The organism is Pseudomonas sp. BF-RE-21, assembly GCF_019947305.1.
In the GTDB taxonomy this organism is placed as follows: Bacteria; Pseudomonadota; Gammaproteobacteria; order Pseudomonadales; family Pseudomonadaceae; genus Aquipseudomonas; species Aquipseudomonas migulae.
The window spans coordinates 1-52,452 of sequence record NZ_JAGYGF010000045.1 but is presented as its reverse complement, the minus strand read 5'-3'; the positions used below and the strand labels follow the sequence as shown (position 1 = coordinate 52,452).

The following is a 52,452-nucleotide window of genomic DNA, read 5'->3' as shown; positions in this document are numbered from 1 at the left end:
CGCGAAAGCGGTGTGTCAGTCGACATTAACTCTGTCAGGTACACCGCTTTCGCGAGCAAGCCCGCTCCCACATTGGTTTTGCGGTGTGGCTTAGAGGGTGAAGTCGCCTTCAGCCGCCAACTCGCTCAACGGACGACGCGGGCTTGGCTCTTCACGGGCTTGCAGGTAATCCGCCAGCGTCGCCTTGTCCCCCAGCTTGCCCACCGCCACTGCCGCGTGCAGTGCGTAACCTTCAGGAATGTTCAGCTCCTTGCGGGTCAGTTCCTGATCGAAACCGGCCATGCCGTGGGTGTGCCAGCCGCTGATGCTCGCTTGCAGCGCCAGATGGCCCCAAGCAGAACCGGTGTCGAAGGTGTGCCACAGCGCCGGGGTTTCTTCAGTGGCGCCGGGCGCCGTGAAGGTGGTTTTCGAGATCACGATCACCAGCGCCGAGGCGTGTTGCGCCCAGCTGCGGTTGAATTCGTTCAGCAGGCCCAGGTAACGCTCCCAGTTCGGCGTATCGCGGCGCGCGTAGAGAAACCGCCAAGGCTGCGAGTTGTAGGCCGATGGCGCCCAGCGTGCGGCTTCGAAGAAGCTCAGCAGGGTTTCCTCGGAGATGGCTTCGCCGGTGAAGGCGCGGGGCGACCAGCGATCGGTGAATTGAGGGTGGATGGCATAATCGGCAACGCGTGGATTGGCACTCATCAATAGATTCCTTGCTACGTTTGAAAGTGAGGGGCGACGCGAAACCCTACTGGGCAGCGCAAAAACTGACAAGCGCGTTCTACCGGCAGTCGCCAATGCTTGGCCCGCAACGGCCTTGGCACTAGACTGGCGGCCTTTTCACCACCTGATGTTGATGCTTGAGCCATGGCCGCCAAAGTCGAACCGTTCTGGATACGCAAAACCCTCGATCAACTCGATCAAGAGGAATGGGAATCGCTGTGCGACGGTTGTGGCCTGTGCTGCCTGCAAAAGCTTGAGGATGAAGACGACAACAGCGTTTATTACACGCGCATCGCCTGCAAACTGCTGGACCTGAAAACCTGCCAGTGCAGCGATTACCCCAACCGTCGTGAATTCGTGCCGGACTGCATTCAGCTCACACCGGGCAAGGCCGATGAGTTCAAATGGCTGCCGCCGACCTGCGGTTATCGCCTGGTCAGCGAGGGCAAGGATTTGCCACTCTGGCACCATCTGGTGTGCGGTGATCGCGATGCCGTGCATCACGAACGTATTTCCCAGTCCGGGCGCATGCTCGCCGAAGGCAGCGTGCCCGAGGACGATTGGGAAGACCATCTGATTTTCCGCGCAGGTTAGTTTTACAAGGGAGTGTGTATGGCTGTGGGATTGCGGCTGGCGTTGGCCGTTGGGCTGCTGGCCCTGAGTTCGTCGGTGTGGGCGGCGAAGAAAGTCGATCTGGATTACCACGTGCGCCTGTTGCCGCAAAGCGATCAGGCTGAAGTGCGCCTGACGCTGGCCCAGGGTTCGGCGGTGCGCAGTCTGGATTTCGACCTCGGCGACGGCAGCCATTACAGCGACTTCAAGGCCGATGGCCAATGGCAACTCACGCCGGGCAAGCAGGCTCGGGGTGTCTGGCGCCCGGCGGCCGACAAGGCCAGCCTGACCTACCGCGTGCGCATCAGCCACGGCCGCAAGAGCGGCAGCTTCGACACGCGTATGACCCCGACCTGGGCGCTGATGCGTGGCGACGATCTGGTACCGGCCGCCAGACTCGATCAGCAGGACGGCATCGAATTGGTGTCACGCCTTGAATTCGAATTGCCCAGCGGATGGAAAAGCGTCGAAACCGCCTGGCCGCGGATCGGCAAGAACAAATTCCGCATCGACAACGTCTCGCGCCTGTTCGACCGGCCAACCGGCTGGATGCTCGCCGGTCACCTCGGCAGCCGTCGCACCCGGCTTGGGGAAACCGAAGTCACCGTCGCCTCGCCTCAGGGCCAGGGCATGCGCCGCATGGACGTGCTGACGCTGCTGACGTTCGTCTGGCCGCAAGTGCAGGCTGTGTTTCCGCGTCATCCCGCCAAATTGCTGATCGTCGGCGCCAACGACCCGATGTGGCGCGGCAGTCTGGCGGCGCGAGAGTCGATCTATCTGAATTCGCGCCTGCCACTGGTCAGCGAAAGTGGCAGCAGCGCGCTGGTGCGTGAGCTGGCCCAGGTATTCGGGCGGATCAACGACAAGCAGCGCAGCGACTGGATCAGCGAAGGCTTTGCCGAGTATTACGCCATCGAACTGGTGCGCCGCGCCGGTGGCATGAGTGATGAGCGGTATGAGAGTTTGCACAAGAAGTTGGCCAAGGATAGCCAGAAGGTCACGACGTTGCGGGGCGAGCAGATCAGCCCGGCACAGATTGGCAAAGCGGTTCTATTGCTGAGTGAACTGGATCAGGAGATCCGTATCAAGACCCGCAACAAGCGCTCGCTCGATGATGTGTTGCGCGGGGCGATGCACCTGGAGAGTGTGGATACCAAGGAATTCGTCCAACTGGCCGAGAGCGTTATTGGCGAGTCTTCCAAGGTGCTTGATACCGGGTTGCTTCAGTAAAACCGCCATCGCCGGCAAGCCGGCTCCTACATTTGGAACGCGTCCCCCTGTAGGAGCCGGCTTGCCGGCGATGAGGCCCTTAACCGCGACACAAAATCCCGGATCAAACCCCGGCTTTCGGCGACTTCAACGAATCATTCCCGGTCACGGTGGCGGTTTTGGTCGCTGCCTCGGCATTCGCCTTCAACCGAGCCAGGTCTTCCCCGGCACGCTCGATTTTCGCCCGCACGTTGTTCATGTCCTGACGGCTCTTCTCCAACAGGCTCTTGGCCGAGCTGTGGCCAGTGATGCCACGGGCCAGCGCCACGCCACCGATCGCCACCTGGATCAATCCGAAAATACCGCCGCGACGCAGGCCTTTGCCCACCATCACCAGGCCGCCGGCGACGGAGCCTGCGCGTTCCCAGCCGTGGACGTTATGGTCGGAAGGACTCTGGAACGGGGTGGACTCGATGCGCTCCACGCGTTTGAGTTCGCTCATGATCTGTCTCCTGCTGGAAGGACTGCTTCAAGAATAGATAATTAAGCTGACTGCCGAGGCGGGCGGCTTGTTCCATCGGATGTGCGTCGGTTCAGCGGAATTTCGGCCCGGAGCGGGTGTTGAGGCCCTTGGCCATGCGGTCGTACAGCACGACGTTGACGGTGGCCGCAAGATTCATGCAACCGGTGGTCGGGATGTAGACCACGTCTTCACACCAGTCGCGAATCTCTTTATCCAGCGAGCCGTCTTCCGGGCCGAAGATGTACAGCGCGCGATCCGGGTGGGTGTATTCCGGCAGCGAACGGGCGCCGTCGACCAGTTCCACGGCCACCGGCACGCAGCCCAGCGGCAGGATTTTTTTCAGGTCGTCGATGCCGATCAGCGGAATGTCGTAGTGAACACGTTTGGTGTCGGTGACGAAGTCGGCGGCGCGGTCATAGCGCTTGCCGGTGTAGAACACGGACGCCACGTTGTAGCAGCCGGCGGCGCGCATGACCGAGCCGACGTTTTCCGGTGATTTTGGGTTGAACAAACCAATGCAGCTGTACCGTTTGTCTGCCACGAGCGGGGTGCCTTCGGGGAAAAAACGGCGATTATACGGGGATTGGGGGAGGGGGTGTCTGGTTTGAGATTGGTGGTGTCTGAACAATTGCTATCGCTAGCAGGCTAGCTCCCACATTGGATCTTGGGTGTTCACAAACTCTTATGTGCACAGAAGATCCCCTGTGGGAGCTAGCCTGCTAGCGATGGGGCCAAGTCAGGCAATGAAGATATTCAGTCTTCTTTTTTCATCAACCCGGCCAACGCCGCAAACGGGTTATGCGTCGCCTTGGCAATCTTCGGCGTGCTCAACGAGCCCTCACCGAAATACTGCTGGTCGGTATACCGCGAGTGCTCGTTGTCGTGGCAATACAGGCACAACAATTCCCAGTTCGAACCATCCTGCGGGTTGTTGTCGTGGTTGTGGTCGCGGTGGTGCACGGTCAGTTCGCTCAGGCGCTTGCCGGAAAACTCACGGGCGCAGCGGCCGCACACGTGCGGGTACATCTTCAGGGCTTTGTCGCGGTAACCCATTTCCTTGTCGCGCTGGTTGTCGGCGAGGATGCGGTCCAGCTTCGAGGTGTTGGTCGGTGTTGACGAACTCATGGGTTCACCTTTGTAAAAGACTAATGACGGTTATGACGTAAGTTTAGCCTAGCCCTTGAGCTTCTCGGCAATCCAGATGGTGTGGCGGGTGCCCTTGTTGCCGTGGGCGAAGACCTGGACTTCCTCGGCCTTGAAGCCCGCCTTCTTCAGTTTGTCGGAAAACTGCTTGTCGGCGCTGGCAGACCAGACGGCCAGCACCCCTTTTGGTCGCAGGGCTTTGGCGCAAGCGCTCAGGCCGCCAGCGGAATAGAGCCAGCTGTTGGCTCTCTGGGTCAGGCCTTCCGGGCCGTTATCGACGTCGAGCATGATCGCATCGAAACCTTGCGGTTCGGCCTGCAGCACGTTCGCCACGTCTTCCATGCGAATCACCGTGCGTTTATCCAGCAGCGGGTTCCCGGCTTTCTCGCCCAGCGGCCCGCGATTCCACTCGACCACGCCCGGCACCAGTTCGGCGACCACCACTTCAGCGCTCTTGCCCAAATGCTTGAGGGCCGAGGCGAGGGTAAAGCCCATGCCCAGGCCACCAATCAATACCCGCGAATTCGGCCGTCCGGCGACCTTGCGGCAGGGGATCTCGGCCAGCGCATCTTCGGAACCGTGCATGCGCGTATTCATCAATTGTCCGCCGTCGCCGCCCTGGATCTTGATGACGAAATCCTCACCGTATTCGAACAGGCACAGGGCACCGCCGTTTTCAGGGATAGGCGCGGTGTCGAGCAGAACGAAACGTTTCATGGGGTTCTCTTGAGGAGGAAGGGCATGGGGGAGGCAAACGAACGCAGTTGGGAGTAGCCTGCAAACAGACAACAAGGCTAACGGAGCCATTGATGAAGCGCACCATTCTAACGGTCATTGCCTTGGCCGCGCTCTCGATAACTGCAGTGCAGGCCCAAGAGCTGCAAACCATTCCGACCAGCCCGTCGCCGCTCCCCGGTTCGCCCGGCACGGCAACACCGACGCCGTACCCGCAGATCACCCCCAACAGTGTGCCTAAAGTCGGGCCTGGCAGTGGCGGGCCGCCGCTGTTGCCGCCGATCATCGTGCCCAGCCCGCCCAAGGATCAGCCCTTGCCGGGGCTTGAGCAGAACCGCACGAAGATCAAGTCGCCGGGCGGTTAAACCTGCTGCGAGAGTAGTTGCCCGTCGGCCATGCGCAGGCGTTTTGACAGGGAGACGGCGAGGGCGCGGATGATCTTCGCGGCGATTTTCGGCGCGTCGTTGAGCATCTTTTCCAGGGAATCCTTGCCCAGGTTCAGCAACTGGCAATTGCTCGCGGCCACACAACTGGCGGAACGCCGTTCGCCATCGAGCACGGCCATTTCTCCGAACGCCCGACCGCTGCGCAGCGTGGCCATGGTCACCCGTTGTCCGTCGCTGTTGGTTTTTTGTACCGCGACCTGGCCGGTATGGATGATGCACATGAAACTGCCGGCATCGCCTTCGCGGAAGATCTCTTCGCCCTCGGCCACCGTGCTGATGCTGAAGTAGCCCGAGGCGGCTGCGAAGTCGGCGGGCAGCAGTTGATCGAACAGGCCACAGTCCATCAGCCAGTCGCGGATTTCGTTGTTCAGTAAGGTCGGTTCTGACATGTCGTCACGGTCTTTTTCTTGTGTCTGTAGCGGTTCCGGATCATACGAGTTCCCCTGTAGGAGCGAGGCTTGCCCGCGAAGGCATTATCACAGCCAACATAGATGTTGAATGTTACGGCCTCTTCGCGGGCAAGCCTCGCTCCTACAAGGGCAGGCTCGGCGTTCTGGTGTTAAGACCGAATCACCGAGCCAAGTTCCTCAGGCAATGCCCAAAACCCCGAAAACAAATGCGTATTCGAGTGCTACGTCACGCAATCCCTGATAACGGCCACTCATTCCGCCATGCCCGGCGCCCAATTCGGTCTTGAGCAGCAGTTGATGGGTATCGGTTTTGGTCGCGCGCAATTTCGCTACCCACTTCGCCGCTTCCCAGTACTGCACGCGACTGTCGTTGTAGCCGGCGATCACCAGCGTCGCCGGATACGCCTGCGCGGTGACGTTTTCGTACGGGGCGTAGGCCTTGATCCGATCATAAACGTCCGGCTCTTCAGGATTGCCCCACTCGTCGTATTCCGTGACGGTCAGCGGCAGATCCGGGTCGAGCATCGTGTTCAACACATCGACGAACGGCACTTCGGCAATCGCCGCGCCGAACAGCTCCGGCCGCATGTTAAGCACCGCCCCGATCAACAACCCGCCGGCACTGCCACCGCTGATCGCCAATTGCTGTGAGGTGGTGAAACCGTTGGCGATCAGGTGCTCGGCGCAGGCGATGAAGTCGCTGAAGGTGTTGTGCTTGTGTTCCTGTTTGCCGGCGCGATACCAGGCTTCACCCAACTCGCCGCCGCCGCGCACGTGCGCAATGGCAAACGCCACGCCTCGGTCCAGCAGGCTCAGGCGCGCGTGGGAGAACCACGGGTCGAGGCTTTCGCCGTAGGCGCCGTAGCCGTACAGATAAAGGGGCGTCGGCTTGCCGAGGGCTTCGCGCTTGACCACCAGGCTGATCGGCACTTGCGTACCGTCCGGTGCGGTCGCCCAAAGACGCTGGCTGACATAGGCGTCGGCGTCGAACGGGCCGAGCACCGGGGTTTCCTTGAGCACTTTCTGTTCGCCGCTGACCAGGTCCAGTTGGCGGATTTGTGCCGGACGGTTCAATGCTTCATAGCGCAAGCGGATCCGCTCGCTGACGAATTCCAGGCTGTTTTGCACGTGCAGGCTGTAGGCCGCATCCGGCAATTGCACGCGGTAGCTCGGCAGGTCTTGCGGGTGAACCTCGATGATCGGCAAGCCGCCGACCCGCAGGCTCAGCGTCAGGGCGCCGGCGTTGAGGCTCATGCCGTCGATCATCGTGGTGTCGCTGTGGGGGATCAGGTTTTGCCAGTCAGCTTCGGTCGGTGCGACGCCGGTATCGACGGCCGTGTACAGGGCGAAGTTGATGCCGTCGCGGTTGGTGCGAATGAACCAGGTCCACTCGCCGTCGAGGGCGCCGTGGTCGACGTCGTACTCGTGGTCTTCGACCCGTGGCGCCACGCAGGTAAACGCCTGTTGCGGCTGGAACGCGTCGAGCACCCAGACTTCGCTGGTGGTCTTGCTGCCCAGCGCCAGCAGCAATTGCTGCTCCGAGCTTGAACGGTAGCAATGCATGAAGAAACGGCCATCCGGCTCATGGAACACTTCTTCGGCCGCCGTGCCGTCCAGTCGATAGCGGAACAGCTTGTGCGGGCGATGGGTGTCGTCCAGTTCGCCGAAAAACAGCGTCAGGCTGTCGTTGGCCCAGGTCATGCTGCCGTCGCAGTCGGCGAATTCCAGTTCGCTGACGCGGCCGCTGGATAATTCCTTCACGAACAGCGTGTAAATCTCATCGCCCGTGGTGTCGAGGCTGTAGGCCAGGCGCTGGTGGTCCGGGCTGATGCTGAATGCGCCGAGGGAAAAGAAGCCGCCGTTGGCCAGTTCGTTCGGGTCCAACAGCAGCTGTTCCTGGCTTTCGTCGAGTTGCAGGCTGTCATCCGCCGGGCGCGGGCAGCGGTAGTGTCGGGCGTATTCGTCGCCGGCGGTGGTGCGCGTGTAATACAGATACGGGCCCCACGGGGAGGGCAGCGACAGGTCGGTTTCGAGAATCCGGCCCTTGATCTCTTCGAAGAGGGTTTCGCGCAGACCGGTCTGATCGGCGGTTTGCGCCTCTAGATAGCGGTTTTCAGCCTTGAGGTAATCGAGCACCACGTCGGTGTCGCGTTCCTGCAGCCAGGCATACGGGTCAGAACCTTCAGCCTTGTGGGCAATCGGGGCGCTGGTGATGTTGGCGGATTGGGGCATGAAGGGCTCTCGGGCGATGTACGGAATAGAGGGGTTCGCAGGCTATAGGCAAATGACGCAAATCCCTGTGGGAGCGAGCCTGCTCGCGAAAGCGGTGTGTCAGTCGCCATCAATGTTGCTGACAGGACGCCTTCGCGAGCAAGCCCGCTCCCACAGGGTTTGTGCACAGCCGGCCGGCATTGGGGCAAGCCTGATGTGCGAAAAGTCGTTACTATAAGCGCCTCTTTGCCTGCCTTGCCATGGACACCATGACCGAGAACGACTATCTGATCGCTTGGGGCCTTTACGCCTTCGCCGCTTTAGGCTGCCTGTTGGTGTGGATGCGCATGACCCGCTGGATGTGGCGCTGGTTGCGCGAGCCTCTGCGGCTGCTGGTCGCTGTGTTGCTGTTCAGCCCGACGATCATCGATCCGGTGAAGGAAAAGGTCGCACCGGCCATCGCCATTACCGCCCTCGATCTCGCGTTCAAGGTTGGCAACAATGCCTGGCGGGCGGTCTCCGACCTGTTCATGTACGGCATGATCGCCTTCGGCATTTACCTGGTGTTCGTGGCGATCCGATTCCCGATCGAACGCGCCTCCAACGCTCGCAAGGAACGTACGGCGGCCGCCAAGGCTGCGGCCCGGGCCGACGACCCTGACGACGATCATCCTTTCGGCGGTGCCGGTGATGACCGTTACGGTCGCCCGCCGGTCCCGAGCAACCCTCAGCGTATGCGCGTCGAACCGCGTTTGTAACCTTGCCCCTGCCTTACAGAGAGTCCGAGCATGTGTGAGTTATTGGGCATGAGCGCCAATGTGCCGACCGATATCGTGTTCAGCTTTACCGGGCTGATGCAGCGCGGCGGCCGCACGGGCCCGCACCGTGACGGTTGGGGCATCGCCTTTTATGAAGGCCGCGGCCTGCGCCTGTTCCAGGACCCGGCGGCGAGCAGCGAATCGGAAGTCGCCAACCTGGTGCAACGTTATCCGATCAAGAGCGAAGTGGTCATCGGCCATATCCGCCAGGCCAACGTCGGCAAGGTCTGCCTGTCCAATACCCATCCGTTCGTGCGCGAACTGTGGGGGCGCAACTGGTGTTTCGCCCACAACGGCCAACTGGCGGACTTTCAGCCGATCACCAGCTTTTATCGCCCGGTCGGCGATACCGACAGTGAAGCGGCGTTCTGCGATCTGCTCAACCGCGTACGCGCGGCGTTCCCGGAACCGGTAGAGATCGAAACACTGCTGCCGGACCTGGTAGCCGCGTGCGCCGAATACCGTAGCAAAGGCGTGTTCAACTGCTTGCTCAGCGACGGCGACTGGCTGTTCTGCTATTGCTCGACCAAACTGGCGCAGATTACCCGCCGTGCACCGTTCGGCCCGGCGCGCTTGAAGGATGTCGACGTGATCGTCGATTTCCAGGCCGAAACCACGCCCAACGACGTGGTCACGGTGATCGCCACCGAACCCCTGACCGAAAACGAAACCTGGACCCGCTACGAACCGGGCCAATGGAGCCTCTGGCGACGCGGTGAATGCGTCAGCCAGGGCAAGACCGAATAAGGATTCTCCCCCATGTTGCTCAGTTATCTACGGCTGGTGTTGTTCGCGGCGGGCCTGTTGATCGGCGTCCAGGTGCCGGGGTTCATCAACGACTACGCCAAGCGGGTCGAAGCGCACCTGATTGAGGCACAGACCGGCTTGAGCGGTTTCCAGGGCACCGCCATTCAATTTTTCAAGGGTGACATGCAGGCCCTGGTCGCCCACTACCGCGTCAGCGAAGACCCGGTTTTCCGCAGCGATGCCGACAGCCTGAGCAACCTGCTCACCCGTCAACTGGCCCTCGATAAACAATTCCAGGCCATGCAAGGCCCGTGGTACATCCGCTTCCTGCAAGTTGTACTGGCCGCCGACCCGGATATCCGCAAGGAAACCTGGAACGGCTACAGCTACCAGATCCTGCTGACGCCGGAAGCGATGATCTGGGGCATGAGCGGCGCGTTGCTGCTGTCGTTCGGGATTGAATGCCTGTTCCGGCTGATCGACTGGGTGGTGCTGGGCGGCAAGCGACTGCGCCAGAGCCGGCCGATTGAAGAGCGGGATTTACGCGGGTTGTAAGTGATCAGCGCGCAAGGACGATGTAGTTTTCGCCGACCTTGCGCGCATACCCCGCCAGCACCTGCTGACACAACGCGACAATCTCCTCGACCCATTCCGCCCCGGTCCGCCAGGACACCACCACTTGTAAATCCGGTGGCCGTTGATCGATGGCCAGCAAGGTCAATTCGCCGCGCGCCAGCTCCTCGGCCACCAGCACCGGTGGTAAAGCGCCAATGCCAAAACCGTCCCGCAGCAGCCGGGTAATCGCCGACACCGAATTCACGCAGTTCAGCCGTGGCGTCATGACGCCATTGGCCTGCATCAACGCGAGCACCTCTTGATGCGGGTGTGAGTTTTTCGAGTAGGTAATGATCCGCTCCCGCGCCAGATCGGCCACGCTGGAATACTCGCGGTTGTAGATCGAATTGCTGGCAGCGATCCAGCCCATCGGATGACTGGCCAGCTCCAGGCTGCGCACGCTTTCCTGACGCAGCAGGTCGGTTTGCAGGATCAAGTCGAGGAAGCCTTTTTGCAGCTGATCGCAGAGGTTGAGCGAGGTATCGGCCACCAGCTCGATTTCCACCAGCGGATAGTGATCCGTCATCTGTGCCACCAACGGGCTCAGCCAGGTATGAATCACCGTGTCCATCACGCCGATGCGCACCCGTCCGACCTTGCTGGAGCGGGTCTCGATCGACTGCTTGAGCGCTTGCATGGTGTCCATCATCTGCTCGGCATGTTCGAGCACTTTCAAGCCTTCGGGCGTCAGGCTCACGCCGCGTGAATCGCGCAGGAACAGCTTCACCCCGAGTTCGCCTTCGAGCACGGCGATGCGGCTGGAAATCGACGCCTGGGTGGTGAAGAGCTTGTCGGCGGTCAGGCGAAAACTTTTGAGTCGGGCGACCCAGACGAAGGTCTCGAGAAACTTCAGGTTCATGGGGTCAGCTCGTGGATAAAGTTTTCTTATGTCTAAGGCGGGTTTTTATTAGTTGGACGCAATAGGGGCGTGCGCCCAAAAATCAGGCCATCCGGTTCCCACGATAGGCGTCGTCGGGGCTCAGAACAATACCAATAAAATTTGCACGGAGAGTTGCCATGAGTGCGCCCGACACCACCGTCATCCCGAAAGCCACGGCTCGCCCGGGACCTTTCGACTGGTACCGCAACATCAATCAGCAAGAACGCCGCACATTCTGGAGCTGCAAGATCGGCTACGGCCTGGACGGCATGGACACCCAGATGCTCAGCTTCGTGGTGCCGACCCTCATTGCGATGTGGGGCATCACCACTGGCGAGGCCGGGCTGATTCACACCAGTACGCTGATTGCCTCGGCCATCGGCGGCTGGGTGGCGGGGATTCTCTCCGACCGCATCGGCCGCGTGCGCACCTTGCAACTGACGGTGCTGTGGTTCGCCTTCTTCACCTTCCTCTGCGGCTTCGCGCAAAACTACGAACAACTGCTGATCAGCCGCACCTTGATGGGCTTCGGTTTTGGCGGCGAGTGGACCGCCGGCGCGGTGCTGATGGGTGAAGTGATTCGCGCCAAGGACCGTGGCAAAGCGGTGGGCATGGTGCAATCGGGCTGGGCGCTGGGTTGGGGGCTGACGGCGATCCTGTATGCGCTGCTGTTCTCGGTGTTGCCACCGGAAGACGCGTGGCGCGCACTGTTTATCCTCGGCATCGTCCCGGCGGTTTTCGTGATCTTCGTCCGTCGCCTGGTCAAGGACCCGGAAATCTACCGCGAAGCCAAAGCCAAACAGGAACCGAGCAACCCGGCGAAGTTCTACGAGATTTTCGCCCCTGGCATCCTCTTCACCACGCTTCGCGCTTCGATACTGACCACCGGCGCACTGGGCGGTTACTACGCAATCACTTCCTGGCTACCGACGTTCCTGAAGAACGAACGTGGTTTGAGCGTACTCGGCACGGGCGGTTATCTGGCGATGGTGATCGTCGGTTCCTACGTCGGTTACGTCATCAGCGCGTATTTGACTGACATCCTTGGCCGTAAGAAAAACTTCATTCTGTTCGCGGTGGGCTCGTTCACCATCGTGTTGCTTTACACCCAATTGCCGGTCAGTAACGGCGTGATGCTGTGGCTGGGCTTTCCGTTGGGCTTCTTTGCCTCGGGGATTTTCAGCGGCATGGGTGCCTTCCTGACCGAGTTGTTTCCGACGCGGATTCGCGGTTCGGGCCAGGGCTTTTGCTACAACATAGGCCGGGCGCTGGCGGCGTTGTTTCCGCTGTTGATCGGCTTGCTCAGCCAGAAGGTGCCATTGAGCGTAGGCATCGGGGCGTTCGCGGCGGTTTCCTACGGGGTGGTGATCCTTGCGGCGTTGAGCCTGCCGGAAACCCGTGGCAAACAACTGGATGCGCAGTAATCTGCCCACATCTGAAAAGAACAAAACCTACAGGAGTGTTCACCGTGAGCCGCCTGCTATTGAACTGCGACATCGGCGAGAGCTTCGGCAACTGGACCATGGGTCTGGACGCCGAGGTCATGCCCTTCATCGATTGCGCCAACATCGCCTGCGGCTTTCACGCCGGCGACCCGAGCATCATGCGCAAGACCGTCAGCCTGGCCCTGAGCAACGGCGTGCAGATCGGCGCCCATCCGGCCTATCAGGATCTGGTCGGGTTCGGCCGTCGCTCCATGGCGTATACCGCCCAGGAACTTCAGGACATTCTGCACTATCAGATCGGCGCCCTCGACGGCCTCTGCCGGGCGCAGGGCGGGCGTGTCAGCTACGTCAAACCCCACGGCGCGATGTACAACGACATGATGGCCAACCCGGCGCAATTACGCGCCGTGCTGCAGGCCGTGGCGTCTTATGACAAGACGTTGCCGCTGATGCTGATGGCCACCCGCGACAACAGCGCCGCACAGCGATTGGGTGATGAGTACGGCGTGACGTTGTGGTTCGAAGCGTTCGCCGATCGTGCCTACGACAGCGCCGGCATGCTGGTTTCGCGGCAACTGCCGGGTGCAGTGCATCACGATCCGGAAAAAATCATCGAACAGGCACTGACCATCGCCCGTGGTGACAACCTCACAGCCAGCGATGGCAGCGCCTTGCATTTACAGGCCAACACCCTGTGCGTACATGGTGACAATGCCAGTTCCGTGTCGGCCGTGCGGCGCATTCGCGAAGCCCTCGATCAGCAGAGTGCGCCATGAAACTTCGGGTGGAAGTGGTGGCGCTGGATTGCCTGATGGTGCGGCTGTTCGATGAGATCGCCGAAGCCAACATGCCGTGGATGCTCGCTGCCAGCGAAAACCTGCGTGCGGCGTTTGGTGCGCATCTGATCGATCTGGTGCCGTCGTATACGACGTTGATGGTGCATTACGATCTGACCGAATTGAGTCCGACGCAGGCGCGGGAATTGATCGCCGAAGCACTGATCGATTTGTCGCCCAACACTCGCACCGGGGGCAAATGTCATGTGCTGCCGGTCTGGTATGACGTGAGCGTCGGTCCGGAATTGCGCCTGTTGTCTCAGCGCAGCGGGCTGGCCGTGGAGGAGGTGATCCGCCGCCACAGCGACCGTGAATATCAGGTGTTCGCCTTGGGCTTCGCGCCGGGTTTTGCCTTTATGGGGCTAGTGGAAGAAGTCCTCGCCGCACCGCGCCTGAATACGCCGCGCAAAAAAGTCGCGGCCGGCAGTGTCGGGATCGCCGAACGGCAAACCGCTGCCTACCCGGTGGTGTCCCCCGGCGGCTGGAACCTGATCGGCCGCACCCCGGCCAAACTGTTCGACCGCGAACGCGATGGCTACAGCCTGATGCAACCGGGCGACACCGTGCGTTTTGAAGCGGTCAGCCACGCCGAGTTCATCAATCTGGGCGGTGACGACACGCCACTGGAGGCGCAGGCATGAGCCGGCTATCGATTGAAGCGAGCACACCGTTGTGCCTGTTGCAGGACGCTGGCCGTTTTGGCGTGCGGCATCTGGGCGTGACCCAGGGCGGCGGGCTGGATTGGCGCTCGATGTCCTGGGCCAACTGGCTGCTGGGAAATGCGCTGGATGCACCGGTGATCGAAGTCACCCTCGGCGGGTTCAGCGTTGTTGCCGAAGAGGATTGCTTGCTCGCGCTGGCCGGGGCAGACCTTGGCGCGCAACTGGACGGTCAGGCGCTGGCGCCGTGGCGCAGTTTCAAGCTGCGCAAAGGTCAGCGTTTGCAGTTCACTCAGCCACTCCTGGGGGCGCGGGCTTATCTCGCGGCGCCGGGCGGCTTTGATGCGCCGAAGGTGTTGGGCAGCAGCGCGACTGTGGTGCGTGAGGAGCTGGGTGGGCTGGACGGCATGGGGCGGGCGTTAGCCAAAGGCGCGTCGCTGAGCTATTCGGCTGAAGCGCCATTGCTGATGCGCGAGTTGCCTCGCGAACAAGTACCGGACTTCAAATCCGATTTGCCACTGGACGTGGTACTCGGCGCGCAGATCGGCGAGTTCAGCGGCCAGAGCTTGTTCGATGCGTTCAACAGCGCCTGGACCCTCGACAGTCGCGCCGACCGCATGGGTATTCGCTTGCTGGGAACAGCGTTGCAGTACCAGGGAAAACCGATGATTTCCGAAGGTATTCCGCTCGGCGCGGTGCAGGTGCCGCCGGACGGGCAGCCGATTGTGCTGCTCAATGATCGGCAGACCATTGGCGGTTATCCGCGACTGGGGGCGTTGACGCCGCTGGCCCTGGCGCGGCTGGCGCAGTGTCTGCCGGGGGCGACGGTGCGGTTGCGGCCGGTGGTGCAGGATGTCGCGCATCGTGAACAGGTCGAGTATTTGCGCCGGTTTCAAGAAAGTTAAAAGCTTCGCGGGCAAGCCTCGCTCCTACAGGTTTCGGCATGCACCAATCCTGTAGGAGCGAGGCTTGCCCGCGAAGAGGCCCTTACAAGCGATGAATTTCTACTTGGAAAGAAACCGCATCCCTTCCTCAAGCCCCCGCAACGTCAGCGGGTACATCTGGTCATCAATCAAATCCCGAACGATATTGGTCGACGACGTATAGCCCCACGTATCTTTCGGATACGGGTTGATCCAGATGAGCTTCTTGTACTTCTCCTTGAACCGCTGCATCCACACGTAACCGGCTTCTTCGTTCCAGTGCTCGACGCTGCCGCCGGCCTGGGTGATCTCATAAGGCGCCATCGCCGCGTCCCCGATGAAGATCACTTTGTAGTCGGCGCCGTACTTGTGCAGCAGGTCCTGGGTCGACGTGCGCTCGGAGGTGCGGCGCATGTTGTTCTTCCACACCGATTCATAAATGAAGTTGTGGAAGTAGAAGTACTCCAGGTGTTTGAACTCGGTCTTGCAGGCCGAGAACAACTCCTCGCAGATCTTCACGTGCGCATCCATCGAACCGCCGATGTCGAACAGCAGCAACAGCTTGACGGTGTTACGCCGCTCCGGCCGCATCTGGATACTCAGCAGCCCGGCATCTTTGGCGGTGTGGTCGATGGTGCCATCGATGTCCAGTTCTTCGGCCGCACCCTGACGGGCGAACTTACGCAGCCGGCGCAGGGCGACCTTGATGTTGCGCGTGCCCAGTTCCACCGAATCGTCGAGGTTCTTGTACTCGCGCTGATCCCAGACCTTGACCGCCTTGCCCTGGCGCTTGCCGGCATCGCCGACCCGAATGCCTTCCGGGTTGAAGCCGCCGGAACCGAACGGGCTGGTGCCGCCAGTGCCGATCCACTTGTTGCCACCGGCGTGGCGTTCTTTCTGTTCTTCCAGGCGTTTCTTGAATTCTTCGATCAGCTTGTCCAGGCCGCCAAGGGACTGGATCGCCGCCCGCTCTTCGTCGGTCAGCGAACGCTCGAATTCCTTGCGCAACCAGTCTTCAGGAATCAGGGCCTGAAGGTGATCGTCGAGTTTTTCCAGGCCATTGAAGTAAGCACCGAACGCTCGGTCGAACTTGTCGAAATGCTTTTCGTCCTTCACCAGAATCGCCCGGGACAAGTAGTAGAACTCGTCCATGTCGGCGAAGGTCACGCGCTGTTTCAGCGCGTTGATCAGGTCCAGCAACTCGCGCACCGAGACGGGCACCTTGGCTGCGCGCATTTCATTGAACAGGTTGAGCAGCATGGCGTTAGCCCCTACTTAATCAGAGCTTAGCGAGTACCGCGACGACTCATGAACGCCAGGCGCTCAAGCAATTGCACGTCCTGTTCGTTCTTTACCAAGGCGCCGGCCAGCGGCGGAATGGCCTTGGTCGGATCGCGTTCGCGCAGCACTGCTTCGCCGATGTTGTCGGCCATCAGCAGTTTCAGCCAGTCCACCAGTTCGGAGGTCGATGGCTTCTTCTTCAGGCCCGGCACCTTGCGCACGTCGAAGAACACGTCCAGCGCTTCGCTGACCAGATCCTTCTTGATGTCCGGGTAGTGCACGTCAACGATCTTCTGCAGCGTGACGCGATCCGGGAACGCGATGTAGTGGAAGAAGCAGCGGCGCAGGAAAGCGTCCGGCAGCTCTTTCTCGTTGTTGGAGGTAATGATGATGATCGGGCGCTTCTTGGCCTTGATGGTCTCGTCGATCTCGTAAACGTAGAACTCCATCTTGTCGAGTTCTTGCAGCAGGTCGTTCGGGAACTCGATGTCGGCCTTGTCGATTTCGTCGATCAGCAGAATCACCCGCTCTTCGGACTCGAAAGCCTCCCAGAGCTTGCCCTTTTTCAGGTAGTTGCGAACGTCGTGGACCTTTTCCGTGCCCAGCTGCGAATCGCGCAGGCGGCTGACCGCGTCGTACTCGTACAGGCCCTGATGCGCCTTGGTCGTGGATTTGATGTGCCAGGTGATCAGCTTGGCGCCGAAAGACTCGGCCAGTTGTTCGGCCAGCATGGTCTTGCCGGTGCCCGGCTCGCCCTTGACCAGCAGCGGACGCTCCAGGGTGATGGCGGCGTTGACCGCCAGCTTCAAGTCATCGGTGGCGACGTAGGCCTGGGTGCCTTCGAACTTCATCTGCTAATCCTCGAACGGTAACGCCGACCTGATAGGGCAGGGCGGGGCGCAATAATTGTAGTACCCGACTATAACGCGCTGCCCGGTCGACTGTGAACGCAGACGGCTTATTCAGTCTCTGAATGGGGCGTCACATCTTGACTCAGTCTCGGCGGCTGGCCAGTATTGAGCTATCGCCATTTTGGCGATAGCTTGCGGAGCATGTCTACTAAATATCGATTTCGCGATACGTACCGGATTCAGCTGCGAGAGAAGGACCATCCGCCGCCCCATGTCCACCTGACCGGTGGCGGGCTGGATGTGATGCTCAGCCTGGAAACGGTTGAAGTGATGGTCGGCAAGGCGCCGCCGTTGATTATCAAGGAAGCTCTGGAATGGGTCAGGACCCATCAGGTGCAGCTACTGGAGGACTGGAAACGATGTTACCCATGAAACGACCACGGTTGTCTGCTGTGCAGGCGTTGCCGGATTACCGTTTGGCGCTGACATTTATCGATGGTCAGCAATTGACGCTCGATTTGAGCCGTGACCTGCGTACCTATCCTGGATTGCAGCCGTTGCTGGAGGCGGGAGCTTTCGCCAGTGCAACCCTGGGCGATGATGGCTGGTGCGTCGAATGGCCTGAGCAGGATATCCAGATCGGCGCAGACACTGTTTATCTGGATGCACTCGCGCAAAACGCAGCGGATGAAAACACCCGGATCTTCATCGACTGGCGTGCGCGTACCGGGTTGCCGCTCAATCAGGCCGCCGAGGCTTTGGGGGTGAGTGCCCGCAGCATCACGCGTTACAGCAGTGGCCGTGAAGCAGTGCCCCGGTCATTGGCGCTGGCCTGTCTGGGGTGGGATTTTCTGCAGCTGCGAGATCCGGCGCGGGCGGCTGAAGAAACCGGCCGTTACACCGTTACACGCAAACCCTAACCGGCCTCCGGCTTCGGCCGTTCATACTGGGCATTGAAGGCCTGGACAAAACCGTTACGTAAAATCTGCAAAAACGCGTGGAACGCGCTGATATCTTGCCGGTGAACGCTGCCACTCAATTCAACGCGCGTTGCAAACTGGTTCTTGCCTTGGTTTTTCAGCACGGTTTCGGAGCCACCGACAATGGCCTCCCAAATGGAGCGGAACAGCCCTTTGTCCTTGTTCTCGACGTCCTGTTGCCAGTTGAACACATCGACGTCTTTGAGCAGTGGCTTGATGTAGCCAGTCAATTGGGCTTTTTTCGCTTGCGCTTCAATCACTACATCACCATGCCCGGCATTGAAATCAAACTTGCCGTAGGCCGAGGCGAAGTCGTTCATGCGTTTGAGTTCGATGCCCGTGGCGCGTAGTCGGAACTGGAAATCCTCGAAGTCGCTCAGCGGATCGAAGGTTGCGCTGGTTTCCAGTGGCGCGTGCCCCAGCAGCAGCGCTTTGCCATCGAACCGTGCGTCGCGCTTGCCTTCCTTGTCGACGACGTTGGTCAGGTTGTAAATGCTGGCGTTGACCTGGGTGGCGTTCATGTTCACGGGGGGCCTGGAATTGAAGTTCCGGAAGCTGATCTTGCCGTCGCTGATCCGCACTTCGTTCAGGGTGATCGGAAGCAATTTCTCCAATTGTGCCCGCCAATCGGTGCCTTCACCGGTCTGGGAGTTTTTCTTGTTGGCGCCGCCGTCGACGAAGTTCACTTCGGGTTTGACGAACTGCGCCTTGGCCACGACCGCGTGGTCGTACCAGAGCGAGTGCCAACTGACGGAAAGATCGATCAGCGGCGCATTGACGAAAGGCACCGGGACCTTGCCTTCGACCTTGACGACTTTCAGGCCGTTGATTTTGTAGGCGCCGCGCCACAGGGCCAGGTCCACGTCGGTGATCTGCCCGCGATAGTCACCCATATTCGCCAATCGTTCGTTCAGGTAGTCACGCACCAGATAGGGCAGGGCGATGTGCAGGGCAAACAGCAACATGAGGAGGCCGGCGAGGGTCCACAGAGGCCAACTGTATCGACGCTTCATGGCGGCAAATCTCTGGCGGTGTAATGCGATTGACTGCTGTGCGGGCCGGACGTTCGACTGACTGGACGACCAGGGGCAACAGGCATACCGTGGAGGGCTAATTCAACGCTGCATAAGGACCCAGCCATGAGCCGTATCTTTGCTGACAACGCCCATTCCATCGGCAATACACCGCTGGTGCAGATCAACCGCATTGCGCCGCGTGGCGTGACCATCCTGGCCAAGATCGAGGGGCGCAACCCTGGTTACTCGGTGAAGTGCCGGATTGGCGCGAACATGATCTGGGACGCCGAAAGCACCGGCAAACTCAAGCCTGGCATGACCATCGTCGAACCGACCTCCGGCAACACCGGCATTGGCCTGGCGTTTGTCGCCGCCGCACGGGGTTACAAGTTGATGCTGACCATGCCGGCGTCCATGAGCATCGAACGGCGCAAAGTGCTCAAGGCGTTGGGCGCCGAACTGGTGCTGACCGAGCCGGCCAAAGGCATGAAAGGTGCGATCGAAAAGGCCACTGAAATGGTTGCCAGCGACCCGTCCCTCTACTTCATGCCGGCGCAATTCGAAAACCCGGCCAACCCGGCCATTCACGAGAAAACCACTGGTCCGGAAATCTGGAACGACACCGACGGTGCCGTCGATGTGCTGGTGGCCGGCGTCGGAACGGGCGGAACCATTACGGGGGTTTCGCGGTATATCAAGAATACCCAGGGCAAACCGATTCTCTCGGTGGCGGTGGAGCCCGTGGTGTCTCCGGTGATCACGCAAGCGCTGGCCGGTGAAGAGATCAAGCCTAGCCCTCACAAGATCCAGGGCATCGGTGCCGGCTTTGTGCCGAAGAACCTCGATCTGTCGATGGTGGACCGGGTCGAGTTGGTCACCGATGACGAATCCAAGGCAATGGCTTTGCGCTTGATGCAGGAGGAAGGGATTTTGTGCGGCATCTCTTGCGGTGCGGCCATGGCTGTGGCCGTGCGCCTGGCTGAAACGCCGGAAATGCAGGGCAAGACCATCGTGGTGATTCTGCCGGACTCCGGTGAGCGTTACCTGTCGAGCATGCTGTTCAGCGATCTGTTTACCGAGCAGGAGAATCAGCAGTAATCGTGAACAAATCAAAGCAGTGATGTTTCGATTTTGATCCCGACAAGTGGGCTGATCCAGGTCAGCCCCCGTTCAGGAGACATATGTTAAGAAGTGCGTTGTTGCACAATCTTTAACAGTGAATGTTGAGGAAAGCGGGTTTTTCCCGAGGCCGGTAGTGTTTATCATGGCCGACTGCCACGTCGGGTAAATGGCGTAGTGCAGAGTTGCTAATTCTCAAGGAGTTGTAGATGACCTTTACCATTGCCGCGAAGGCATCGCTGTTGCTGCTGTTCCTCGGCAGCACCCTCTATGTGCACTTGCGCGGCAAGGCGCGATTGCCGGTCTTGCGTCAGTTCGTCAACCACTCCGCTTTGTTCGCACCGTACAACGCCTTGATGTACCTGTTCTCCAGCGTGCCATCCAAACCCTATCTGGATCGCAGCAAGTTCCCGGAACTTGACGTGCTCAAGGACAATTGGGAAGTCATCCGCGACGAAGCGATGCACCTGTTTGATGAGGGTTACATTCGCGCCGCCGAGAAAAACAACGACGCCGGTTTTGGCTCGTTCTTCAAGAAAGGCTGGAAGCGTTTCTACCTCAAGTGGTACGACAAACCCCTGCCATCGGCCGAAACACTGTGCCCGAAAACAGTGGCCCTGGTCAGCAGCATTCCCAACGTCAAAGGCGCCATGTTCGCCTTGCTGCCGGGTGGCAGCCATCTCAACCCGCACCGCGATCCGTTTGCCGGTTCCCTGCGTTATCACCTGGGGTTGTCGACGCCGAATTCCGATGATTGCCGCATCTTCGTCGACGGTCAGGTTTACGCCTGGCGTGATGGCGAAGACGTGATGTTCGACGAAACCTATGTGCACTGGGTCAAGAACGAAACCGAGAAGACCCGGGTCATTCTGTTCTGCGACATCGAACGTCCGTTGAGCAACCGTATCATGACCCGCATCAACCGCTCGATCAGCAGCCTGCTCGGTCGTGCCACTGCGCCGCAGAACCTCGATGACGAGCGTGTCGGCGGGATTAACCGGGCCTACGCCTGGAGCAAGAACTCCAGCGACAAAGTCAGCGGTGTGGTCAAGCAGTGGAAGCGGCGCAATCCTAAAGCCTACCGTGTGCTGCGACCGGTGCTCGCGGTGGTGGTGTTGACGTTGTTGGGGTATTGGTTGTTTGGTTGAAACCGGACTTTGAATAAAGAACCGCTCCTTGTGAGCGGTTTTTTTATGAGGAAAAGGTGAACGAAGCTCCAGCGAGAACGCCCATCGGCTCTTCTGTTACCGGGTTTGCCAGTGTATCTCTGATGCGACGCAAAACACTTTCTGGCAACTCAGTGGGTGGTCGCTTCGGAGTTGCCTTGATCGGTTGTCTATCTGCAATATTTTTTTCAGCGAGAGCTTTCATTGAATCTCCAGCGTTGATCATTAAATGAGCAGTTGGCCCGATATTAGTCGCACTCCATAAGCATCACAAGCCGACCCTCTGTGTCGAATTCAAAACCAAGCTGCTGATAGATGGCGATGGCACCCTTTACAGGCTCCTGTATTTCGATCTGTCTGCAGCCAATGATTTGTGCAAAGTGAGTAACAGCGGTCAGTGCGAGCGAAGCAATCAGACTTTTCAGGGGATGACCTCTTTCTGGATTACCCTCCAATCGCACGATCTTTACTCGTTGACGACTCTGGTTTGGATTCGCAAAACACAGCCCGCATAACTCCAGATCAAACCAGATCGCCAGATCAAAACACATCGGCTCTTTTGCCTTCCATCCAACGACTTCATTCCATGAATAGTGCGGATCATTCCAGTGCTGGAATGCATTCAATGCCTGTGCGTTGATTGGTTCGAAACGAATCCTGGAAAAATCGAAGCCGACTTGCCCTCCATGCTCCAGTTCTTGATGAAGTCGGGATAGGGTGGCAATTGCCAGCTTTCGAGCATTTGATCTGTACAGCTGATACCGAAGTTGAGTCCGTTCCCTTGGCATTTGATCTCTTGCATTCCCTGTCCCCCTCAGTGGGCGATTTCCTTTCCCTCAGAGTAAGCAGCAGGTCTAACGCTGTATCTACTGGCCCTTTGTCCAAGTCATTGCAATCCATGTCGAGCGCTGGTTATAGTCGGCGCTCGGTGATTTCCGTTCACCGTCCATCCCATCAAAAAAGATCAGCCCATGCCTGCATCCCTCATCAACGCGGTAGTCGATTCAGCGGTCCACGCTGGCGTCGTGCCGTGCGGGGATCAGCAGCCTGCGCAGATCAGTCATTACCCCCCACCTGTCCGTAGCACGCCGGTGTACGCAGTCGTATCACCGCCGGGCGTTGGCGTTTCGGGCTGATCAGCTTTCCCTGCTGTTCCCTTGCCCTTCTAAAAGCGTTCGCCTGAAAAACTACTGGATTTCAGCTTCGGCTGAGTTGGCTTTTTATGCCTGACTACAGGTGGTATTCATGTTTGTCCTTTCGAAAAAATCCGCGCTCGCGGCGGCGTCCACGAGCCTGTTCGTTTTGCTGTGGAGCAGCGGGGCGATCTTCTCCAAATGGGGCCTGGCCCACGCGTCGCCCTTCGCTTTTCTGCTGATTCGTTTCGCCATCGCGCTTTGTGGATTGGTGCTGCTGGTGCCATTGCTCAAGCTGAAACTGCCCAAGGGTGGCAAGCCGATGCTGTATGCGATGGCCACTGGTGTGGTGTTGCTGGGTGCTTATCAGATTTTCTATCTGTTGGCCCTGGACCTGAAGGTCACGCCAGGCGTGATGGCCACGATCATGGGTGTGCAGCCCATCCTCACGGTGGTGATCATGGGGCGCCATCGCTCAGCGAACCGGGTGTTCGGTTTGATGCTGGGTTTGGCCGGATTGATCATGGTGGTGTATCAGGGCATTGGTCTGGCCGGCATGTCGCTGGCCGGGATGTTTTTCGGTTTGCTGGCATTGGCGAGCATGACGTTCGGTTCGATCATGCAGAAACGCATCACCGATAATCCCCTCGGTACGCTGCCGGTGCAGTATCTGTCGGGGCTGTTGTTGTGCGGGATCTTCGTGCCGTTCCAGCCCTTTCACTTTGAACGCAGCAGCGGTTTCATCGTGCCGGTGTTGTGGATGGGGCTGGTGGTGTCGGTGTTGGCGACGTTGTTGCTGTATCGGCTGATCGCCCGGGGCAATCTGGTGAATGTCACCAGTCTGTTTTATCTGGTGCCGGCGGTGACGGCGGTGATGGATTATCTGTTTTTCGGCAACCAACTTGCGGTGTTGAGCATGGTGGGGATGGTGCTGATTATTGTTGGTCTGGGGGTTGTGTTTCGTCAGGCGGGGTGAAGTGGTTGGGGGCATATCCGTTTTTTTGTGATGGCTGCTGGCGGTTTCGCTTTTACAGCGAGTCACTTGGAAGAGCCCCAAGTAACCAAGGGCTCTTGCCCCTTTCGTTCGGTGCCTCGCTGTGGCTCGGCATGCCCTCGCTCCGGTCCTGCTCCGTGGGCCCGCCGCCATCGGCCATCCCTGGCCGGGGGCGGCTAACCCGGCATCCATGCCGGGTTGCCCACTGCGCAGAACCTGCGCTCGGCCTCTCGAGGGGGCGCTCAGATCAAAAGCGGAAGGCGAGCTAACGCTCGGCCTGATGAGTGGTGGGAATCAAAAGCGTACGGGATTCCCTGTAGGAGCCGGCTTGCCGGCGATGGCGGTGGGTCGGTCAACCTATTTATTGGCTGGACGGACGCTATCGCCAGCAAGCTGGCTCCTACAAGGGAAATGCGTATGTGTTTGGATAAATACGATCAACTGTAGGAGCTGGCTTGCCGGCGATAGCGGTGGGTCAGTCAACGTATGTATTGGCTGGGCCGACGCCATCGCCAGCAAGCCGGCTCCTACAGGGGGAATGTGCAAATATCCAAAATTAGTGGGGCCACCACCGTGCAGGAGTGTGTACACGACCAAAGAGCCAGGCCGGCTTTCAGGCCGCCTCGGCGGCTGTGGCGGTAGTCGCCCCCTCGAGAGGCCGAGTGGAGGTTCTGCGCAGTGGGCAACCCGGCATGGATGCCGGGTTAGCCGCCCCCGGCCAGGGATGGCCGATGGCGGCGGGCCCACGGAGCAGGACCGGAGCGAGGGCATGGCGAGCATTAGCGAGCCACCGAACGAAAGGGGCAAAAGCGCTTTGGTTACTTTGGGGCTTTTCCAAAGTGACTCGCCGTAAGGGCGAAACCAATAGCCGCCGTTACCGAGGCAACGGATATATACGCATACCCAAAGGCCTACTTACTCAAAGCATGCTCAGCCCGCACCGAATTCATAAACGCCTGCATCGCCGAAGACTGAATACGATGACGCCGGGTAATCAACCCATACGGCGGCAACCGCGCTTCAAACTTGATCGGCAACACCGCCAGCAAATCACGCCCCGGATAATCCTCGACCACCGACACCGGCGTGACGCCGAGCATGTCGGTCTGCTGGATCAACGACAGCAAGGTCATGATCGACGTGGTCTCGACGATGCTGCTGGGAATGTCGACCCGCGCATTGTGAAACACCTGATTGATGATCGCGCGCATCGGGCTCGGTTGCTGTTGCAACACCCAAGTCATGTTCTGCAATTCCGCCCAGCTCAGGTTTTTCTCCCGCGCCAATGGATTCTGCGCACCGGCAATCACGCACAGCTCCTCTTCACCCAAGCTGTCGAACAGCAATTCTTCGGCCCGCGCACCCGCCGGAATCCGCCCCAGCACAATGTCGAGCTGATCCTGCAACAGTGCCTGCACCAGTACATCACTGGTGTCGACCTGAATGCTCATCGACAACCGAGGATGGCTTTTCTTCAAGGTGGCGATGGTGCGGGTCAGCAACCCCGAGGCCAGCGCCGGAATCGCCCCGACGGCGACTCGCCCGAGGTTGCCGGATTCCAGGGCGACCAGTTCTTCACGCATACCGCTGAGTTCGGCAAACACCATGCGCGCGTAGTAGATGACGGTCTCCCCGAACGGGGTAGAGCGCATGCCCCGAGGCAGACGTTCGAAGAGTTCGACGCCGAGCAAGTCCTCGGCCTCGTGCAACATCTTGGTCGCCGCAGGTTGGGTCATGCCGATGTGGTCGGCGGCGCGGCGCAGCGAGCCTAATTCCTGCAACGCCAGCATCAGCCGCAATTGGCGCAGACGCAGTCGACTGTGGATCACATTGGCATCAGGAATTCGGGTCATGGGCCGCGCTCGCGAAAAAGACTGCGGCAAGCCTGACAACAAATGTCAGGCGTTGCCAGCATTGCCGTGTCACAGCACCGATTTGGTCTTGGCGACGTGAGGTTTGCGCAGGCCCATCAGGCTGTTCAACCCTTTGGAAATCAGCGGCCAGAACAGCATCAGCAGCGCTGCCGTGGTCAGGCTGCCCACCAGCGGGTTGGACCAGAAAATCCCCAAGTGACCGTCAGAAAACAGCATCGATTGACGGAACGCATCCTCAGCCTTGTCGCCCAGCACTGCCGCCAACACCAGCGGCGCAATCGGGTAACCGAGTTTCTTGAACAAGTAACCCAGCGCGCCGAAGCCCAGCATCAGCACCACGTCGAAGAACGAGTTGTGCACCGAGTAAGCACCGATGGCGCAGACCATGATGATGATCGGCGCAATGATCGAGAACGGAATGCGCAGGATCGAAGCGAACAGCGGCACGGTAGCCAGCACCACGATCAGGCTCACCACGTTGCCCAGGTACATGCTCGCGATAAGCCCCCAGACAAAATCGTGCTGCTCGACGAACAACGTCGGGCCAGGGTGCAAGCCCCAGATCATCAAGCCACCGAGCATCACAGCTGCCGTGGCGGAACCGGGAATGCCCAAGGTCAGCATCGGCAGCAGGGCGCTGGTGCCGGCCGCATGGTCGGCGGTTTCCGGAGCGATCACGCCTTCGAGTTCACCCTTGCCGAAGTTCTCGCGATTCTTCGAGAAACGCCGCGCCAGGCTGTAGCTCATGAACGAAGCCGCCGTCGGGCCGCCGGGCGTGATGCCCATCCAGCAACCGACCAGCGTGCTGCGCAGAATGGTCCACCAGTAACGCGGCAACTTGGCCCAGGTACGCAGAATCACCATTGGCGTAATGCGCGCATGCTCGCCGCGAAACACCAGGCCTTCCTCGACCGTGCAAAGGATTTCGCCGATGCCGAACAGGCCGATCACCGCCACTTCGAAGCTGATGCCCGTCATCAGGATCGGCTGGTCGAAGGTCAGGCGCAGGTTGCCGGATACGGTGTCCATGCCGACCGCCGCCATGGCGAAACCGATCATCATCGCCACCACGGTTTTCAGCGGCGGGTTCTTGCTCATGCCGATGAAGGTGCAAAACGCCAACAGGTACACCGCGAAGAACTCCGGTGAACTGAACGACATGGCGAATGCGGCGATCTTGGTCGACAGGAAGGTCAGCAACAGCACCCCGGCCAATGCGCCGATCAGTGCCGAACTGAAGGCGGCGGTGAGGGCTTCGGCGGCGCGGCCTTCGCGGGCCATCGGGTAGCCGTCGAAGGTCGTCGCCACCGATGAGGGCTCGCCGGGGATGTTGAACAGGATCGAGGTGATCGAGCCGCCAAACAGCGCGCCCCAATACATGCACGACAGCAGAATGATCGCCGACACCGGCGACATGGTGAACGTCAGCGGCAGCAACAACGCCACGCCGTTGGGGGCACCGAGGCCGGGCAGTACGCCGACCAGAATGCCCAGTAGCACGCCGATCACCATCAGGCCGATGTGGCCCGGGGTCAGGATCAGGTTCATGCCTTGCAGCAGGGAATCGAACTCGCTCATTTGAAATTTCTCCCGGCCAGGGCAATCCAGTCGCCCATCGGGCCGGCATCCAGCGGGACCTTGAACCACAGCGCGAAAATCAGGTAGCTGGCCAGCACCGCGCCGAGGGACACGCTGCCGATCATCAGTTTGCCGTAAGGCTTGGCGCGGACCTTGTCACGCCACATGAACCAGGCGATGAAGCAGGCCGACGCCACGTAGATGCCGGTGAACGGCATGGCGCCAACGAACAGCGCAATCGGGATGAACACCGACAACACTTGCTTGAACGCACTGCGGCTGACGAATGCAATGCTCAGGGCGTGCCAGCGCACCAGGGTCAACACGCCGTTGGCCACGCTTGCGGCGCTGAGCATCAGGCCGATGTAGAAGGGGAAGTAACCCGGCTCGGGGCCGGAATCGCCCCAGCCGATACCTTGTTCGACACTGCCGAACATCACCACCACGCCGATCAGCGCAGTGAAGACAGCCAGGCCGAGTTCGACCCAGCGGGTACCGACCAGTGCCGATGAATCCGAAGAATGGGACATGAAAGCACCTCCAGAGGTGACGGCCGTGCGCAGGCGGACGGCCGTCGGCAACTCAGTTTTTCAGCCAGCCGGCTTCTTTGAACACCGGTGTGACGCGGGCGGTGTCTTTCTCAATGTAGGCGGTCAGCGGCTCGCCTTCGAGGAAGGTGGGCACCAGTGCGTTCTGTTTGACGTAGGCCTTGAACTCCGGGGTTTCGGTGACTTTGCGCATCAGCTCGACATAGAACGCCCGTTGCTCGGCGGTGACTTCGCCGGGCATGAACACGGTGCGCGGGAAGCGGTACTGATCGATGCCCAGGCCCTGTTCGTGGCAAGTCGGCACGTCGGCCCAGGATTTGTCGCCGGCGACTTTCTCGGTGTAGCTCATGCGCTCTTTGCTGAACACGCACAGTGGCTCGACCTGATCACCGCGCCATTGGCTGATGCTTTCGCTGGGGTTGTTGACGTTGGCGGCGATGTGTTTGCCGGCCAGTTGGGTCGCGGCTTCGCTGCCGCTCTTGAACGGGATGTACACCAGTTTGCTGTTAGTGGTCTGGTTCAACAGCAGGGTGAGGGTCTGGTCCACGTCCTTGGACTGGCTGCCGCCCATGCGCAGGTTCGACGGGTCAGTCTTGACCGCTTCGTAGAAGCCCTTGGCGTCCTTCCACGGTGCGTCTTTGTAGCTCCAGAGAATGAAATCGTCCTCGGCCACGGCGGCGATGGGGGTCAGTTCCTGCCATTGGTAGCCGAGCTTGGACACCAGCGGCAAGAGGTAGATGTTGTTGGTGCCGATCACCAGTTTTTCCGGATCGCCCTTGTTCATTTTCAGGTCGAGGAAAGCTTCGGCACCATTGCCGCCGCCCTTGTTGAGGACGATGGTATTCACGTCGAGCAGCTTGTGGGTGGTGATGATCGACTGGATCAAACGGCCAAGCTGGTCGGTGCCGCCACCGGGACCGCCAGCGACGACGATTTCGACGTTCTTGTCTGGTTGCCAGGCTGCATGAGCGAGAGCGGGAAGGGCGCCGGCGGCGACCAGCGTGCAGCCAAGAAACAGACGGGATGTGCGACGGACGAATGCATTTCGCATGGAAGGGCCTCGTTTTTGTAGTTGTTATGAGTGACTTGTCTGAGCGGTAAAGCTGCAAGCCTGGCCCGAGTGTGGGAAGCCGCAGGCGTCGCGTCTAGTCAAAACAATACATACACCGATAGCCTGGGGTTATAGCTCGGGAGGGGAAGAATCGTGAAGATCGCCGCGGGCCTTGCGCCAGAGCAGTTTGAGTGGAAAGTGTGTGCAGGCCTTATCCATTGAAAGCCCCCTGAAAGCAGGGCATGACATAACCCGAGGCTATCGCCTTATTTCAAGTTTTGATTAGACGGTTATCAGTGAGCCTTCGATAGTGCTCACCAATGCCGTGAAAACACGGCAAAACGCGAACCCTGTAGGAGCCGGCTTGCCGGCGATAGCGGAATGTCAGGCGCCATCAATATCGATTGATGCACCTCCATCACTGTAGGAGCCGGCTTGCTGGCGATTGCGGTGGGTCAGGCGCTATCAATGTTGACTGATACACCGCAATCGCCGGCAAGCCGGCTCCTACAGGTTCAGTGTTTGCAACTTCACAAAAATAATAAATTCGAGGTACGCACCATGGCTCGTCCCAGTGCTTCCCTGCAATTGCCCGGCGCAGTTGCCCAACCCGCCGCAGCGGCCGAACCGCTGACCGGCACCACCAAGGCCAGCAATGTGCGCTGGCGGATCTTCGCGATCATCTTCGCGTTGACCATGGTCAACCTCATCGACCGGGTGTCGCTGTCCATTGCGATGCCGACCATCGCCCATGAGTTTTCCCTGTCGCCGAGCATGCAAGGCCTGATCCTCAGCAGCTTCTTCTGGGCCTATGCGCTGTTGCAGATTCCCGGCGGCTGGATGATCGACCGCTTCGGCCCGCACCGGGTCATCAGTTGGTCCACCGGGTTGTGGGGGACGTTTCAAGTATTGGCGGCATTTGCCACGGGCGGCTTGTCATTGTTGTTCGCCCGCGTTGCACTCGGTGCTGCCGAGGCTCCCTTGTTCCCGTCGGGCGGCAAATTGATTTCGTTGTGGCTGGCGCCAAGCGAGCGCAGTCGCGGCGCGGTGCTGATGGACAGCGGCAGCCCGTTGGGCGTGGCGTTGGGCGGGCTAATCATTGCTTATCTGATCGCGTCGCTGGACTCATGGCGCCTGGCGTTCGTGATCGCCGGTATCGCGACGCTGGTACTGGCGTGGCTGGCGCGGCGGTATCTGCGCGATGACCCGGCCAGCCACCCGCAAGTGAATGCCGAAGAGCTCGAGAAGATCAACGCCGGACGCGCCACGCCAGCAGCCGAAGCGGCGCGGGTGCCAGTCAAAGGCCTGGGCATTGCGGCGCGTTCCCTGAGCGGTTTGCTGATCGGCCGCGCCAGTTGGGCGATGGTGTATTTCGGCTTGCTGACCTGGGGCCCGAGTTATCTGGCGCAGGCTCGCGGCTTCGATATCAAGGGCATTGGCGCGGCGACGTTCGTGATTTTTGTCTGCGGTGCGCTCGGCTCGTTGACCGGTGGTTTCCTCTGCGACGGGCTGATCCGCAAAGGTGTCAGTCGCGGTGTGGCGGTCAAGAGCCTGCTGGCGTTTTCCGGTCTGGTGGCTCTCGGCGCGTTTCTGTTGTTGCCGACCCTGACTAACCCTTTTGCCGCCGTGGCGTTGTTGGCCATGACTGCGTTTTTCCTGATGTGGGGCAGCCTCTACTGGAGCTTCCCGGCATTGCTGGCGGCGCCGGCGCGGGTCGGCCTGATCGGCGGCGTGATGAACATGGCCGGCAGCACGGGCGGGATTGCGGTGCCGATCCTGGTCGGCGTGATCCTGCAAATGGCCGGTGGATTCGCGCCGGTGCTGGGGTTCTTTGCGGCGTGTTCGGCGGTCTTCGTTTTCGCCACGCTGTTCATCAGCCTCGACGAGGTGCGCCATGACTGAGTTGTATTCGGGGCCGATCATCGACGCCCATCACCACTTCTGGGACCCGACGATCAATCACCATCCGTGGCTCGCGCCTGAAGCCAGGATCCCGTTTCGCTACGGCGACTACAGCGCGATCAAGCGGCGCTATTTTCCCGACGATTACTTCGCCGATGCCGGGCCGCATAACGTCGTGCAAACGGTGTACATCGAGACCGAATGGGACCCGCAAGACCCGATTGGCGAAACCCGATTCATTGAAGGTTTGGCGGCGCGTTATGGCGTACCGAATGCAATCGTCGCGCAGGCCTGGCTCGATCATCCGGACGCCATCGCGGTGCTCACCGAGCAGGCGAGTTTCAAGTGCGTACGCAGCGTGCGCCATAAACCCGGTGGCCCGACTTCGACGGCGCAGGTGGGCCATCTGCGCAGCCTGATGAGCGATGAACACTGGCGCCGCAGTTACGCCGCGCTGCAAGGGCTGGGGCTGCATTTCGATTTGCAGACACCCTGGTGGAACCTCTACGAAGCCGAACGGCTGGCCCGGGACTTTCCCGGTACCACGCTGATTCTCAACCACGCCGGGTTGCCCAATGACCGCAGCGCCGAAGGCCTGGCGGGGTGGCGTCTGGCGATGGCGCGACTGGCCGAATGGCCGAACGTGCAGGTGAAGGTTTCCGGCCTGGGCCTGAAAGGGCAGGCGTGGCGCGCCAAAGACAATACCTGGATCGTGCGCGAAGTGATCGCCATGTTCGGCACCGACCGCGTGATGTTCGCCAGCAACTTTCCGGTGGACAGCCTGTGCGGCTCGTTCGACGACATCTACAGCGGTTTCAAATCCATCGTTGCTGACCTGCCATGGGCGGATCAGGAGCGCCTGTTCTACAGCAACGCGCAGCGGGTTTATCGCTGCGAGCCTAGCGCCATTGACCGTACATGGCCCGAACCCTTGAGGAGTGAAGCATGAGCAAGACAACCATCGCCATGGTCCTGGGCGACCCGGCGGGCATCGGCCCGGAACTGATCGCACGCCTGCTCGCCGAGCCTCAGGTTCGCAGCCAGGCCAACGTGATCCTGATTGCCGACGAGGCGGAAATGCGGCGCGGCATGCGCATCGCCGGGGTGGAATTTCCGTACCGTCGCGTCGAGTCGCTGGATCAGCTGTCATTTGTCGATGACACGCCGTTGTTCTATGACTTTCGCGGCGACACCATCGGCGAATTCCCGCGCAGTGAAGCCAGCGTTATTGGTGGCCGCTACAGCCTCGACACTCTGGAAAAAGCCCTGCGCCTGACCGAGGCCGGCACCACCGGCGCGGTGCTGTTCGGGCCGCTGAACAAGACCTCGCTGCACATGGCCGGCATGGCCCACAACGACGAGTTGCACTGGTTCGCCGAGCTGCTGGATTTCCACGGGCCATTCTGCGAATTCAACGTGCTCGACAACCTCTGGACGTCACGGGTGACCTCGCATGTGGCCTTGGCCGAGGTGCCGGGCATGCTGACGCAAGCGCGGGTGGTGGAAGCGATCCAGCTGATCGACACCGCGCTCAAACGCAACGGCCTGGCGAAACCGCGCATCGGCGTATGCGGCCTGAACCCGCACAACGGCGACAACGGCTCGTTCGGTCGCGAAGAACTGGACATCATCGGCCCGGCCGTACGTTCGGCGCAGGCGTTGGGGATTGCGGCCGAAGGTCCGTATCCGGGCGACACGATTTTCCTCAAGGTGCAGGGCGATGCGAGCGCCTTTGACGCGGTGGTGACGATGTACCACGACCAGGGACAGATCGCGATCAAGTTGATGGGCTTCTCCCGTGGGGTGACGGTGCAGGGCGGCTTGCCGATCCCCATCACCACACCGGCCCATGGCACCGCGTTTGATATCGCGGGGCAGGGCAAAGCCAACCCCGGCGCGATCCGCCAGGCCTTCGAAATCGCCTGCCGCATGGGCACCAACCACTACTGACCCCCCACAAAATTCACTGACACACCGCAACCCCCCTGTAGGAGCCGGCTTGCCGGCGATGAGGGCCTGACAGACACACATAAGGTGACTGTCAGACCTCAATCGTCGGAACGCCGCCCGCAGCAAGCCGGCTCCTACAGTGGATGGTGGTGTTGCCAGTATTTGTGAACCATGCAAAACCCTGTAGGAGCTGGCTTGCCAGCGATGAGGGCCTGACAGACACAGATGAAGTGCCTGTCAGATCGCTATCGTCGGAACGCCGCCCGCAGCAAGCCGGCTCCTACAGTAATGCGTGGTGCTGCCAGGTTGTTCAATCAACGCAAAACCCCATGTGGGAGCGAGCCTGCTCGCGATAGCGCTCTATCAGTCACTGCAATGTGCCTGTCAGATCGCCTTCGCGAGCAGGCTCGCTCCCACAGTTGTTTTAGGGGGCGCCTGATAACTCGATCTAGGCAATAACCGCACTTACCTATCACCCCAGGTTATCGATGGATGTGCATAAGTGATTATCCGCCGCCCTGTGCGCTGGCTAAAGTCGCTCCATCGAATGACCAGAGCCGGCCACCCGAGCTGCCTCGATCGCACGATTCAACAACTACAAAAAGCCCGCCTTGTCACTTCCGCAAGGCATATACCGGCAGCAAAGGAACCTTCACATGACTCGTCCAGATTTCGCCCTGGCTCTGTCCAGTGCCATCTCCAAAAGCCGGCTGCGTCTGCTGCCGTTTCTGATCCTGATGTACATCCTCGCCTTCATCGATCGCTCCAACGTCGGCTTCGCCAAAGCCGCGTTGCAGGCCGACACCGGTTTGGGCGATGCCGCGTTCGCGTTCGGCGCGAGCATCTTCTTCATCGGCTACGCGTTCTTCGAAGTGCCGAGCAACTACATGCTGCACCGCCTCGGCGCGAAGGTCTGGCTGTGCCGGATCATGGTCACCTGGGGCCTGGTGTCGGCGGCAATGATGTTCGCCCACAACGCCGAAACCTTTTACGTCCTGCGCTTCCTGCTGGGTGTCGCCGAAGCCGGCTTCTTCCCGGGGATCATCCTTTACCTCACCTACTGGTTCCCGGCACAAAGCCGTGGCCAGGCGCTCGGTCTGTTCTACTTCGGCTTGCCCCTGGCGCTGGTGCTGGGCAGCCCGCTGTCGGGCTGGTTGCTGGACTTCCACGGCGTGTTCGGCCTGACCAACTGGCAATGGTTGTTCGTCGTCGAAGGGTTGATGGCGTCGGTGGTCGGCATCGCTGCGTACTTCTATCTGGTCAACCGCCCGGCCGATGCCACGTGGTTGAGCGTCGATGAAAAGCAGGCGCTGCAAACCGCGCTCAGCGAAGAAGACGCGAAGAAAAAAGACAGCAGCCCCCATGGTTTTCTCAGTGCGCTGCGCAACCCTCGGGTGCTGCAATTCTGCCTGGCGTATTTCACCATTCAGATGAGCGTGTACGGCGTGGTGTTTTACCTGCCGACGCGCATCGCCGGGCTGCTTGACGGCCACGTCGGACTCAACGTCGGCCTGATCACCGCGATTCCGTGGATCTGCGCCCTGGTCGTGACCCGTCTCGTCACTCGCTACGCCGACCGCACCGGGCAACATCGTCGCCTCGCCGTGTGCATGCTGACCATGGCCGCCCTCGGCATCGCCGCCTCGGCGCTGGGCACCAGCATGGTTCCGGTGGTCATCGCCTTCTGCTTCGCCGCCGCCGGTTTCGTCTCGGTGCAGCCACTGTTCTGGACCATTCCCACCAGCTACCTCAGCGGTGCCGCCGCAGCCGGCGGGATCGCCCTGATCAACTCCATCGGCAACCTCGGCGGCTTCGTCGCGCCGAACCTGAAAACCGTGATGGAAACCAGCTTCGCCGACCCCCGCGCCGGCATGTTCGCCCTGGCCCTGGTCGGCATTGTCGGCGCCGTCCTGTTGTCCCGACTTCGCAGCACCCACACCCCTAAATCACCCTCGCAGCTCACACCGGCTCAGGTTGGCTGATCACTACCCAAGCGTTAGCAAGGAATTGAATTCATGAAAATCAAAGCAATCCGTACCCGCGTTTTCGAGTGGAAAGGCAAAGTCGTCCCACCACAAGCGCACTTCTGCACCAACGCCAGCGACATCCTGTTCGAACGTGGCGACGCCATGGGTTCGTTCCGTTTCCACGGCTGGCTGGTGGTAGAAGTCGAGACCGACACCGGTCTTGTCGGCATCGGTAACTGCGCCTTGGCGCCACGCGTTGCCAAGGAAATCATCGACACCTACCTGGCGCCGATTGCGATTGGTGAAGACCCGTTCGACAACGAATACATCTGGCAGAAAATGTACCGCCAGAGCCACGCCTGGGGCCGTAAAGGCATCGGCATGGCGGCGATCTCGGCGATCGACATCGCGATCTGGGACATCATGGGCAAAGCGGTCAACAAACCGGTGTTCAAGTTGCTCGGTGGTCGCACCAAGGAAAAGATCTGGACCTACGCCTCCAAGCTCTACGCCAATGACAACCTCGACCTGTTCCTCGAAGAAGCACAGGGCTATCTGAACCAGGGTTTCACCGCGCTGAAAATGCGTTTCGGCTACGGCCCGAAAGATGGCCCGGCGGGCATGCGCAAAAACATCGAACAAGTGCGCGCACTGCGTGAACTGGCCGGCCCGGACATCGACATCATGCTCGAATGCTACATGGGCTGGACCCTGGAATACGCACGCCGCATGTTGCCGAAACTCGCCGAATTCGAACCGCGCTGGCTCGAAGAGCCGGTGATCGCCGACGACATCGAAGGCTACATCGAGCTGAAAAAAATGGGGATCATGCCGATCTCCGGCGGCGAGCACGAATTCACCTCCTACGGCTTCAAAGACCTGCTGGAACGCCGCGCCGTCGACGTGATCCAGTACGACACCAACCGTGTGGGCGGCATCACCGCTGCGCGCAAGATCAACGCCATGGCCGAAGCCTGGTCGGTGCCGGTGATTCCGCACGCCGGGCAGATGCACAACTATCACCTGACCATGTCCACCACCGCCTCGCCAATGGCCGAGTTCTTCCCGGTCTTCGACGTCGAGGTCGGCAACGAACTCTTCTACTACGTGTTCAAGGGCGAGCCGCAACCGGTCAACGGCTACATCCAGCTCGACGACAACAAGCCGGGCCTGGGCCTGGAAATCTCCGATGAATACCTGAGCGACTTCAACATCATCGAGTGACCTTGAGGCGCCGCTCGTGAGCGGCGCCATTCACGACTTTCTGGAGGGCCGACATGCGCCTGATTCAATTTGAAAACACTGCCGGTGAGCGTCAGGTCGGCGTCGTCGAAGGTTCGCAGGTCCAAGTGCTCAAAGGCACCCGCAGCACTCGTGAACTGGCTCTCGCGGCGATCCGCGCCCAACGCAGTCTGCAAGAAGAAGTCTCCCTGCGCGGCACTGAACCTGGCCCGGATTACGCGCAACTGTTGCAGCAGGGTAACGTCCTGCCGCCGCTGGATCACGAAGACCCGGCGCACTGCCTGATCAGCGGCACCGGCCTGACCCACCTCGGCAGCGCCTCGGCGCGGGACAAAATGCACCAGCAGGATGGCGCCGTTGAAGCCGGCATGACCGACACCATGCGCATTTTCAAGTGGGGCCTGGAAGGTGGAAAACCCGCAGCCGGACAGGTCGGCGCGCAGCCGGAATGGTTCTACAAGGGCGACGGCAGCATCGTCGTGCGCCCCGGCGCGGATTTCCCGGTGCCGCCGTTTGCCGAAGATGCCGGGGAAGAACCGGAGCTGACCGGCCTCTATGTGATTGGCGATGACGGTCTGCCGTATCGCGTCGGTTATGCGCTGGGTAACGAGTTCTCCGACCATGTCATGGAGCGCCGCAATTACCTGTACCTCGCGCACTCGAAACTGCGTTTCTGCGCCTATGGTCCGGAGCTGCGTGTCGGTGAATTGCCTAAACACCTGGCGGGCACCAGCCGCATCATCCGCAACGGCGAAACCCTCTGGGAAAAAGAGTTTCTCAGCGGCGAAGACAACATGTGCCACAGCCTCGCCAACCTCGAATTCCATCACTTCAAATACGCGCAGTTTTTGCGTCCGGGCGATGTCCACGTGCATTACTTCGGCACTGCGACGCTGTCGTTTGCCGACGGCGTGAAAACCCAGCCGGGGGATCGCTTCCAGATCAGCCTCGACGCGTTTGGCGCACCGTTGGAAAACGGCATTGGCGAAAGCGCCCAGCCGTTGGCCATCGGCCACGTGCGTTCGCTCTAAAAGCCGGCGGAACATCCGCCCTTGTAGGAGCCGGCTTGCCGGCGATTGCGTCCGAGAGATCGATGCAAGGCTTGAAGGCCAATCGCCGGCAAGCCGGCTCCTACAGGTCTGTGCCAATCGATCAGGAATAAATTATGACCACGCTCTCTGGACACAACTACATCGGCGGACAGCGCAGCGCCAACGGCACGTTGCAACTGCAAAGCCTCGACGCCACAACCGGCGAACCGCTGCCCGGCACCTTCTTCCAGGCGACTGAAGCCGAGGTGGATGCCGCCGCCAAAGCCGCCGCTGCGGCTTACCCGATCTACCGCAACCTGAGCGCGGAAAAACGTGCGGCGTTTCTTGACGCCATCGCCGATGAAATCGATGCGCTGGGCGATGATTTCGTCGCCACGGTCTGTCGGGAAACGGCACTGCCGGCCGGGCGTATCCAGGGCGAACGCGGGCGCACCAGCGGCCAGATGCGCCTGTTCGCCAAGGTCCTGCGGCGCGGTGATTTCTACGGTGCGCGGATTGATCGGGCATTGCCGGATCGCCAACCGCTGCCACGTCCGGATCTGCGTCAGTACCGGATTGCCATCGGTCCGGTGGCGGTGTTTGGCGCCAGCAACTTTCCGCTCGCTTTTTCCACGGCGGGTGGCGATACCGCTTCGGCACTGGCCGCCGGTTGCCCGGTGGTATTCAAGGCGCACAGCGGACACATGGCGACCGCCGAACGGGTCGCGGACGCCATCATCCGCGCCGCCGAACGCACGGGCATGCCGGCGGGTGTGTTCAACATGATTTATGGCGGTGGCGTCGGTGAGTGGCTGGTCAAGCACCCGGCCATTCAGGCCGTGGGCTTTACCGGTTCGCTCAAGGGCGGCAATGCCCTGAGCCACATGGCCGCGACCCGGCCGCAACCGATCCCGGTGTTCGCCGAAATGTCGAGCATCAACCCGGTGTTCCTGTTGCCCGAAGCCCTCGCCGTGCGGGGCGAGCAGATCGCGGCGCAACTGGCCGGTTCGGTGACCTTGGGTTGCGGGCAGTTCTGCACCAATCCGGGTTTGGTCATCGGTTTGCGTTCGCCACAGTTCAGCGCTTTCCTTCAACAGTTCTGCGCCAACATGAACGAGCAGCCGGCACAAACCATGCTCAATGCCGGCGCGCTGGTCAGCTACAGCCAAGGCCTTGGGGAATTGCACGAACATCCGGGGCTGACGCACCTGGCGGGCAAACCGCAGCAGGGCAATCAGGCGCAACCGCAGGTGTTCAAGGCCGATGTCAGCCTGCTGCTCAAGGGCGATGAGTTGCTTCAGGAGGAAGTGTTCGGGCCGACCACCATCGTCATCGAAGTCGAAGATCGGGCGCAGCTCTCGGCGGCGCTGCACGGCCTGCGCGGGCAATTGACGGCGACGCTGATCGGCGAGGCCGAAGAGCTGCTGGAATACCGCTGGCTGGCGCAATTGCTACAGGAAAAAGTCGGGCGGATCTTGCTCAACGGCTATCCGACCGGGGTCGAAGTCTGCGAGGCGATGGTGCATGGCGGGCCGTATCCGGCGACGTCGGATTCTCGCGGGACGTCGGTGGGGACGCTGGCGATTGATCGATTCCTGCGGCCGGTGTGCTTCCAGAATTACCCGGATGCGTTGTTGCCCGAGGCGTTGCAGAACGCGAATCCGCTGGGGATTCGGCGGTTGGTGGATGGTGAAGTGAGTCAGTCGGCCTTGTAGTGGACTGGCGATCGCCTTCGCGGGCAAGCCTCGCTCCTACAGGTCCTGCATAAAACCCGTAGGAGCGAGGCTTGCCCGCGAAGGCGTCATCAGCAGCACCAGAAATTTACCGGGCCACCACCTCAACCTTCTTCATCACCGAAGGCTTCAACACCAACCACAACGCCGCCGCAATCAACACCCCGCCATACACGTGCGCCATCGACAACGGCTCATCCAGCAGCAACGCCCCCCACAACACCCCGAACGGCGGAATCAGGAACGTCGTTGTCATCGATTTCAAAGGCCCGATCGAGCTGAGCAGACGGAAGTAAATAATGTACGCAAACGCCGTGCACCCCAGGCCCAGCCCCAGCAACGACAGCCACACGCTCCAGCCGCCCCAGCTCGCCGGTGGCTGGCTGATCACGCTGTAGCCGAACAGCGGCAGCAGGAACAAGGTCGCCCCGAGCATGCTGCCCAGTGCCGAAAGACGACTGTCGAGCCCGCCGGCCTGATCGAGCCAGCGGCGGGCGAGGAACCCGGCAAAACCGTAACAGGTGGTGGCGAGCAGGCAGGCGAGGGCGCCCATCAGCAGCTGCAGGTCGAAGGCCACCGGGCCGGCACGGGTCAGCACGCCAACACCGAACAAACCTAGAAACACCCCACCGAGCTTGGCCGCAGTGAGCCGTTCACTGAAGAACAGGCCGCCGATCAACACGCCCATCAGTGGCGTGGTGGCGTTGAAGATTGCCGAGTAACCGGCGGGCAGCACCTGGGCTGCCACTGAATAGAGGGTCGCTGGTATCCCGGAGTTGATCACCCCGAGCAGCATCACGGTTTTGAGCTTGCCCTTGAAATCCCAGCTGATGCGCATCAACCCGACAATCATCAGCAACCCGACCGCCGCAATCGACACGCGGAAAAACGCCGTGGGGATGCTGCCAATCACTGGGGCGATGATGCGCATGAACAGGAAACTCGCGCCCCAGATGGCCGCCAGCGACAGTAAACGAACGATATCGACAGGGCTCACGGTGCACTCCTTCCTTGATGGGGACGAGAGTGTTGCCGAGAGCCTTGCCTATGGCAACCGAAAAACCGGCATCAAATTATGAAACGTGTCACCAGACCGTTGAGGTCGATTGCCAGTCGCGACAGTTCCTGACTGGCGGCCGAAGTCTGGGTGGCGCCGGCGGCGGTCTGGGTCGAGAGATCGCGTATGGTCACCAGGTTCTGATCGACTTCCCGGGCCACCAGCGCTTGCTGTTCGGCGGCGCTGGCGATGACCAGGTTGCGTTCGTTGATCTGCGAGATCGATGCGGTGATTTTCTCCAGGGCGCTACCGGCACTGTTGGCCCGGCGCAAGGTCTGGCTGGCGTGTTCGGCACTGCTTTGCAGCGCGCTGACCGTGGCCCCGGTGCCGTGCTGGATGTTGTTGATCATCAGCTCGATTTCTTCGGTGGAGTTCTGGGTGCGTTGCGCCAGCGAGCGCACTTCATCGGCCACCACGGCAAACCCGCGCCCGGCTTCACCGGCGCGTGCGGCTTCGATGGCCGCATTGAGCGCCAACAGGTTGGTCTGCCCGGCGATGCCGCGAATCACTTCCAGCACTTTGCTGATGTCCTGCGCCTGAACCGCCAGGCCCTCGGCCCGTTCCGAGGCGCCGAGCACTTCGCTGACCAGCCCCTGAATCGCGGTGATGGTTTCAGTGACCTGCACGTGGCCGTGCTTGCTGTCCTCGTTCGACGCCTGAGAGGCTTCGGCGCTGGACACGGCATTCGCGGCGACCTCGTCCACCGCAGTGCTCATCTCGGTGACGGCGGTGGCGGCCATCTCGATCTGGTCGTTCTGCTGCTGCAGGCCGCGAGTGCTTTCCTCCATCACCGAACTCATTTCCTCGGCTGCCGACGCCAGTTGGCGCGCCGAGTCGCTGATGCCGCGAATGGTCGTGCGCAGGTTGCCTTGCATGTCGGCGAGGGCATTGAGCAATTGCGCGGCTTCGTCCTTGCCGTGGCTGGCAATCTGTCCGCTGAGGTCGCCCGCGGCAATCCGGCGTGCGACCTGCAGCGCCTGATTGATCGGCGTGGTGATGCTGCGCGTCAGCAACCAGGCCAACAGCAGCGTGGCAAGCAGCGCAATCACGATGATCGTGCCGACGATCCATTGCGCACGCTGGTACATCAACGCGGCGGCGTCCGCTGCGGTATCGGCGCCTTGCTGATTGAAACTGATCATCGATTCCAGGGATTTATCCAGCACGATGCCCTGCGGGGCCAGTTCACTGTTGAGGCGGGCGTAGGCCTGCTCATCCTGGCCGGCATCGATCTGCGCGAGGATCTGGTCGAGGATGGCCAGGTACTTCGCGACGGCGGCATTCAGGCTGTCGAGCATGGCCCGTTCCTGGTCGCTGGACAGCAGCGTCTTGTGGTCGTTGAGGCGCTTTTGCAATTCCTGGCGTTGCGCGTTGAGGATGCCTTTGCTCCTTTCCCGCACAGCGCTCTGGTTGTTGGCGATCAACCGCAACGATTCCAGGCGGATGGTGGCGATGTTGGACGCGCTGTCATGGATGCTCTCGATGCTCGGCATCCACGATTCCTCGATGACCGATGCACTCTCGCGCAGGGTCGCCATCTGGCCCAGGCCGAACATCCCGACCAGCACCAGCAGGCTGGCCAGCACAGCAAAACTCAAGCTCGCGCGCAAACCTATGCGCATGTTCCTTATAGGCATCTTATGTGCTCCTTGGGCATTTTGAGAGGTAGTCCTCGTGGGCCGAGGATCTTGTTTTTAGGCGGGTGAACGCGGGGTGTATATCAAAGTGCCATTATCTTGGTAAGACCAGTTCGAGAGCACTTTTCAGGCGGGCAGGCTTTCAGGAAAAAGCAGAAAACCTGGCGGCTGACATTTGCCTGACCGTGGATTGGATCCGTACGCCTGATAATCAGAGGGTTGTAGATGAATCGATTAAGTGGATGGAGAGTGACTTTTGAGGTCGTTTACTGACCGAACGGTCGATTAAAAAAAGTCTGAAAAAACTGCGCCCATGAGCGATTCATTCGTTTTCGGACCGAAATTAGGCTTCTCCTGCACCCGGTTCACTGGCTAAGCTCAGGCCTTCCGAATTCCCGTAGAGGTCTCACCATGCCGCAGCAATGGCCAGCCGCCGACATCGCCCGAATGATCCTCGATGGCTTTGACGATTACCGCGAGCATTTCCGGCAGATCACCGACGGCGCCCGGGCGCGTTTCGAGCAAGCCCAATGGCAGGAAACGCAAATCGCCTCGGCGGCGCGGATCAACCTCTACGAAGATAAAGTCAGCGAAACGGTGGACCGGCTGCGCATCGCGTTCGACGCCGACACGCTGGATGTCAGCTGCTGGCCACTGGTCAAAAGCGCCTACATCAGCCTGATCGACCTGCGCTTCGACGATGAACTGTCCGAGACCTGGTACAACTCGATCTTCTGCGGGCTGTTCAGCCACGACCTGATCAGCGATGGCTGCATGTTCATCCACACCACCCGGCCAAGCCTGCGCCGGGCGCGCGCCGCGCAAACCCGCACCTACAAACCTCAGGGGCAGTTGTCAGGCATGTTGGCGAGCATTTTTGCCGACTACCGTTTCAGCGAGGATTACGCCGACCTCGCGGGCGATCTGCGTCGCCTCGAAGCACAGCTGCGCGAGAACCTGCCGGACTGGGTGTGCAAGGATCCCGAGCTGAGCGTCGAGCTGTTTTCCTCGGTGTTGTACCGCAACAAGGGCGCTTACCTGGTGGGGCGCATCTACACCACCGATGAGCAATGGCCGCTGGCGATTCCGCTGCTGCACCTTGAGGGCCGTGGCATCCAGATCGATGCGTTGATCACCGACGAAGCCGACGTGTCGATCATCTTCTCGTTCACCCGTTCCTACTTCATGGTCGATGTGCCGGTGCCGGCGGAGTTCATCGGTTTCCTGCGGCGGATCTTGCCGGGCAAACACATCGCCGAGCTGTACACCTCGATCGGTTTCTACAAGCACGGCAAGTCGGAGTTCTACCGGGCGCTGATCAACCACCTGGCCAGCACCGACGACCAGTTCATCATGGCCCCCGGCGTGCGCGGCATGGTGATGAGCGTGTTCACGCTGCCGGGTTTCAACACCGTGTTCAAAATCATCAAGGACCGTTTCTCACCGTCGAAAAACGTCGACCGCGCGACGGTGATCGAGAAATACCGGCTGGTGAAAAGCGTCGACCGCGTCGGGCGCATGGCCGATACCCAGGAGTTCGCCGATTTCCGTTTTCCGTTGAGCAAGTTCGAGCCGGCGTGTCTGGAAGAATTGCTGGACGTGGCGGCGTCTACCGTGTCGGTGGAAGGCGACACCGTATTGATCCGCCACTGCTGGACCGAGCGGCGGATGACGCCGTTGAACCTGTACCTGGAAAACGCCAACGAGGCGCAGGTGCACGACGCGCTGGAAGATTACGGCCTGGCGATCAAGCAACTGGCGGCGGCGAACATTTTTCCCGGCGACATGCTGCTGAAAAACTTCGGCGTCACCCGTCACGGTCGTGTGGTGTTTTATGACTACGACGAGATCTGCTTCCTGACCGAAGCCAACTTCCGCCACATCCCGCAACCGCGTACGCCGGAAGACGAAATGGCGTCCGAGCCGTGGTATTCGATCGGGCCGCTGGACGTGTTCCCCGAGGAGTTTCCGCCGTTTCTGTTTGCCGATTCCGCGCAGCGGCGCTTGTTCGATCAGTTGCACGGCGAGCTGTACAACGCCGATTACTGGAAAAGCCTGCAAGAGGCGATTCGTGCGGGCAAGGTGATCGACGTGTTCCCGTATCGGCGCAAGGGCATGGATACCGAGTAGTTCTCTGCGATTGCTGTGCAATCGAATCGCGAGCAGGCTCGCTCCCACATTTGACCGCGGTGCCCCGATTTTGTGGTCGCATCAGATCCAGTGTGGGAGCGAGCCTGCTCGCGATTCGGCCGCGCAGCGGCCGTAAAATCTGCGACAATCCGCCCCCTGCGCCACTAGACGACTTATTGCGTACCTGATGACTGACGAATCGCCTTCACTCGACAAACTGCTGAAAAACCTCGATCACGCCATGCTCGCCGACCGCCACCGGCTGCGTCGGCAGTTGCTTGAGCTGCGCAAAAAGCCTGACGAAGCCAAGCTGGCCCAGTGGGTGGCGCGCATGCAGGCGTCCTGTGATCAGGTGTTGGCGCGACGCGCCAGCCTGCCGGTGATTCGTTACGACGACAGCCTGCCCATCGCCGCCAAGCGCGATGAAATCAAGGAAGCGCTGCTCAAGCATCAGGTGCTGATCATCGCCGGCGAAACCGGCTCGGGTAAAACCACCCAGTTGCCGAAGATCTGCCTGGAAATCGGTCGCGGCCAGCATGGCCTGATCGGCCACACCCAGCCGCGTCGAATCGCGGCGCGCAGTGTGGCGAGCCGGGTTGCCGAAGAACTGGCGACGCCATTGGGCGCGCTGGTCGGCTATCAGGTGCGGTTCGAGGATCAGAGCGATTCCAATACGCTGATCAAACTGATGACCGACGGCATTCTGCTGGCGGAAACCCAGAACGACCGCTACCTCGAACGCTACGACACGATCATCGTCGACGAAGCCCACGAACGCAGCCTCAACATCGACTTCCTGCTCGGTTACCTGAAAACCCTGCTGCCCCGTCGTCCGGACCTGAAAGTCATCATCACCTCGGCGACCATCGACCTGGAGCGTTTCTCCAAGCACTTCGACGATGCGCCCATCGTTGAGGTCTCCGGCCGCACCTTCCCGGTGGAAACCTGGTATCGCCCGCTGACCCTGGAACAGGACGAAGAGGGCAACCGCGTCGAGGATGACCTGACCGTGGATCAGGCGATCCTCGCCACCCTCGACGAAATCGCCGCGTTCGAACGCAGCGAGCGCAAGAGCCCCGGCGATGTGCTGGTGTTCTTGCCCGGCGAGCGCGAGATTCGCGACGCCGCCGACATGCTGCGCAAGGCGCAACTCAAACACACTGAAATCCTGCCGTTGTACGCGCGGCTTTCGCCGGCCGAACAGCAGCGAATTTTCCAGTCGCACCCCGGGCGTCGCGTGGTGCTGGCGACCAACGTCGCCGAAACGTCGCTGACCGTGCCGGGCATTCGTTACGTGATCGACAGCGGCACCGCGCGCATCAGCCGTTACAGCTACCGCGCCAAGGTCCAGCGCCTGCCCATCGAAGCGATTTCCCAGGCCAGCGCCAACCAGCGTAAAGGTCGATGCGGTCGGGTTGAGCCAGGCATTTGCGTACGGCTGTTCAGCGAAGAAGACTTCATTGGCCGCCCGGAATTTACCGACCCGGAAATCCTGCGGACCAACCTCGCGGCGGTGATTTTGCAGATGCTGCATCTGCGCCTCGGCGAGATCACCGATTTCCCGTTTATCGAGCCACCCGATGGCAAGGCCATCAGCGACGGTTTCAACCTGCTGCAAGAGTTGTCGGCGGTGGACCGCAACAGCCAGTTGACCCCGCTAGGTCGCCAATTGGCGCGCCTGCCGGTGGACCCGCGCATGGGCCGCATGCTGCTCGAAGCGGCGAAACTCGGCAGCTTGCAGGAAGTGCTGATCGTCGCCAGCGCGATGTCGATTCAAGACCCGCGCGAGCGTCCGCCGGAACGCCAGCAAGCGGCGGATCAGGCGCATGCACAATGGAAAGACGTGGACTCGGACTTCGCCGGGCTGGTCAATCTGTGGCGTGGTTTTGAAGAGCAACGCCAGGCGCTGACGGCCAGTCCGCTGCGTAACTGGTGCCGCAAGAATTTCCTCAACTACCTGCGGTTGCGCGAGTGGCGCGACTCGCACCGTCAGTTGAGTTTGATCTGCCGCGACATGCAGTTGAGCCTGAACAAAGAGCCGGCGGATTACCCCAAGCTGCACAAAGCCGTGCTCTCGGGCCTGCTCAGCCAGATCGGGCAGAAAACCGATGAAGGCGATTACCTCGGTGCCCGGCAGCGGCGCTTCTGGATTCACCCATCATCGGGCCTTGGCAAAAAGCGCCCGCAATGGCTGATGACCGCCGAACTGGTGGAAACCACCAAGCTCTACGCGCGCATGGTCGCGAAGATCGATGCCGACTGGATCGAGCCGCTCGCCGGGCACCTGATCAAGAAAAACCACTTCGAACCCCATTGGGAGAAGAAGCGCGGGCAGGTCGTGGCGTTCGAACAGATCACCTTGTTCGGGCTGATCGTGGTCGGTCGCCGGCCGGTGCATTACGGGCCGATCGATCCGGTAGTGTCCCGTGAGTTTTTCATTCGCGAAGGCCTGGTGCGCGGCGAGATTCAGTCCAAAGCCAAGTGCCTGACCGCCAACCAGCAACTGCTGGAACAACTCGACGAGCTGGAAGCGAAGGCTCGCCGTCGCGACATTCTGGCCGACGAAGAAACCCTGTTCGCCTTCTACGATGCGCGACTGCCGGCGGAGATTCACCAGACCGCGACCTTCGACAGCTGGTACCGGATTAACAGCCAGAAAGACCCGCAACTGCTGATCATGCGCGAAGAAGACGTGTTGGCCCGTGAGGCCAGTGAAGTCACCGCGCTGCATTACCCGGACACCTTGCACATCGGCGATCTGGAACTGGCACTCAGTTACCATTTCGAACCGAACCACCCGCGTGACGGCGTGACCCTGCGCGTGCCGGCGCCGCTGTTGCCGATGCTGCCGCCGGAACGTCTGGAGTGGCTGGTGCCCGGCGTGATCGAGGCCAAGTGCATTGCCTTGGTGCGCAACCTGCCCAAGGCGTTGCGCAAGAATTTCGTGCCGGTGCCGGACTTCGTCAAAGCCGCGTTGCAGCGCATGACCTTTGCCGAGGGCTCGTTGCCTCAGGCATTGGGTCGCGAGTTGCTGCGCATGACCGGTGCGCGGGTCAGCGATGAGGCGTGGGCCGAAGCGGCGCAGCAGGTCGAAAATCACCTGCGGATGAACCTGGAAATCGTCGATGGCCAGGGCAAGTTCCTCGGCGAAGGACGAGATCTGGCGGAGCTCACCGCGCGATTCGCTGAAGCCAGCCAGGCGGCATTGGCCGTCCCGCAAACGGCAAAAAGTCAGCAACCGGTGGAGGCGAAAGTCTTCGCCGCCGTGGCGGAAAAGACCCAACAGAAGATAGCCGGGTTGTCGATGACGGTGTATCCGGCGCTCGTCGAAGAGGCCGGCACGGTCAAGGAAGGGCGGTTCTCGACGCCGGCCGAAGCCGAGTTCCAGCATCGCCGCGCGTTGCAGCGCCTGCTGATGCAACAACTGGCAGAACCGGCGAAGTTCCTGCGCGGCAAGTTGCCGGGCCTGACCGAGCTGGGCCTGATGTACCGCGACATGGGCCGCGTCGACAGTCTGGTGGAAGACATTCTGCTGGCCAGTCTCGACAGCTGCATCCTCGACGGCGAAGACCCGTTGCCGCGTGATGGCGCCGGATTGGCGGCGCTGGCCGAACGCAAACGCGGCGGCTGGACCGAGCATGCCGAGCGTCTGGCGAAGCTGACCCTGGAAATTCTCAAGCTCTGGCACGGCCTGCAAAAACGCTTCAAGGGCAAGATCGATCTGGCGCAGGCCGTGGCGTTGAATGACATCAAGCAGCAGCTCAGTCATCTGGTGTATCCGGGTTTCGTCCGCGAAACGCCGATGCAGTGGCTCAAGGAGCTGCCGCGTTACCTGAAAGCAATCGAGCAGCGCTTCGAGAAACTGGCTGCGCAGGTGCAGAAGGATCGGGTCTGGAGCGGTGAGTTGTCCGGCCTCTGGACTCAATACCAGACTCGCGCCAGCAAACATGCCCAGGAAGGCAAGCGTGATCCGCAGCTGGAGCTGTATCGCTGGTGGCTGGAGGAGTACCGGGTTTCGCTGTTCGCCCAGCAGTTGGGGACCAAGGTGCCGATCTCCGACAAACGCCTGAACAAGCAATGGACCCAAGTGGAGCCATAGCACGACCCTTGTAGGAGCCGGCTTGCCGGCGATGGCGATTTCAAAGACGCCATCGCCAGCAAGCTGGCTCCTACAGGTTCGTCATACCCCATCCGTCAATTCCAGAATCGTAAGGCCGATCGGCTCGCAAATAGGGTCAAACCCCAACGTTTATGGCAAACTTCGCGCCTATAAACGCCGGCCCCGCGGTTTTGAGCCTCCACAGGTTCGGGCGGTTCGGAATAAAGCGATGCCAGGTTTGCTTCCTGTGACGGGAACAGACCCTTTATGTATTGGTACGTCGGTGCCAATGCTTTCTGCCTGAACAGATTAGAGAAACGACCATGCATAACGTCGTCATCAGCGGCACCGGCCTGTACACCCCGGCCAACAGCATTTCCAACGAAGAGCTGGTGCAGTCTTTCAACGCTTACGTCGCGCAGTTCAACGCCGACAACGCCGACGCCATCGCCCGTGGCGAAGTCGAGGCATTGACCGAATCCAGCGCCGCGTTTATCGAAAAAGCCTCCGGTATCAAAAGCCGCTTTGTCATGGACAAGGACGGCATTCTCGACCCGCAACGCATGACGCCACGCCTGCCGGAGCGCTCGAACGACGAGTGGTCGGTCCTCTGCCAGATGGCCATCGGCGCCGCCGAGCAAGCCTTGCAGCGTGCCGGCAAGACTGCCGCCGACATCGACGGCGTGATTGTCGCTTGCTCCAACCTGCAACGCGCCTACCCGGCCATCGCCATCGAAGTCCAGGAAGCGCTGGGCATCCAGGGTTTCGGTTTCGACATGAACGTGGCCTGCTCTTCGGCGACCTTCGGCATTCAAGCGGCGGCCAACAGCGTGCAACTGGGCCAGGCTCGGGCAGTGCTGATGGTCAACCCGGAAGTCTGCACCGGTCACCTGAACTTCCGTGACCGCGACAGCCACTTCATCTTCGGCGACGCGGCCACTGCAGTGATCATCGAGCGAGCGGACCTGGCGACGTCCAAGTACCAGTTCGACGTGGTCAGCACCAAGCTGCTGACCAAGTTCTCCAACAACATCCGCAACAACTTCGGCTTCCTCAACCGCGCGGCAGAAGAGGGCATTGGTGCCAAAGACAAGCTGTTCGTGCAGGAAGGCCGCAAGGTGTTCAAGGAAGTCTGCCCGATGGTGGCCGAGCTGATCGGTGCGCATCTGGAAGAGAACCAGCTCAACGTCGGCGACGTGAAGCGCTTCTGGCTGCACCAGGCCAACCTCAGCATGAACCACTTGATCGTGAGGAAACTGCTGGGCCGCGAAGCCACCGAAGCAGAAGCCCCGGTGATTCTCGACACCTACGCCAACACCAGCTCTGCGGGCTCGGTGATTGCGTTTCACAAGAACCAGGATGATCTGGCGGCGGGTTCGCTGGCGGTGCTCAGCTCGTTCGGCGCCGGTTATTCGATTGGTAGCGTGATTCTGCGCAAGCGTTGAGTTGTCGCGGTAAATGAAAAGATCGCGGCCTGCGAAGGCTGCGATCTTTTTTTGCATAAAAAAACTCGCGCTGCGGTATCGGACGGATGATGGGGACCGATACAGCAGCGCGAGTTTGTAAAAGCAGTTTGGGCGTCCTTGCCCGAACCGTGTAGCAGGGATCAGAACTTGGCTTCGGCATCCAGCTGCAAGGTGTTGATTTTCGAGTCACGCAGGGTGGCGTTGGTGTAGTCGGAATCAGCCATGAAGTACGTCGCGCCGAGGGCGAAGTTCTTGTCGATCTCGTAGCTCACTTTCAACTTGCTGCCGCGCGAACCGGTGAAACCGTTGGCGAAGTCAGAGTCGGTGAAGGCGCCGACCACGGCGTTACGCTGTACGTCACGATAGTTGTAGTCCACGCCGAAGCCGAAGACGTTGGTCTTGACACCGGCCAACCAGCCCATGTCCTGATCGTTGCTGGCATCGTCGTTGTTGACGACTTGACCGTAGATCGACAGTGGCATTGGCAGGCCGCCGATGTCGAGTTGACCAAAGCCTTCGTACAGTTTGAACTGTTCGTTCGCCGTGTTGCCGTTAATGGCCAGTCGGCAGGTGTTCGCCGCACAGGTATTGTTGATGTCGTTGTCGTTGTCGTAAGCGTAGAGACTGCCACCCAAGGTCATTTTCAGGTTGTCAGTGATCGCGAAACGCGCGCCCAACTGGCCTGAGTACAGACGCAGGTCGTGGCGGAACTGCTTGCCTTCGCCGTCGACGTTGTCCTTGAGGGTGAAGTGGCCGGCGCTACCGAACAGCTCGGTGCTGCCGCCCAGCGGGTATTTGTAAGTCACTGCCAGACCTTCCGGGTTGATGTCGCTATCCCAGATGATGTCGCCCATGCTCACCCATGGTTGCGCCATCTTGCCGCCGATCAAGTGCAGATTCTTGATGGCGTCAGGGTGGTAGTCGACGTAACCCTGGTCCAGCCAGATATCCTTCTTGGTGAAGTTGCCATCCAGGCTCTGGTTGGTGGAACGAGAGTCGTTGTCGCTGCCAGTGGCAATACGGATGCCGGTGTCCACTTGCGGGTTGATTGCAGTGTAGGCACCCAGGCGGACGCGAATACGTTGACGATCCTGGTCGCCGGTGTTGGAAACGCCGTCGTTCTTGACTGTTTCCTGGCGGAAACGCACGTCACCCTTGAACTGGGTCTTGGCTGCCCACGCCAGTTTCTGGTCGAAGGTGCTCAGTGCTTCGGTTTTCTTCGCGGTGGCCGCGATCTGCTCGTTAGTCTCTTGCTGAGCCTGACGGGCGATTTGCTGATCCTTCTGATCCCTGGCCAGTTCGGCTTGCAACTCGCTGTACTGCGCGTTGGTAATCGAACCGTTAGCCTTCAGCATGTCGAGCAGTTTGGCGTCGACTGCGGCGCTGGCCGGAACACTCATGGCCAGCAGCAGGCCGCCACACAGGGCCGCCGCAGTTTTCGTGGAAGCAAGACGCATATCAATCTCCGAAGATGAGAGGGGATGACTTAGCCATCCAGGGCACAACCGACCGATGTCGGACGGAAAACAGTGATCGGGCTAAGAACCCGACGCTCTAAAAACTGGCGCCAGTATCGCGATGGTTTATGACAAGGCAGTGGCAAAGTGATGGCGGCTCGATGACGATACAAAGTGCGAAGGAACTTTCTATTCCGGGCCCTGTCGGCGGATCACGAGTGTGGATTGCGCCTCGATAGGCGATACTCGCGAGGCTTTTACGCCAAGAAGTGGAGAGGGAAGTGATGCCGCTGCAACGCCTGGAACGTCTGTCCGAAATAGCCCCGCACACCTGGGATGCCCTGGTGCCGCAAACCCAGCCGTTTCTGCGCCATGCCTTTCTCAGTTCACTGGAGGACAGCGGCAGCGTCGGTCCGCATTCCGGTTGGCAGCCCGAGCATTTGTTGCACATGGACGGGGACCGGTTGATCGCCGCGCTGCCCAGTTACCGCAAATGGCATTCCTATGGCGAGTACGTGTTCGATCACGCCTGGGCCGATGCCTGCGAGCGTGCCGGCATCGACTATTACCCCAAACTGTTGACCGCCGTGCCGTTCAGCCCGGTCAGCGGACCGCGCTTGCTGGCGGCCTCGGTCGAGGACGGTTTCGAACTGCTGAAGAGTTTGCCGGGCTACCTCGAGATCGAAGAACTCTCCAGTGCGCACATCAATTTCACCGATCCGTTCACCGACGCGGCGCTGGCCGAACAACCCGGCTGGCTGCAGCGCATCGGCTGTCAGTACCACTGGCAAAATCGCGGCTATCGGGATTTTCAGGACTTCCTCGACGTCCTCAGTTCGCGCAAGCGCAAGCAGATGCGCAAAGAGCGCGAGCAAGTGGCGGGGCAGGGGTTTGATTTCGAGTGGCTGGAAGGCAAGCAACTGGATCAGGCGCAGTGGGATTTCGTTTACGCCTGTTACGCCAACACCTACGCGGTGCGCCGGCAACGGCCCTATCTGACGCGGGAATTTTTCAGTCTGTTGGCCGAGCGCATGCCGGAATCGATTCGCGTGGTCCTGGCCAAACAGGGCTCACGGCCGGTGGCCATGGCCTTCAGCCTGGTGGGCGGCGACAGTTTTTATGGGCGTTACTGGGGTTGTCTGGCGGAGTTCGATCGTCTGCATTTCGAGACGTGTTTCTATCAAGGGATGGACTACGCAATTGCCAACGGTTTTCAGCGTTTCGATGCCGGTGCTCAGGGTGAGCACAAACTGATTCGCGGGTTTGAACCAGTGATCACCCATTCCTGGCACTACTTGCGCCATCCCGGCTTGAAAGCCGCCGTCAAAGACTTCCTTCATCAGGAGCGTCTCGGCGTCCTGGCCTATGCCGAGGAAGCGAGGACCGCCTTGCCTTACCGACAGGACTGATCCTCTTCCATGGGGTCAAGTGCCTTCCTTGCCCAGCCACCGATACGTCACACCACCGACCACCGCACCCAGCAGCGGCGCGACCCAGAACATCCACAGTTGCGCGATCGCCCAGCCGCCGACAATCAGGGCCGGGCCGGTACTGCGGGCCGGGTTGACCGAGGTGTTGGTGATGGGAATGGAGATCAGGTGGATCAGTGTCAGGGCCAGGCCGATGGCGATCGGTGCCAGCCCGGCCGGCGCACGTTTGTCGGTGGCGCCGAGGATGATCAGCACAAACATCGCGGTCATCACCAGCTCACAGACAAAGCCTGCGGCCATCGAGTATTTGCCGGGGGAGTGTTCGCCGTAGCCGTTGGAGGCCAGGCCGGCGGAGAGGTCGAAGCCTTCCTTGCCGCTGGCGATGTAGTAGATCAACGCGGCGGCGATGATCCCGCCGATGACCTGGGCGATGATGTAGGCGGGCAGTTCCTTGGCGGGGAATCGGCCACCGACTGACAAACCGACCGATACGGCGGGGTTGAGATGACAACCGGAGATGTGGCCGATGGCGAAGGCCATGGTCAGTACGGTGAGACCAAACGCGATGGCCACACCGAGCACTCCGATTCCAAGCGGAGAAGACGCGGCCAGAACCGCACTGCCGCAACCCCCCAACACCAGCCAGAACGTACCTAACAACTCAGTGACTGAACGTTTGAACAGAGACATGAGAGTGTCCTTGATAGGTTTCCTATCGAGACTGTATCGAGTTATGCATCCTGCAGATTTACGACAGGCTCATCTCCAGAACCTTGGCTGAGTACAGCAGGGTTTTTCTGGAATTCCAGTGGGCTTAGAGCTGTTGGGGGCTGGGGGTTATGG

47 protein-coding genes are annotated in these 52,452 nt (G+C 60.5%); 26 read left to right on the top strand and 21 right to left on the bottom strand.

Features of this window, described 5'->3' with window-relative positions; all coding sequences use genetic code 11:
• Positions 1–90 precede the first annotated feature (90 nt).
• Positions 91–684 carry a nitroreductase family protein gene (locus KGB25_RS23270; protein WP_008034969.1) on the bottom strand — a complete coding sequence of 198 codons (594 nt, stop codon included), beginning with the start codon at positions 682–684 and terminating at the stop codon, positions 91–93.
• A gap of 165 nt (positions 685–849) precedes the next feature.
• On the opposite strand from KGB25_RS23270, the gene KGB25_RS23265 reads away from it, so the two are divergent.
• Complete coding sequence (locus KGB25_RS23265) at positions 850–1,299, top strand: YcgN family cysteine cluster protein (protein ID WP_008034970.1); 450 nt, start codon at positions 850–852, stop codon at positions 1,297–1,299.
• An 18-nt stretch (positions 1,300–1,317) separates the two neighbouring features.
• Positions 1,318–2,547, top strand: a complete 1,230-nt coding sequence (locus KGB25_RS23260) for a hypothetical protein (RefSeq protein WP_223436848.1) — start codon at positions 1,318–1,320, stop codon at positions 2,545–2,547.
• A gap of 103 nt (positions 2,548–2,650) precedes the next feature.
• On the opposite strand, the gene KGB25_RS23255 is transcribed toward KGB25_RS23260, so the two are convergent.
• The 4 genes from KGB25_RS23255 to KGB25_RS23240 all read right to left on the bottom strand — a co-directional run bounded on the left by KGB25_RS23255 (position 2,651) and on the right by KGB25_RS23240 (position 4,909).
• On the bottom strand, positions 2,651–3,028 hold the full coding sequence (locus tag KGB25_RS23255; RefSeq protein WP_223436846.1) for a DUF2892 domain-containing protein: 378 nt from the start codon (positions 3,026–3,028) through the stop codon (positions 2,651–2,653).
• Between the two features lie 91 nt (positions 3,029–3,119).
• Positions 3,120–3,590 (bottom strand): RNA methyltransferase, encoded by a 471-nt coding sequence (locus KGB25_RS23250; RefSeq protein ID WP_008034973.1) that lies wholly within the window; start codon positions 3,588–3,590, stop codon positions 3,120–3,122.
• A 212-nt stretch (positions 3,591–3,802) separates the two neighbouring features.
• Positions 3,803–4,174, bottom strand: a complete 372-nt coding sequence (locus KGB25_RS23245; protein ID WP_007944009.1) for a YajD family HNH nuclease — start codon at positions 4,172–4,174, stop codon at positions 3,803–3,805.
• A 48-nt stretch (positions 4,175–4,222) separates the two neighbouring features.
• A complete protein-coding gene (locus KGB25_RS23240) occupies positions 4,223–4,909 on the bottom strand; it encodes a spermidine synthase (RefSeq protein WP_008034788.1) in 687 nt (228 codons plus the stop codon).
• A gap of 92 nt (positions 4,910–5,001) precedes the next feature.
• On the opposite strand from KGB25_RS23240, the gene KGB25_RS23235 reads away from it, so the two are divergent.
• Positions 5,002–5,292, top strand: a complete 291-nt coding sequence (locus tag KGB25_RS23235; RefSeq protein WP_192228708.1) for a hypothetical protein — start codon at positions 5,002–5,004, stop codon at positions 5,290–5,292.
• On the opposite strand, the gene KGB25_RS23230 is transcribed toward KGB25_RS23235, so the two are convergent.
• The gene (locus KGB25_RS23230) at positions 5,289–5,762 is read right to left on the bottom strand and encodes a cyclic nucleotide-binding domain-containing protein (protein WP_008035048.1); all 474 of its coding nucleotides are present in this window, start codon (positions 5,760–5,762) and stop codon (positions 5,289–5,291) included. The two genes, KGB25_RS23235 and KGB25_RS23230, sit on opposite strands and share 4 nt — an antisense overlap.
• A gap of 198 nt (positions 5,763–5,960) precedes the next feature.
• The gene (locus tag KGB25_RS23225) at positions 5,961–8,015 is read right to left on the bottom strand and encodes a S9 family peptidase (RefSeq protein WP_223436844.1); all 2,055 of its coding nucleotides are present in this window, start codon (positions 8,013–8,015) and stop codon (positions 5,961–5,963) included.
• 239 nt (positions 8,016–8,254) lie between these two features.
• On the opposite strand from KGB25_RS23225, the gene KGB25_RS23220 reads away from it, so the two are divergent.
• The 3 genes from KGB25_RS23220 to KGB25_RS23210 are packed head-to-tail and all read left to right on the top strand — an operon-like array spanning position 8,255 to position 10,114.
• Positions 8,255–8,752: an MFS transporter gene (locus tag KGB25_RS23220; RefSeq protein WP_192228710.1), complete on the top strand. Its 498-nt coding sequence runs from the start codon at positions 8,255–8,257 to the stop codon at positions 8,750–8,752.
• Between the two features lie 30 nt (positions 8,753–8,782).
• On the top strand, positions 8,783–9,559 hold the full coding sequence (locus KGB25_RS23215) for a class II glutamine amidotransferase (RefSeq protein ID WP_008035054.1): 777 nt from the start codon (positions 8,783–8,785) through the stop codon (positions 9,557–9,559).
• 12 nt (positions 9,560–9,571) lie between these two features.
• Positions 9,572–10,114 (top strand): DUF2937 family protein, encoded by a 543-nt coding sequence (locus KGB25_RS23210; RefSeq protein ID WP_223436842.1) that lies wholly within the window; start codon positions 9,572–9,574, stop codon positions 10,112–10,114.
• A gap of 4 nt (positions 10,115–10,118) precedes the next feature.
• Here KGB25_RS23210 and KGB25_RS23205 read toward each other — a convergent pair whose 3' ends face one another.
• Entirely contained in the window at positions 10,119–11,033 is a 915-nt protein-coding gene (locus tag KGB25_RS23205) for a LysR family transcriptional regulator (protein ID WP_008035056.1), read from the bottom strand.
• 158 nt (positions 11,034–11,191) lie between these two features.
• On the opposite strand from KGB25_RS23205, the gene KGB25_RS23200 reads away from it, so the two are divergent.
• Genes KGB25_RS23200 through KGB25_RS23185 form a run of 4 tightly spaced genes read left to right on the top strand, consistent with a single transcriptional unit; the run spans position 11,192 to position 14,899 of the window.
• The gene (locus KGB25_RS23200; protein ID WP_008035057.1) at positions 11,192–12,478 is read left to right on the top strand and encodes an MFS transporter; all 1,287 of its coding nucleotides are present in this window, start codon (positions 11,192–11,194) and stop codon (positions 12,476–12,478) included.
• Positions 12,479–12,522: 44 nt separating this feature from the next.
• Positions 12,523–13,275, top strand: coding sequence for a 5-oxoprolinase subunit PxpA (locus KGB25_RS23195; protein ID WP_223436840.1), 753 nt, complete (start codon positions 12,523–12,525; stop codon positions 13,273–13,275).
• The gene (pxpB, locus tag KGB25_RS23190; protein WP_207286126.1) at positions 13,272–13,976 is read left to right on the top strand and encodes a 5-oxoprolinase subunit PxpB; all 705 of its coding nucleotides are present in this window, start codon (positions 13,272–13,274) and stop codon (positions 13,974–13,976) included. The genes KGB25_RS23195 and pxpB overlap by 4 nt, the downstream gene beginning before the upstream one ends.
• A complete protein-coding gene (locus tag KGB25_RS23185; RefSeq protein WP_223436838.1) occupies positions 13,973–14,899 on the top strand; it encodes a biotin-dependent carboxyltransferase family protein in 927 nt (308 codons plus the stop codon). Before pxpB ends, KGB25_RS23185 begins: the two co-directional genes overlap by 4 nt.
• 99 nt (positions 14,900–14,998) lie before the next feature.
• Here the strand turns inward: KGB25_RS23185 and KGB25_RS23180 are convergent, their stop codons facing one another.
• A complete protein-coding gene (locus tag KGB25_RS23180) occupies positions 14,999–16,177 on the bottom strand; it encodes a vWA domain-containing protein (protein WP_008035063.1) in 1,179 nt (392 codons plus the stop codon).
• 26 nt (positions 16,178–16,203) lie between these two features.
• On the bottom strand, positions 16,204–17,049 hold the full coding sequence (locus KGB25_RS23175; RefSeq protein WP_008035065.1) for an AAA family ATPase: 846 nt from the start codon (positions 17,047–17,049) through the stop codon (positions 16,204–16,206).
• Between the two features lie 201 nt (positions 17,050–17,250).
• Here KGB25_RS23175 and KGB25_RS23170 point away from each other — a divergent pair, with 201 nt between their 5' ends.
• Complete coding sequence (locus tag KGB25_RS23170; RefSeq protein WP_032829218.1) at positions 17,251–17,481, top strand: DUF4160 domain-containing protein; 231 nt, start codon at positions 17,251–17,253, stop codon at positions 17,479–17,481.
• Positions 17,469–17,969: a DUF2442 domain-containing protein gene (locus KGB25_RS23165; RefSeq protein WP_008035069.1), complete on the top strand. Its 501-nt coding sequence runs from the start codon at positions 17,469–17,471 to the stop codon at positions 17,967–17,969. Before KGB25_RS23170 ends, KGB25_RS23165 begins: the two co-directional genes overlap by 13 nt.
• Here KGB25_RS23165 and KGB25_RS23160 read toward each other — a convergent pair.
• Positions 17,966–19,042, bottom strand: a complete 1,077-nt coding sequence (locus KGB25_RS23160) for a DUF748 domain-containing protein (protein WP_223436835.1) — start codon at positions 19,040–19,042, stop codon at positions 17,966–17,968. The two genes, KGB25_RS23165 and KGB25_RS23160, sit on opposite strands and share 4 nt — an antisense overlap.
• A 126-nt stretch (positions 19,043–19,168) precedes the next feature.
• Here KGB25_RS23160 and cysK point away from each other — a divergent pair, with 126 nt between their 5' ends.
• Both cysK and KGB25_RS23150 read left to right on the top strand, forming a co-directional pair.
• Complete coding sequence (gene cysK, locus KGB25_RS23155; protein ID WP_008035073.1) at positions 19,169–20,143, top strand: cysteine synthase A; 975 nt, start codon at positions 19,169–19,171, stop codon at positions 20,141–20,143.
• Between the two features lie 230 nt (positions 20,144–20,373).
• Entirely contained in the window at positions 20,374–21,312 is a 939-nt protein-coding gene (locus KGB25_RS23150) for an aspartyl/asparaginyl beta-hydroxylase domain-containing protein (RefSeq protein WP_192228714.1), read from the top strand.
• Positions 21,313–21,355: 43 nt separating this feature from the next.
• Here KGB25_RS23150 and KGB25_RS23145 read toward each other — a convergent pair whose 3' ends face one another.
• On the bottom strand, positions 21,356–21,535 hold the full coding sequence (locus KGB25_RS23145; protein ID WP_157214384.1) for a hypothetical protein: 180 nt from the start codon (positions 21,533–21,535) through the stop codon (positions 21,356–21,358).
• A gap of 43 nt (positions 21,536–21,578) precedes the next feature.
• The gene (locus KGB25_RS23140; RefSeq protein ID WP_008044888.1) at positions 21,579–22,118 is read right to left on the bottom strand and encodes a hypothetical protein; all 540 of its coding nucleotides are present in this window, start codon (positions 22,116–22,118) and stop codon (positions 21,579–21,581) included.
• A 457-nt stretch (positions 22,119–22,575) separates the two neighbouring features.
• On the opposite strand from KGB25_RS23140, the gene KGB25_RS23135 reads away from it, so the two are divergent.
• A complete protein-coding gene (locus KGB25_RS23135; RefSeq protein ID WP_223436833.1) occupies positions 22,576–23,439 on the top strand; it encodes a DMT family transporter in 864 nt (287 codons plus the stop codon).
• 929 nt (positions 23,440–24,368) lie between these two features.
• Here the strand turns inward: KGB25_RS23135 and KGB25_RS23130 are convergent.
• From KGB25_RS23130 to KGB25_RS23115, 4 genes are all read right to left on the bottom strand, one after another.
• Entirely contained in the window at positions 24,369–25,310 is a 942-nt protein-coding gene (locus KGB25_RS23130) for a LysR family transcriptional regulator (RefSeq protein ID WP_008029067.1), read from the bottom strand.
• Between the two features lie 69 nt (positions 25,311–25,379).
• Positions 25,380–26,909 (bottom strand): tripartite tricarboxylate transporter permease, encoded by a 1,530-nt coding sequence (locus KGB25_RS23125; protein ID WP_223436831.1) that lies wholly within the window; start codon positions 26,907–26,909, stop codon positions 25,380–25,382.
• Entirely contained in the window at positions 26,906–27,439 is a 534-nt protein-coding gene (locus tag KGB25_RS23120) for a tripartite tricarboxylate transporter TctB family protein (protein ID WP_223436828.1), read from the bottom strand. Before KGB25_RS23120 ends, KGB25_RS23125 begins: the two co-directional genes overlap by 4 nt.
• Positions 27,440–27,491: 52 nt before the next feature.
• Positions 27,492–28,508 (bottom strand): Bug family tripartite tricarboxylate transporter substrate binding protein, encoded by a 1,017-nt coding sequence (locus KGB25_RS23115; protein WP_223436826.1) that lies wholly within the window; start codon positions 28,506–28,508, stop codon positions 27,492–27,494.
• Positions 28,509–29,069: 561 nt separating this feature from the next.
• Here KGB25_RS23115 and KGB25_RS23110 point away from each other — a divergent pair.
• From KGB25_RS23110 to KGB25_RS23080, 7 genes are all read left to right on the top strand, one after another.
• Complete coding sequence (locus tag KGB25_RS23110; RefSeq protein ID WP_223436823.1) at positions 29,070–30,410, top strand: MFS transporter; 1,341 nt, start codon at positions 29,070–29,072, stop codon at positions 30,408–30,410.
• Positions 30,403–31,359, top strand: a complete 957-nt coding sequence (locus tag KGB25_RS23105; protein WP_223436821.1) for an amidohydrolase family protein — start codon at positions 30,403–30,405, stop codon at positions 31,357–31,359. The genes KGB25_RS23110 and KGB25_RS23105 overlap by 8 nt, the downstream gene beginning before the upstream one ends.
• Positions 31,356–32,360, top strand: a complete 1,005-nt coding sequence (locus KGB25_RS23100; RefSeq protein WP_008029054.1) for a 4-hydroxythreonine-4-phosphate dehydrogenase PdxA — start codon at positions 31,356–31,358, stop codon at positions 32,358–32,360. The genes KGB25_RS23105 and KGB25_RS23100 overlap by 4 nt, the downstream gene beginning before the upstream one ends.
• A 656-nt stretch (positions 32,361–33,016) precedes the next feature.
• Positions 33,017–34,342, top strand: a complete 1,326-nt coding sequence (locus tag KGB25_RS23095) for an MFS transporter (protein ID WP_008043481.1) — start codon at positions 33,017–33,019, stop codon at positions 34,340–34,342.
• Positions 34,343–34,375: 33 nt separating this feature from the next.
• Positions 34,376–35,551 carry an L-rhamnonate dehydratase gene (locus KGB25_RS23090; protein ID WP_008043480.1) on the top strand — a complete coding sequence of 392 codons (1,176 nt, stop codon included), beginning with the start codon at positions 34,376–34,378 and terminating at the stop codon, positions 35,549–35,551.
• A 53-nt stretch (positions 35,552–35,604) separates the two neighbouring features.
• Positions 35,605–36,600, top strand: coding sequence for an AraD1 family protein (gene araD1 / locus KGB25_RS23085; RefSeq protein ID WP_223436818.1), 996 nt, complete (start codon positions 35,605–35,607; stop codon positions 36,598–36,600).
• A gap of 134 nt (positions 36,601–36,734) precedes the next feature.
• A complete protein-coding gene (locus KGB25_RS23080) occupies positions 36,735–38,315 on the top strand; it encodes an aldehyde dehydrogenase (NADP(+)) (protein ID WP_223436816.1) in 1,581 nt (526 codons plus the stop codon).
• Positions 38,316–38,421: 106 nt separating this feature from the next.
• Here KGB25_RS23080 and KGB25_RS23075 read toward each other — a convergent pair whose 3' ends face one another.
• Positions 38,422–39,330, bottom strand: a complete 909-nt coding sequence (locus KGB25_RS23075; protein ID WP_192419516.1) for a DMT family transporter — start codon at positions 39,328–39,330, stop codon at positions 38,422–38,424.
• A 71-nt stretch (positions 39,331–39,401) separates the two neighbouring features.
• A complete protein-coding gene (locus KGB25_RS23070) occupies positions 39,402–41,012 on the bottom strand; it encodes a methyl-accepting chemotaxis protein (protein ID WP_404943264.1) in 1,611 nt (536 codons plus the stop codon).
• A gap of 426 nt (positions 41,013–41,438) precedes the next feature.
• On the opposite strand from KGB25_RS23070, the gene aceK reads away from it, so the two are divergent.
• From aceK to KGB25_RS23055, 3 genes are all read left to right on the top strand, one after another.
• Positions 41,439–43,157, top strand: a complete 1,719-nt coding sequence (gene aceK, locus KGB25_RS23065; RefSeq protein ID WP_008029042.1) for a bifunctional isocitrate dehydrogenase kinase/phosphatase — start codon at positions 41,439–41,441, stop codon at positions 43,155–43,157.
• A gap of 187 nt (positions 43,158–43,344) precedes the next feature.
• On the top strand, positions 43,345–47,256 hold the full coding sequence (gene hrpA / locus KGB25_RS23060; protein WP_008043469.1) for an ATP-dependent RNA helicase HrpA: 3,912 nt from the start codon (positions 43,345–43,347) through the stop codon (positions 47,254–47,256).
• Positions 47,257–47,579: 323 nt separating this feature from the next.
• Entirely contained in the window at positions 47,580–48,701 is a 1,122-nt protein-coding gene (locus KGB25_RS23055) for a beta-ketoacyl-ACP synthase III (protein ID WP_008043468.1), read from the top strand.
• 161 nt (positions 48,702–48,862) lie between these two features.
• Here the strand turns inward: KGB25_RS23055 and KGB25_RS23050 are convergent, their stop codons facing one another.
• Complete coding sequence (locus KGB25_RS23050; RefSeq protein WP_008029035.1) at positions 48,863–50,179, bottom strand: putative porin; 1,317 nt, start codon at positions 50,177–50,179, stop codon at positions 48,863–48,865.
• Between the two features lie 284 nt (positions 50,180–50,463).
• On the opposite strand from KGB25_RS23050, the gene KGB25_RS23045 reads away from it, so the two are divergent.
• On the top strand, positions 50,464–51,588 hold the full coding sequence (locus tag KGB25_RS23045; RefSeq protein ID WP_008043467.1) for a GNAT family N-acetyltransferase: 1,125 nt from the start codon (positions 50,464–50,466) through the stop codon (positions 51,586–51,588).
• A 15-nt stretch (positions 51,589–51,603) separates the two neighbouring features.
• On the opposite strand, the gene aqpZ is transcribed toward KGB25_RS23045, so the two are convergent.
• Positions 51,604–52,299 carry an aquaporin Z gene (aqpZ, locus tag KGB25_RS23040; protein WP_008029032.1) on the bottom strand — a complete coding sequence of 232 codons (696 nt, stop codon included), beginning with the start codon at positions 52,297–52,299 and terminating at the stop codon, positions 51,604–51,606.
• Between the last annotated feature and the right edge of the window lie 153 nt (positions 52,300–52,452).

Bases quoted from the DNA above. Each gene is read 5' to 3' on its own strand.
- KGB25_RS23270 (WP_008034969.1), bottom strand. From the start codon at position 684: ATGAGTGCCAATCCACGCGTTGCCGATTATGCCATCCACCCTCAATTC.
- KGB25_RS23265 (WP_008034970.1), top strand. From the start codon at position 850: ATGGCCGCCAAAGTCGAACCGTTCTGGATACGCAAAACCCTCGATCAA.
- KGB25_RS23260 (WP_223436848.1), top strand. From the start codon at position 1,318: ATGGCTGTGGGATTGCGGCTGGCGTTGGCCGTTGGGCTGCTGGCCCTG.
- KGB25_RS23255 (WP_223436846.1), bottom strand. From the start codon at position 3,028: ATGAGCGAACTCAAACGCGTGGAGCGCATCGAGTCCACCCCGTTCCAG.
- KGB25_RS23245 (WP_007944009.1), bottom strand. From the start codon at position 4,174: ATGAGTTCGTCAACACCGACCAACACCTCGAAGCTGGACCGCATCCTC.
- KGB25_RS23240 (WP_008034788.1), bottom strand. From the start codon at position 4,909: ATGAAACGTTTCGTTCTGCTCGACACCGCGCCTATCCCTGAAAACGGC.
- KGB25_RS23235 (WP_192228708.1), top strand. From the start codon at position 5,002: ATGAAGCGCACCATTCTAACGGTCATTGCCTTGGCCGCGCTCTCGATA.
- KGB25_RS23230 (WP_008035048.1), bottom strand. From the start codon at position 5,762: ATGTCAGAACCGACCTTACTGAACAACGAAATCCGCGACTGGCTGATG.
- KGB25_RS23225 (WP_223436844.1), bottom strand. From the start codon at position 8,015: ATGCCCCAATCCGCCAACATCACCAGCGCCCCGATTGCCCACAAGGCT.
- KGB25_RS23220 (WP_192228710.1), top strand. From the start codon at position 8,255: ATGGACACCATGACCGAGAACGACTATCTGATCGCTTGGGGCCTTTAC.
- KGB25_RS23215 (WP_008035054.1), top strand. From the start codon at position 8,783: ATGTGTGAGTTATTGGGCATGAGCGCCAATGTGCCGACCGATATCGTG.
- KGB25_RS23210 (WP_223436842.1), top strand. From the start codon at position 9,572: ATGTTGCTCAGTTATCTACGGCTGGTGTTGTTCGCGGCGGGCCTGTTG.
- KGB25_RS23205 (WP_008035056.1), bottom strand. From the start codon at position 11,033: ATGAACCTGAAGTTTCTCGAGACCTTCGTCTGGGTCGCCCGACTCAAA.
- KGB25_RS23200 (WP_008035057.1), top strand. From the start codon at position 11,192: ATGAGTGCGCCCGACACCACCGTCATCCCGAAAGCCACGGCTCGCCCG.
- pxpB (WP_207286126.1), top strand. From the start codon at position 13,272: ATGAAACTTCGGGTGGAAGTGGTGGCGCTGGATTGCCTGATGGTGCGG.
- KGB25_RS23185 (WP_223436838.1), top strand. From the start codon at position 13,973: ATGAGCCGGCTATCGATTGAAGCGAGCACACCGTTGTGCCTGTTGCAG.
- KGB25_RS23180 (WP_008035063.1), bottom strand. From the start codon at position 16,177: ATGCTGCTCAACCTGTTCAATGAAATGCGCGCAGCCAAGGTGCCCGTC.
- KGB25_RS23175 (WP_008035065.1), bottom strand. From the start codon at position 17,049: ATGAAGTTCGAAGGCACCCAGGCCTACGTCGCCACCGATGACTTGAAG.
- KGB25_RS23170 (WP_032829218.1), top strand. From the start codon at position 17,251: ATGTCTACTAAATATCGATTTCGCGATACGTACCGGATTCAGCTGCGA.
- KGB25_RS23165 (WP_008035069.1), top strand. From the start codon at position 17,469: ATGTTACCCATGAAACGACCACGGTTGTCTGCTGTGCAGGCGTTGCCG.
- KGB25_RS23160 (WP_223436835.1), bottom strand. From the start codon at position 19,042: ATGAAGCGTCGATACAGTTGGCCTCTGTGGACCCTCGCCGGCCTCCTC.
- cysK (WP_008035073.1), top strand. From the start codon at position 19,169: ATGAGCCGTATCTTTGCTGACAACGCCCATTCCATCGGCAATACACCG.
- KGB25_RS23150 (WP_192228714.1), top strand. From the start codon at position 20,374: ATGACCTTTACCATTGCCGCGAAGGCATCGCTGTTGCTGCTGTTCCTC.
- KGB25_RS23145 (WP_157214384.1), bottom strand. From the start codon at position 21,535: ATGAAAGCTCTCGCTGAAAAAAATATTGCAGATAGACAACCGATCAAG.
- KGB25_RS23140 (WP_008044888.1), bottom strand. From the start codon at position 22,118: ATGCCAAGGGAACGGACTCAACTTCGGTATCAGCTGTACAGATCAAAT.
- KGB25_RS23135 (WP_223436833.1), top strand. From the start codon at position 22,576: ATGTTTGTCCTTTCGAAAAAATCCGCGCTCGCGGCGGCGTCCACGAGC.
- KGB25_RS23130 (WP_008029067.1), bottom strand. From the start codon at position 25,310: ATGACCCGAATTCCTGATGCCAATGTGATCCACAGTCGACTGCGTCTG.
- KGB25_RS23125 (WP_223436831.1), bottom strand. From the start codon at position 26,909: ATGAGCGAGTTCGATTCCCTGCTGCAAGGCATGAACCTGATCCTGACC.
- KGB25_RS23120 (WP_223436828.1), bottom strand. From the start codon at position 27,439: ATGTCCCATTCTTCGGATTCATCGGCACTGGTCGGTACCCGCTGGGTC.
- KGB25_RS23115 (WP_223436826.1), bottom strand. From the start codon at position 28,508: ATGCGAAATGCATTCGTCCGTCGCACATCCCGTCTGTTTCTTGGCTGC.
- KGB25_RS23110 (WP_223436823.1), top strand. From the start codon at position 29,070: ATGGCTCGTCCCAGTGCTTCCCTGCAATTGCCCGGCGCAGTTGCCCAA.
- KGB25_RS23105 (WP_223436821.1), top strand. From the start codon at position 30,403: ATGACTGAGTTGTATTCGGGGCCGATCATCGACGCCCATCACCACTTC.
- KGB25_RS23100 (WP_008029054.1), top strand. From the start codon at position 31,356: ATGAGCAAGACAACCATCGCCATGGTCCTGGGCGACCCGGCGGGCATC.
- KGB25_RS23095 (WP_008043481.1), top strand. From the start codon at position 33,017: ATGACTCGTCCAGATTTCGCCCTGGCTCTGTCCAGTGCCATCTCCAAA.
- KGB25_RS23090 (WP_008043480.1), top strand. From the start codon at position 34,376: ATGAAAATCAAAGCAATCCGTACCCGCGTTTTCGAGTGGAAAGGCAAA.
- araD1 (WP_223436818.1), top strand. From the start codon at position 35,605: ATGCGCCTGATTCAATTTGAAAACACTGCCGGTGAGCGTCAGGTCGGC.
- KGB25_RS23080 (WP_223436816.1), top strand. From the start codon at position 36,735: ATGACCACGCTCTCTGGACACAACTACATCGGCGGACAGCGCAGCGCC.
- KGB25_RS23070 (WP_404943264.1), bottom strand. From the start codon at position 41,012: ATGCGCATAGGTTTGCGCGCGAGCTTGAGTTTTGCTGTGCTGGCCAGC.
- aceK (WP_008029042.1), top strand. From the start codon at position 41,439: ATGCCGCAGCAATGGCCAGCCGCCGACATCGCCCGAATGATCCTCGAT.
- hrpA (WP_008043469.1), top strand. From the start codon at position 43,345: ATGACTGACGAATCGCCTTCACTCGACAAACTGCTGAAAAACCTCGAT.
- KGB25_RS23055 (WP_008043468.1), top strand. From the start codon at position 47,580: ATGCATAACGTCGTCATCAGCGGCACCGGCCTGTACACCCCGGCCAAC.
- KGB25_RS23050 (WP_008029035.1), bottom strand. From the start codon at position 50,179: ATGCGTCTTGCTTCCACGAAAACTGCGGCGGCCCTGTGTGGCGGCCTG.
- KGB25_RS23045 (WP_008043467.1), top strand. From the start codon at position 50,464: ATGCCGCTGCAACGCCTGGAACGTCTGTCCGAAATAGCCCCGCACACC.
- aqpZ (WP_008029032.1), bottom strand. From the start codon at position 52,299: ATGTCTCTGTTCAAACGTTCAGTCACTGAGTTGTTAGGTACGTTCTGG.